Origin of the sequence: Halosimplex halobium, assembly GCF_051414055.1 — an archaeon.
Classification (GTDB): domain Archaea; phylum Halobacteriota; class Halobacteria; order Halobacteriales; family Haloarculaceae; genus Halosimplex; species Halosimplex halobium.
In genome coordinates this window covers 115,344-169,870 of the sequence record NZ_JBLKNX010000011.1, presented here as the reverse complement: position 1 = coordinate 169,870, position 54,527 = coordinate 115,344, and the positions used below count along the sequence as shown (strand labels likewise).

The 54,527-nt window shown below is 69.3% G+C and carries 58 protein-coding genes (2 of these 58 cut by a window edge); 31 read left to right on the top strand and 27 right to left on the bottom strand.

Features of this window, described 5'->3' with window-relative positions; translation table 11 throughout:
• Positions 1–603: the end of a hypothetical protein gene (locus ACMGFG_RS13010; RefSeq protein WP_436930756.1), read on the top strand. It extends 843 nt beyond the left edge of the window; the window shows 603 of its 1,446 coding nt (coding positions 844–1,446); the start codon falls outside the window, past its left edge; the stop codon is at positions 601–603.
• The gene (locus ACMGFG_RS13005) at positions 603–1,574 is read left to right on the top strand and encodes a substrate-binding domain-containing protein (RefSeq protein WP_436930755.1); all 972 of its coding nucleotides are present in this window, start codon (positions 603–605) and stop codon (positions 1,572–1,574) included. The genes ACMGFG_RS13010 and ACMGFG_RS13005 overlap by 1 nt, the downstream gene beginning before the upstream one ends.
• 48 nt (positions 1,575–1,622) lie before the next feature.
• Here ACMGFG_RS13005 and ACMGFG_RS13000 read toward each other — a convergent pair whose 3' ends face one another.
• From ACMGFG_RS13000 to ACMGFG_RS12975, 6 genes are all read right to left on the bottom strand, one after another.
• The gene (locus ACMGFG_RS13000) at positions 1,623–2,624 is read right to left on the bottom strand and encodes a substrate-binding domain-containing protein (RefSeq protein ID WP_436930754.1); all 1,002 of its coding nucleotides are present in this window, start codon (positions 2,622–2,624) and stop codon (positions 1,623–1,625) included.
• A 119-nt stretch (positions 2,625–2,743) separates the two neighbouring features.
• A complete protein-coding gene (locus tag ACMGFG_RS12995) occupies positions 2,744–3,733 on the bottom strand; it encodes a substrate-binding domain-containing protein (RefSeq protein ID WP_436930753.1) in 990 nt (329 codons plus the stop codon).
• A 138-nt stretch (positions 3,734–3,871) separates the two neighbouring features.
• The gene (locus tag ACMGFG_RS12990) at positions 3,872–5,767 is read right to left on the bottom strand and encodes an ABC transporter permease (protein WP_436930752.1); all 1,896 of its coding nucleotides are present in this window, start codon (positions 5,765–5,767) and stop codon (positions 3,872–3,874) included.
• A 28-nt stretch (positions 5,768–5,795) separates the two neighbouring features.
• Positions 5,796–6,887, bottom strand: coding sequence for an ABC transporter ATP-binding protein (locus ACMGFG_RS12985; RefSeq protein ID WP_436930751.1), 1,092 nt, complete (start codon positions 6,885–6,887; stop codon positions 5,796–5,798).
• 126 nt (positions 6,888–7,013) lie between these two features.
• Positions 7,014–8,237, bottom strand: coding sequence for a transporter (locus ACMGFG_RS12980; protein WP_436930750.1), 1,224 nt, complete (start codon positions 8,235–8,237; stop codon positions 7,014–7,016).
• A gap of 202 nt (positions 8,238–8,439) precedes the next feature.
• Positions 8,440–9,096, bottom strand: coding sequence for a flavin reductase family protein (locus tag ACMGFG_RS12975; protein ID WP_436930749.1), 657 nt, complete (start codon positions 9,094–9,096; stop codon positions 8,440–8,442).
• A gap of 270 nt (positions 9,097–9,366) precedes the next feature.
• Here ACMGFG_RS12975 and ACMGFG_RS12970 point away from each other — a divergent pair, with 270 nt between their 5' ends.
• A complete protein-coding gene (locus tag ACMGFG_RS12970) occupies positions 9,367–9,939 on the top strand; it encodes a hypothetical protein (RefSeq protein WP_436930748.1) in 573 nt (190 codons plus the stop codon).
• Between the two features lie 26 nt (positions 9,940–9,965).
• Here ACMGFG_RS12970 and ACMGFG_RS12965 read toward each other — a convergent pair whose 3' ends face one another.
• Entirely contained in the window at positions 9,966–10,505 is a 540-nt protein-coding gene (locus ACMGFG_RS12965) for an SRPBCC family protein (protein WP_436930747.1), read from the bottom strand.
• A 24-nt stretch (positions 10,506–10,529) separates the two neighbouring features.
• Positions 10,530–11,552, bottom strand: a complete 1,023-nt coding sequence (locus tag ACMGFG_RS12960; protein ID WP_436930746.1) for a hypothetical protein — start codon at positions 11,550–11,552, stop codon at positions 10,530–10,532.
• Between the two features lie 105 nt (positions 11,553–11,657).
• On the opposite strand from ACMGFG_RS12960, the gene ACMGFG_RS12955 reads away from it, so the two are divergent.
• The gene (locus ACMGFG_RS12955; protein WP_436930745.1) at positions 11,658–12,350 is read left to right on the top strand and encodes a hypothetical protein; all 693 of its coding nucleotides are present in this window, start codon (positions 11,658–11,660) and stop codon (positions 12,348–12,350) included.
• A gap of 91 nt (positions 12,351–12,441) precedes the next feature.
• On the opposite strand, the gene ACMGFG_RS12950 is transcribed toward ACMGFG_RS12955, so the two are convergent.
• Positions 12,442–12,750 carry an Hsp20/alpha crystallin family protein gene (locus tag ACMGFG_RS12950; protein WP_436930744.1) on the bottom strand — a complete coding sequence of 103 codons (309 nt, stop codon included), beginning with the start codon at positions 12,748–12,750 and terminating at the stop codon, positions 12,442–12,444.
• Positions 12,751–12,918: 168 nt separating this feature from the next.
• On the opposite strand from ACMGFG_RS12950, the gene ACMGFG_RS12945 reads away from it, so the two are divergent.
• From ACMGFG_RS12945 to ACMGFG_RS12905, 9 genes are all read left to right on the top strand, one after another.
• Positions 12,919–15,903 (top strand): PAS domain S-box protein, encoded by a 2,985-nt coding sequence (locus ACMGFG_RS12945; RefSeq protein WP_436930743.1) that lies wholly within the window; start codon positions 12,919–12,921, stop codon positions 15,901–15,903.
• Between the two features lie 92 nt (positions 15,904–15,995).
• Positions 15,996–16,355: a helix-turn-helix domain-containing protein gene (locus ACMGFG_RS12940; protein WP_436930742.1), complete on the top strand. Its 360-nt coding sequence runs from the start codon at positions 15,996–15,998 to the stop codon at positions 16,353–16,355.
• Between the two features lie 8 nt (positions 16,356–16,363).
• A complete protein-coding gene (locus ACMGFG_RS12935; RefSeq protein ID WP_436930741.1) occupies positions 16,364–16,570 on the top strand; it encodes a hypothetical protein in 207 nt (68 codons plus the stop codon).
• A 22-nt stretch (positions 16,571–16,592) separates the two neighbouring features.
• Positions 16,593–17,384: an electron transfer flavoprotein subunit beta/FixA family protein gene (locus tag ACMGFG_RS12930; protein WP_436930740.1), complete on the top strand. Its 792-nt coding sequence runs from the start codon at positions 16,593–16,595 to the stop codon at positions 17,382–17,384.
• Positions 17,381–18,430 (top strand): electron transfer flavoprotein subunit alpha/FixB family protein, encoded by a 1,050-nt coding sequence (locus ACMGFG_RS12925; protein WP_436930739.1) that lies wholly within the window; start codon positions 17,381–17,383, stop codon positions 18,428–18,430. The genes ACMGFG_RS12930 and ACMGFG_RS12925 overlap by 4 nt, the downstream gene beginning before the upstream one ends.
• On the top strand, positions 18,427–19,821 hold the full coding sequence (locus ACMGFG_RS12920; RefSeq protein ID WP_436930738.1) for an FAD-dependent oxidoreductase: 1,395 nt from the start codon (positions 18,427–18,429) through the stop codon (positions 19,819–19,821). The genes ACMGFG_RS12925 and ACMGFG_RS12920 overlap by 4 nt, the downstream gene beginning before the upstream one ends.
• Positions 19,818–20,132: a ferredoxin family protein gene (locus ACMGFG_RS12915; RefSeq protein ID WP_436930737.1), complete on the top strand. Its 315-nt coding sequence runs from the start codon at positions 19,818–19,820 to the stop codon at positions 20,130–20,132. The genes ACMGFG_RS12920 and ACMGFG_RS12915 overlap by 4 nt, the downstream gene beginning before the upstream one ends.
• A 24-nt stretch (positions 20,133–20,156) precedes the next feature.
• The gene (sdhC, locus tag ACMGFG_RS12910; protein ID WP_436930736.1) at positions 20,157–20,549 is read left to right on the top strand and encodes a succinate dehydrogenase, cytochrome b556 subunit; all 393 of its coding nucleotides are present in this window, start codon (positions 20,157–20,159) and stop codon (positions 20,547–20,549) included.
• Positions 20,550–20,668: 119 nt separating this feature from the next.
• Complete coding sequence (locus ACMGFG_RS12905) at positions 20,669–20,878, top strand: hypothetical protein (RefSeq protein WP_436930735.1); 210 nt, start codon at positions 20,669–20,671, stop codon at positions 20,876–20,878.
• A 56-nt stretch (positions 20,879–20,934) separates the two neighbouring features.
• Here ACMGFG_RS12905 and ACMGFG_RS12900 read toward each other — a convergent pair whose 3' ends face one another.
• Positions 20,935–21,312 (bottom strand): group I truncated hemoglobin, encoded by a 378-nt coding sequence (locus ACMGFG_RS12900; RefSeq protein ID WP_436930734.1) that lies wholly within the window; start codon positions 21,310–21,312, stop codon positions 20,935–20,937.
• Positions 21,313–22,125: 813 nt separating this feature from the next.
• Here ACMGFG_RS12900 and ACMGFG_RS12895 point away from each other — a divergent pair.
• The 5 genes from ACMGFG_RS12895 to ACMGFG_RS12875 all read left to right on the top strand — a co-directional run bounded on the left by ACMGFG_RS12895 (position 22,126) and on the right by ACMGFG_RS12875 (position 25,839).
• Entirely contained in the window at positions 22,126–22,557 is a 432-nt protein-coding gene (locus ACMGFG_RS12895; protein ID WP_436930733.1) for a hypothetical protein, read from the top strand.
• Positions 22,558–22,688: 131 nt separating this feature from the next.
• A complete protein-coding gene (locus ACMGFG_RS12890; RefSeq protein WP_436930732.1) occupies positions 22,689–23,744 on the top strand; it encodes an ABC transporter substrate-binding protein in 1,056 nt (351 codons plus the stop codon).
• Positions 23,731–24,528, top strand: coding sequence for an ABC transporter permease (locus ACMGFG_RS12885; RefSeq protein ID WP_436930731.1), 798 nt, complete (start codon positions 23,731–23,733; stop codon positions 24,526–24,528). The genes ACMGFG_RS12890 and ACMGFG_RS12885 overlap by 14 nt, the downstream gene beginning before the upstream one ends.
• Positions 24,529–24,533: 5 nt before the next feature.
• Positions 24,534–25,349 carry an ABC transporter ATP-binding protein gene (locus ACMGFG_RS12880; protein ID WP_436930730.1) on the top strand — a complete coding sequence of 272 codons (816 nt, stop codon included), beginning with the start codon at positions 24,534–24,536 and terminating at the stop codon, positions 25,347–25,349.
• Between the two features lie 142 nt (positions 25,350–25,491).
• The gene (locus tag ACMGFG_RS12875; protein WP_436930729.1) at positions 25,492–25,839 is read left to right on the top strand and encodes a helix-turn-helix domain-containing protein; all 348 of its coding nucleotides are present in this window, start codon (positions 25,492–25,494) and stop codon (positions 25,837–25,839) included.
• Positions 25,840–25,900: 61 nt separating this feature from the next.
• Here ACMGFG_RS12875 and ACMGFG_RS12870 read toward each other — a convergent pair whose 3' ends face one another.
• The 4 genes from ACMGFG_RS12870 to ACMGFG_RS12855 all read right to left on the bottom strand — a co-directional run bounded on the left by ACMGFG_RS12870 (position 25,901) and on the right by ACMGFG_RS12855 (position 30,466).
• On the bottom strand, positions 25,901–28,003 hold the full coding sequence (locus tag ACMGFG_RS12870) for a halocyanin domain-containing protein (RefSeq protein ID WP_436930728.1): 2,103 nt from the start codon (positions 28,001–28,003) through the stop codon (positions 25,901–25,903).
• A 226-nt stretch (positions 28,004–28,229) separates the two neighbouring features.
• The gene (locus tag ACMGFG_RS12865; protein ID WP_436930727.1) at positions 28,230–28,775 is read right to left on the bottom strand and encodes a peroxiredoxin family protein; all 546 of its coding nucleotides are present in this window, start codon (positions 28,773–28,775) and stop codon (positions 28,230–28,232) included.
• A gap of 140 nt (positions 28,776–28,915) precedes the next feature.
• Complete coding sequence (locus tag ACMGFG_RS12860) at positions 28,916–29,908, bottom strand: sulfite exporter TauE/SafE family protein (protein ID WP_436930726.1); 993 nt, start codon at positions 29,906–29,908, stop codon at positions 28,916–28,918.
• The gene (locus ACMGFG_RS12855) at positions 29,909–30,466 is read right to left on the bottom strand and encodes a carboxymuconolactone decarboxylase family protein (RefSeq protein ID WP_436930725.1); all 558 of its coding nucleotides are present in this window, start codon (positions 30,464–30,466) and stop codon (positions 29,909–29,911) included.
• A 166-nt stretch (positions 30,467–30,632) separates the two neighbouring features.
• Between ACMGFG_RS12855 and ACMGFG_RS12850 the strand changes: the two genes are divergently transcribed.
• The 5 genes from ACMGFG_RS12850 (at position 30,633) to ACMGFG_RS12830 (ending at position 33,090) form a co-directional block, all read left to right on the top strand.
• A complete protein-coding gene (locus tag ACMGFG_RS12850; RefSeq protein ID WP_436930724.1) occupies positions 30,633–30,806 on the top strand; it encodes a hypothetical protein in 174 nt (57 codons plus the stop codon).
• Positions 30,807–30,936: 130 nt separating this feature from the next.
• Positions 30,937–31,320: a winged helix-turn-helix transcriptional regulator gene (locus tag ACMGFG_RS12845; protein WP_436930723.1), complete on the top strand. Its 384-nt coding sequence runs from the start codon at positions 30,937–30,939 to the stop codon at positions 31,318–31,320.
• 10 nt (positions 31,321–31,330) lie between these two features.
• The gene (locus tag ACMGFG_RS12840; protein ID WP_436930722.1) at positions 31,331–32,107 is read left to right on the top strand and encodes a TSUP family transporter; all 777 of its coding nucleotides are present in this window, start codon (positions 31,331–31,333) and stop codon (positions 32,105–32,107) included.
• 88 nt (positions 32,108–32,195) lie between these two features.
• A complete protein-coding gene (locus ACMGFG_RS12835; RefSeq protein WP_436930721.1) occupies positions 32,196–32,540 on the top strand; it encodes a thioredoxin family protein in 345 nt (114 codons plus the stop codon).
• A 121-nt stretch (positions 32,541–32,661) separates the two neighbouring features.
• A complete protein-coding gene (locus ACMGFG_RS12830) occupies positions 32,662–33,090 on the top strand; it encodes a DsrE family protein (protein WP_436930720.1) in 429 nt (142 codons plus the stop codon).
• A 38-nt stretch (positions 33,091–33,128) separates the two neighbouring features.
• Here the strand turns inward: ACMGFG_RS12830 and ACMGFG_RS12825 are convergent, their stop codons facing one another.
• Positions 33,129–33,860, bottom strand: coding sequence for an NAD(P)H-hydrate epimerase (locus tag ACMGFG_RS12825; protein ID WP_436930719.1), 732 nt, complete (start codon positions 33,858–33,860; stop codon positions 33,129–33,131).
• A gap of 135 nt (positions 33,861–33,995) precedes the next feature.
• Here ACMGFG_RS12825 and ACMGFG_RS12820 point away from each other — a divergent pair, with 135 nt between their 5' ends.
• Both ACMGFG_RS12820 and ACMGFG_RS12815 read left to right on the top strand, forming a co-directional pair.
• The gene (locus ACMGFG_RS12820; RefSeq protein ID WP_436930718.1) at positions 33,996–34,859 is read left to right on the top strand and encodes an SDR family oxidoreductase; all 864 of its coding nucleotides are present in this window, start codon (positions 33,996–33,998) and stop codon (positions 34,857–34,859) included.
• Positions 34,852–35,868, top strand: a complete 1,017-nt coding sequence (locus tag ACMGFG_RS12815) for a patatin-like phospholipase family protein (RefSeq protein ID WP_436930717.1) — start codon at positions 34,852–34,854, stop codon at positions 35,866–35,868. Before ACMGFG_RS12820 ends, ACMGFG_RS12815 begins: the two co-directional genes overlap by 8 nt.
• A 26-nt stretch (positions 35,869–35,894) precedes the next feature.
• Here ACMGFG_RS12815 and ACMGFG_RS12810 read toward each other — a convergent pair whose 3' ends face one another.
• The 10 genes from ACMGFG_RS12810 to ACMGFG_RS12765 form a co-directional block, all read right to left on the bottom strand.
• Positions 35,895–36,101, bottom strand: a complete 207-nt coding sequence (locus tag ACMGFG_RS12810) for a hypothetical protein (protein ID WP_436930716.1) — start codon at positions 36,099–36,101, stop codon at positions 35,895–35,897.
• Between the two features lie 65 nt (positions 36,102–36,166).
• The gene (locus tag ACMGFG_RS12805; protein WP_436930715.1) at positions 36,167–37,201 is read right to left on the bottom strand and encodes an NAD(P)/FAD-dependent oxidoreductase; all 1,035 of its coding nucleotides are present in this window, start codon (positions 37,199–37,201) and stop codon (positions 36,167–36,169) included.
• A 105-nt stretch (positions 37,202–37,306) separates the two neighbouring features.
• The gene (locus tag ACMGFG_RS12800; protein WP_436930714.1) at positions 37,307–38,056 is read right to left on the bottom strand and encodes a methyl-accepting chemotaxis protein; all 750 of its coding nucleotides are present in this window, start codon (positions 38,054–38,056) and stop codon (positions 37,307–37,309) included.
• Between the two features lie 279 nt (positions 38,057–38,335).
• A complete protein-coding gene (locus ACMGFG_RS12795) occupies positions 38,336–39,703 on the bottom strand; it encodes a dihydrolipoyl dehydrogenase family protein (protein WP_436930713.1) in 1,368 nt (455 codons plus the stop codon).
• Entirely contained in the window at positions 39,704–40,090 is a 387-nt protein-coding gene (locus ACMGFG_RS12790) for a winged helix-turn-helix transcriptional regulator (RefSeq protein WP_436930712.1), read from the bottom strand.
• Positions 40,091–40,179: 89 nt separating this feature from the next.
• Positions 40,180–40,812 (bottom strand): helix-turn-helix domain-containing protein, encoded by a 633-nt coding sequence (locus tag ACMGFG_RS12785; protein ID WP_436930711.1) that lies wholly within the window; start codon positions 40,810–40,812, stop codon positions 40,180–40,182.
• A 78-nt stretch (positions 40,813–40,890) separates the two neighbouring features.
• Positions 40,891–41,151, bottom strand: a complete 261-nt coding sequence (locus ACMGFG_RS12780; protein ID WP_436930710.1) for a hypothetical protein — start codon at positions 41,149–41,151, stop codon at positions 40,891–40,893.
• Between the two features lie 387 nt (positions 41,152–41,538).
• Positions 41,539–42,168 carry a hypothetical protein gene (locus tag ACMGFG_RS12775; protein WP_436930709.1) on the bottom strand — a complete coding sequence of 210 codons (630 nt, stop codon included), beginning with the start codon at positions 42,166–42,168 and terminating at the stop codon, positions 41,539–41,541.
• Positions 42,161–43,345 (bottom strand): DUF3179 domain-containing protein, encoded by a 1,185-nt coding sequence (locus ACMGFG_RS12770; RefSeq protein WP_436930708.1) that lies wholly within the window; start codon positions 43,343–43,345, stop codon positions 42,161–42,163. The genes ACMGFG_RS12775 and ACMGFG_RS12770 overlap by 8 nt, the downstream gene beginning before the upstream one ends.
• Before the next feature lie 111 nt (positions 43,346–43,456).
• A complete protein-coding gene (locus ACMGFG_RS12765; RefSeq protein ID WP_436930707.1) occupies positions 43,457–44,407 on the bottom strand; it encodes a DUF3179 domain-containing protein in 951 nt (316 codons plus the stop codon).
• 147 nt (positions 44,408–44,554) lie between these two features.
• Between ACMGFG_RS12765 and ACMGFG_RS12760 the strand changes: the two genes are divergently transcribed.
• From ACMGFG_RS12760 to ACMGFG_RS12740, 5 genes are all read left to right on the top strand, one after another.
• Entirely contained in the window at positions 44,555–45,481 is a 927-nt protein-coding gene (locus ACMGFG_RS12760) for a DUF3179 domain-containing protein (RefSeq protein ID WP_436930706.1), read from the top strand.
• A gap of 85 nt (positions 45,482–45,566) precedes the next feature.
• Positions 45,567–46,994, top strand: a complete 1,428-nt coding sequence (locus tag ACMGFG_RS12755; RefSeq protein WP_436930705.1) for a dihydrolipoyl dehydrogenase — start codon at positions 45,567–45,569, stop codon at positions 46,992–46,994.
• A gap of 90 nt (positions 46,995–47,084) precedes the next feature.
• On the top strand, positions 47,085–47,441 hold the full coding sequence (locus ACMGFG_RS12750) for a DsrE family protein (RefSeq protein ID WP_436930704.1): 357 nt from the start codon (positions 47,085–47,087) through the stop codon (positions 47,439–47,441).
• 978 nt (positions 47,442–48,419) lie between these two features.
• Positions 48,420–48,593 carry a hypothetical protein gene (locus tag ACMGFG_RS12745; protein WP_436930703.1) on the top strand — a complete coding sequence of 58 codons (174 nt, stop codon included), beginning with the start codon at positions 48,420–48,422 and terminating at the stop codon, positions 48,591–48,593.
• Between the two features lie 67 nt (positions 48,594–48,660).
• Positions 48,661–49,233: a hypothetical protein gene (locus ACMGFG_RS12740; protein WP_436930702.1), complete on the top strand. Its 573-nt coding sequence runs from the start codon at positions 48,661–48,663 to the stop codon at positions 49,231–49,233.
• Between the two features lie 22 nt (positions 49,234–49,255).
• Here ACMGFG_RS12740 and ACMGFG_RS12735 read toward each other — a convergent pair whose 3' ends face one another.
• The gene (locus ACMGFG_RS12735) at positions 49,256–51,607 is read right to left on the bottom strand and encodes a histidine kinase N-terminal 7TM domain-containing protein (RefSeq protein WP_436930701.1); all 2,352 of its coding nucleotides are present in this window, start codon (positions 51,605–51,607) and stop codon (positions 49,256–49,258) included.
• 164 nt (positions 51,608–51,771) lie between these two features.
• Complete coding sequence (locus ACMGFG_RS12730; protein ID WP_436930700.1) at positions 51,772–53,718, bottom strand: hypothetical protein; 1,947 nt, start codon at positions 53,716–53,718, stop codon at positions 51,772–51,774.
• A gap of 272 nt (positions 53,719–53,990) precedes the next feature.
• Between ACMGFG_RS12730 and ACMGFG_RS12725 the strand changes: the two genes are divergently transcribed.
• On the top strand, positions 53,991–54,527 hold the 5' portion of the coding sequence (locus ACMGFG_RS12725; RefSeq protein ID WP_436930699.1) for a DUF7537 family lipoprotein. The gene runs 366 nt beyond the window's last position; only the first 537 of its 903 coding nucleotides appear in the window; the start codon lies at positions 53,991–53,993; its stop codon lies beyond the right edge, outside the window.

Sequence of the window (54,527 nt, the reverse complement as noted above, 5' to 3'; positions counted from 1 at the left end):
GCCGTGCTCACCGGCCGGAACTTCCCGGCCGAGACGGAGGTCGACCTGATCTGGTACCGCCACGAGGGCCACCGCGTCAAGGGGATCCCCATCACCCCCGAGCCCAAGCCCGACGTGTTGCCGACCGTCGAGACCGACGCTGAGGGGAGCTTCCAGACGGAGATCGCCATCCCGCGCGCGGAGGGGTCGACCCGGCCGATCACCGCCGCCGTCGACGGCCGCGAGGTGGCGGTGACGGGCTTTATGATGCAGCCGTCCATCGAGACGTTCGCGCCCGCCCGCGGCCCCGTCGGGACGGAGATCGACATCGAGCTGTCGGGGATCGGCTGGACCATCTACGAGAACGCCCCCTTCTTCGTCTACGACAACACGCCGCTGGGCTACGTCTGTGGCACCGCCGGCGACGACAAAGAGGGCACCGTCCACGCGCGGCTCCGCGCGGCCGGCGAGCCCGGCTGGCACTTCATCGATATCTACCCCAGCCTCTTCGACATGCAGGAGGAGAAACCGGTCTTCGAGGTGCGCCCGCACCTCTCGTATCTCGACAACCACCCCGTCCGGCCGCTGCCGGCTCTGCACATGGCCTTCGAGGTCACCGAGTGATGGCGCTGGACCTGTCGCTCGCGGTCCACCCCTACGCCTGGACCCAACCGCTCCGGGACGGCCGCGTCGAACCGGAGGGGATCAATCTGTCGGCGGTGAACTACCCCAACCCCGTCCGCTTCTCCCGGATGGTCCGTGACCTGGAGTTCGACGCCTGCGAGCTGTCGATGGGGACCTACCTCGCCACCCGCCGCGACGCCGACCGCTTCCCGTTCACGGCGATCCCGGTCTTCCCCTTCCGGAAGTTCCGACACGCGTACATGTACGTCCGCGAGGGTGCCGGGATCGATTCGGTCGCGGATCTCGCGGGCGCCCGCGTCGGCATCGTCAACTGGCAGACGACGACGGGGATCTGGCAGCGGGGCACCCTCGCCGACCGCCACGACCTCGACCTGGGTTCGGTCGAGTGGGTCGCCGGCGGCTCGGAGATCGTCGACGTGGACGTACCCGACCGGATCGACCTCGAGTACGTCGGCCACCAGGGGTCGACCATCGGCCTCCTCGAGGACCTGATCGAACGCGGCGAGATCGACGCGATATTCCACCCCGTCGACGCCGGCGTCGCGAACGCCCGCCGGCTGTTCGACGACGCGAAGGCCGTCGAGCAGACCTACTACCGCGAGACGGGGATCTTCCCGATCATGCACGCGGTCGTCGTCCGCGACGACGTGCTCGACGAGCACCCGTGGGTCGTCCAGCCGCTGTACGACGCTTTCGAGCGTGCGAAGGAGATCGGCCTGGGTGCGCTGGAGCGGCCCCGGGAACTCCCGCTCGTCTGGGCGGACGTGTACGCCGACGAACAGCGGTCGGTGCTGGGCGACGATCCGTGGGAGTACGGGCTCACCGAGGACAACGTCACGGCCGTCGAGACGCTCGCCGGGTACGCCCACGACCAGGGCGTCGCCGCCGAGCGCTACGACGCCGGCGAGCTGTTCGCGACCGACCACCTCGACACCGACTACTACGCGTAGCGTTGCGGCCGGGAAACTCTCGGAAAACCGGATAGCCGAGAACAGCCGTCAGCCGGTGAGTTCCACGGCGTTCTCGGCGAACAGTTCGGCCAGGTCGTACTCCCTGGGGATCAGTCCCTGGTCGTGAGCGTACTCGACGAACTTTTCGAGGCCGCGGCGATTTCGATCAGTCAGGCCGTACTCCCAGGCGTCGTCACCGAGGATCCGTTGCTGTTCGAGCAGGTGGAGGTGTGCCCACGTCATCGAGGCCTTCGCGCTGGGGCTGGTGTTGCGTTCGAGGCAGGCGTCGCGGGCCTCGCAGAACGCGTCGAAGATCTCGGTCGCGACCCACGGATACTCGTCGAGCACCTCGTCCCGAACGGCGACGGCGTGCATCGGCGGGTGGATGCCGGTCTCTTCGAAGTACTCCCGTTCGGCGGCGAGGGGGTCGTCGAAGACGAACTCCGCCTCGTCCGATTCGGCCACGTCCCAGAACAGCGACCCCGCCGGGTCCATCGCCGCCGCGAGTTCCCCCTCGAAGAGCATCTCGCGGAGGTCCTTCGGTTGCTCGACCGCGTCGCCGTCCTGCGCGCCGGGCACGGGCCGGATGTCGAAGCGGTCGGGCAGGTCGACGGGCACGTCGTCCTCGCGGCGCCGGTACCACTCGACGGATTCGAGGTCGAGGTCGTGGTGCTCGGCGGCGATCCCGCGGACCCAGACGTTGGCGGTCGTCTGCCACGACTGGACGCCCACCGGCTTCCCTTCGAGGTCGGCCGGCTCGTCCACGTCGGCGCCGGCGTGCTTGTAGAAAAACGAGTGTCTGAACCGCTTGTTCGGGAACACCGGGATGGCGGTGAACGGGTACTCCTCGCGGCGCTCGCGCGAGGAGAGGTACGACGCCAGCGACACCTCGCAGACGTCGAACGCCAGGTGTTCGAACATGCGTCGGTGGCGCTTGGGCGGGTACTCCGAGATCACCGTCGCGTCGATGCCGTCCGGCTGCACGTCGCCGGTCAACAGCGGCTTGTAGATGTCCCTGTCGCCGAGCGCGACCGAGAGTTCGACCGTCATGTGCGAGGGTGCGACCCCGGCGGGGGAATACCTTCCTCGGATTCCAGCGCAGTGGGATCCGCGGCACGACGGTCGTTCGGGCGGCTCGCGCCCGGCACGTCCGCCCGTGCACCCGGTGGCTACGCGACCCCGTCGACGAACAGTTCGTCCACGTCGTACGGCCGCCGGACCAGCCCCTGGTCGTGGGCGTACTCGACGAACTTCTCGAGCCCTCGCCGGTTGCGCTCGGTCAGGCCGTACGCCCAGGCGTCGTCACCGAGGATCCGCTGCTGTTCGAGCAGGTGGAGGTGTGCCCACGTCATCGAGGCCTTCGCGCTGGGGCTGGTGTTGCGTTCGAGGCAGGCGTCGCGGGCCTCGCAGAACGCGTCGAAGATCTCGGTCGCGACCCAGGGGTGCTCCTCCAGGACTTCGTCGCGGATCGCGACGGCGTGCATCGGCGGGTGGATGCCGGTCTCTTCGAAGTACTCCCGTTCGGCGGCGAGGGGGTCGTCGAAGACGAACTCCGCCGCGTCCGATTCGGCCACGTCCCAGAACAGCGACCCCGCCGGGTCCATCGCCGCCGCCAGTTTCCCCTCGAACAGCGCCCGCTTGAGGTCCTCGCGTTCGGCAACCGCGTCGCCGCCGTGCTCGCCGGGCACGGGCCGGATGTCGAAGCGGTCCGGGATCGAGACCGGCACGTCGTCGCCCTTCCGGCGGTACCACGTCACCGAGTCGAGGTCGAGGCCGTAGTACTCCCCGGCGATCCCGCGCATCCAGACGTTGGCGGTCGTCTGCCAGGAGGAGACGCCCACCTTCCGCCCCGCCAGGTCCGCGGGGCCGTCCACGTCGGCGTCGGCGTGTCTGTAGAAAAACGAGTGTCTGAATCGCTTGGCCGGGAAGACGGGGATGGCGGTGAAGGGGTAGTCCTCGCGGTGGTCCCGCGAGGAGAGGTACGACGCCAGCGACACCTCGCAGACGTCGAACTCCAGGTTCGCGAAAAAGCGGCGGTGGCGGTTCGACGGGTAGACCGGCGTCGTCGTCGCGTCGACCCCGTCGGGCTCGACGTCGCCGGTGAGAAGCGCACGGTTCAGGTCGCGGTCGCCGCAGGCGATCGACAGGTCGATTGGCATGGGTGAGTGTTCGGTCTGGTCCGCGGTCGGTGGTCGGCGGTCGGTTCGCGGCCCCGAAGGCCGGGATCGGTCCGTGGGCCCGGGCTGGGTCGGTTCGCGAGCGCGGTGGTCGTGGTGGCCGGGACAGGTGACTGTCGTCTACTCGACGTTCATGTCGTGGAAGGAGACGCCGACGAGTCGCAGCGAGAGCAAGACGAGGAAGGTCAGCCCGACGAAGACCGTCGAGATGGCCGAGACGAGCTCGACGTTGGCGGTGTTCATGTAGATGTTGAACACCTTCACCGGGACGACCATCGTGTCCGAGGAGTAGACCATCAGCGGGATGGTGATCAGCTGGAAGATGTGGATGAGGAGGTAGAACCAGATGATCGCCGACGTGTTCCGGAACAGCGGGAGGAACACCTCGCGCATCTGCTGGACCCAGGTGGCGCCGGCGATCCGGGCCGACTCCTCCAGCTCCGTGTGGATCTGGACGATGTTGCCGATGGCGAGCCGCGAAGACATCGGGATGTAGGCGATGACGCAACCGATGACGACGATCCACAGCGTCCCGTAGAGGTCGACCAGCGGGTGGACCTTGCCGACCCACAGCGCGGTGAACAGGACGCTGACGCCCGTGATCACGCCGGGGATCGCGACCGACGACAGCGAGAGGAAGTCGACGGCCCCCCGGAAGGGGTAGTCGGTCCGCTCGGTGTAGTACGACAGGCCGACGACGAGGACGGTCCCGAGCGTCGCGCCCGCGAGGCTGACGAGGACGCTGTTGACGAACGCGCCGCGCAACCGGGGGTTGGTCACGGCCTCGACGTAGTGGGCGAGGGTCAGCCGCGACAGGTCGACCGTCCCGCCCCACACCGAGTGGACCGACACGACCACCATCACGACGACCGGGAGCACCCAGACCAGCAGCATGAACGCCCACAGCGCGCCGGCGAGCGGCCACCGCCACCTGCCCAGATCCCAGGTGTGGGGCTGGTAGCCCTGGCCGGTCACCGTCATGTAGTCCTCCTTGCGGCTGGTCACCTTGCGGTGGTACCAGACCAGGACGGCGGCGACGACGAGCAGGCTGATCGACAGCGCGGCGGCCTGGCCGTACTCGGGCGGCGCGCGCAGCCGGACGGCCTTCCAGATCGCGGTGGCGTACACCTCGTAGCGCTCGCGGGCGCCGAGGATGGCGACGATGGAGAACTCGCCGAGCCCGAGCAAAAACCGGACGATCAGCGCCGTCAGGATCGCGGGCAGGATGACCGGGAACGTGACCGACCGGACCGTCTGGAGGACGTTCGCGCCGTGGATCCGCGCGACCTCCTCCAGGGAGGCGTCCATGTCCTGCAGCGCGGGCGCGGTGAGCAGGTACACCGAGGTCACCGCGTCGACGCCGGCGACGACCACGATCCCGGTCGGGCTGAAGATGTCGATGGGCGGCGCCTCCAGCCCGAGCGCGCCGACGAGGGCGGTGGTCACGAGCCCGTGGTCCGGCCCGTAGGCGGTGATGTACATGACCGCGTAGATGTACCCCGGGACGGCGTACGGCGAGATCAGTACGAGTTCCATCGCGTCCTTGGTCGGGACGTTCGTCCGCACGAGCAGCCACGCGAACGCGAGCCCGACGCCCATCGAGATCAGGGTCGTCCCGCCGGCGACGAACAGCGAGTTGCCCACGAGGGCACCGATGTCGAACGCGTTCTCCAGGTAGACCGCCCGGAAGTTCCCGAGCGTGACCGACCCGGAGAACTGGCCCGGGTAGCCGTCCCAGACGCTCGTCCACAGCAGGAAGACCAGCGGGACCAGCGTCAGCAGGACGGTCGCGACCGCGAACCCGCCGAGGACGAGCCGCCGCACCCGGCCGTCGGTCCCGCTCGGCGCGGGGAGGGCTTCGAGCGGCGACTCGCGGGCGTCGCGGGCCTGCCCGCCGAGGCGGGTGCGGACGCTCCCAGCTCGTTCGCCCAGCCGCGTCCGGACGCTCCCCACTCGCTCGGCGAGTCGCGTTCGGACGCTCCGTACCCGCCGGCCGAGGCGCGTGCGGACGCTCATGGGGTCCGGTCCCTCCGGTCGGCGCCGGTCATCCGTCGCCCGCCGGGTACACCTGTATCGCCTCCGGCCGGACGTGGAGGCGTATCTCGTCGCCCCGCTCGCGGTCCCGGACGGTCTCGGTGTGGACGACCAGGTCCGTCGCCGCCCCGTCGAACGCGACCGTCAGCTCGTAGGTGTCCCCGAGGATCCCCTCGGCGACGACGGTCCCGGCGAGTTCGAGCCGCCCGTCGGGCCGGCCCGCGAACCCGCCGATCTCCACGTCGGACGGGCTGAGAAAGCAGCGGACGGATCCGGTCTCGACCCCGTCGGAGACGTAGTCGACGTTGTCGAGCGGGAACGCCACGAGGTCGGTCCGGACGACGCGGTCGCCGTCGGCGCTCACGTCGACCGTCCCCGAGAAGCGGTTGTGCGTGCCGACGAACCGCCTGGTGAACGGCGACGACGGGCGGCGGTGCAGCTCTGCGGGCCGCCCCCGTTCGACCGTCTCGCCGTCGCGCATCAGGACCACCCGGTCGGCGAGGTAGAACGCCTCCTCCTGGTCGTGGGTCACGTAGAGGACGCTGACGCCGAGCTCGTGCTGGAGCCGCTGGAGCTCGTCGCGCATCTCCTTGCGCAGCTCCCGGTCGAGGTTGCTCAGCGGCTCGTCCATCAGCAGCAGGTCCGGGTCGTGGACGAGCGACCGCGCCAGCGAGGTTCGCTGTTGCTGGCCCCCGCTCAGGTCGGTCGCCGGCGCCGATTTCAGGTCGCCGATCTGCACGAGCTCCAGCACCTCCTCGACGCGGGCCTCGTACTCCGAGTCGGGGAACGGGTTGTCGGCGTACTGCAGCGGGAAGACGACGTTCTCGTAGACGGTCTTGTGCGGCCAGATCGCGTAGTTCTGGAACACCATCCCGAGGTCGCGGTCCTCGGGAGGACGGGAGACGCTGTCGCCGTGGACCGTCTCGCCGCCGATCCGGATCTCCCCGCCGTCGGGCACCTCGACGCCGGCGATACACCGCAACAGCGTGGTCTTGCCGCAGCCGCTGGGGCCCAGCAGCGCGACGATCTCGTCGCGCTCGACCGTCAGGTCGACCCCCCGGTGGGCGTACTCGCTGCCGAAGCGCTTGTCGAGGTCGGTCACGGCCAACTGCGGGTGCGTGGGCATCGTGAGGGTGTCCGGAGTCGTGTGGTCTCGGTGTCTTCCGTGGTCAGCGAGTCGGGGCGCGGTGAGCGGCGAGCGGCGACGAGCGCCGACGCGGCAGGAGGGTCAGAACTCGATCGCGTCCTCGACGGCCCGCTGGCCGATCTCGGTGTACTCCTGGCCCTCCCAGAACCCGACCGGCGTCGTCTCGGTCGTGAGCCGCTTGCGCGCGTAGTCGCTCATCTCCACGTCGGAGAGGTCCAGGTCCGTCCGGGCGGCGGTCACGTTCGGCACGTCGTTTATCAGCCGCCGCTGGACCGGCGCCTCCAGCATCGCGCTGAGGACGAGCCGCGCCGCCCACGGGTGGGGGGCCTTCTTGTTGATCGAGAACAGCCCCTCGAAGGTGTTCCACTTCACCGGGTCGACGAAGTTGCCCATCAGGGGGAACTCCGCGACGAGTTCGGCGATCGTCCACGGGAAGTTGTAGAACATCAGCGGGACCTTCCCCTGGGCGACGGCGCGCCCGCCGTCGGAGTGGGAGTTGTACCCGGTCACCTCGAAGTGGTCGACGATCGCCCGCATCCACTCCATGTTGTCCATGTCGGTCTGGTCGGCGTGGTAGCCGATGATCCACCCGATCTGGCTGGTGACGGGGCCCGTGGGGATGATCATCTCCAGCCCCTCGTACTGGTCGTCGAAGAGGTCGTTGTAACTGGTCGGGATATCGAGGCCGCGCTCCTCGAATATCTCCCGGTTGACCGGCATGACCGACGATGCGCCCCCGTTGAACGCCGAGGCGCCCCACGGGAGGGTCATGTAGTCCTCCAGCTGTTCGCTGAACCAGAAGTTCTCGTCGACGTCCCACTCGTAGTACTGTTCGGCGACGGACTCGCCGTCCTCGTAGATCAGGTTCCGGATGTCGGTGGCGCTGGCGACGAGGTCGGCCTGGTCCTCGCCGGCCTGCCGTTCCTGGATGACCCGCTGGGAGATCTGCGAGCCGCCGGCCGAGACCACGTCGGCCTCCAGCCCGGCGTCGAACTCCTCGTTGATCACGTCGACGAGGCTGTTCCAGGTGGGCTGTTCGCCAGACCCGGCGTAGATGGTCACGGTCGTTCCGTCGTCGACGTAGTCGACGAGCTGGTCGGTGGTCCACGGCGGCTCCGGCTCGCCCGCCGTCGTCGTCGCCGGGCCGCTGCCCGCGCCGCTCCCGAGACACCCCACGAGCGACGCCGCCGAGACCGCGGCGCCCGTCGCGAGAAACGCCCGCCGCGAGGGCGTCCCGGCGCGACGCTGCCGGCCGTCGACCCCGTCGCGTCCCCGTTCGTCGTCCGCTGAACGCTGGTCCGTCATACACCCGTGGCTTCCCCGCGTACGGATAAACGGGTACCGTAGATTGCTATCTGATGGGAAGACATCGGTCGAACGTTGACGTGAAATACGGGACCGGTAGGTTAGAACGATAACGTGATATTGGTGGTCGAATGTTGATGTGAAATCCGCGTGGGACGACTCCCACTGCCCATCAGACGCTCGACCGCGAGGCGGTGAGCGTCTAGAACTCCTCTTGCAGGTCCTCGGGGAGCGACTCGACCACCTCGTCGCCGGGGAACCGCTCTATCGCCTCCGCGGTCAGGTTCGCGTAGTAGCGGTACTTCGTCCGGGTCTCCTCCTCGCCCCAGTCGCTGCCCATGTACGCGAGCACGTCGGCGTCCGGCGAGAGGATGCGCCCGTCCAGGCCGTCCGGCGTGACGTAGGCGTTTTCGACGTCGCCGAAGTAGTAGGTGATCCCCTCGAACTCGAAGGAGTCGAGCACGGAGAGTTCGACGTTACCGGTGGCGTTTTTCAACAGCGGCACGTCGACGTCGCTCCCGGGGACCGTCTCCAGCCCGAGGTGTTCGATCTTGTCGATGTCGCGGCCGCTGACCTTCCCCGAGAGGGTCAGCGCGTCGACCATCTCGACTGAGGGGGCCGCCATCACGAACTCGGGGTTCTCCTCGATGATCTCGTGGGTGTACGTCTTGTTACTGACCGCCAGCAGGTACCGGAACGGCTTGTACCCCGCCGTCATCCACCACGAGGCCGTCATGAGGTTCGGCCCCTTCCGTTCGCTGTTGCTCACGACCAGCGCCGTCACTTTCGGCTTGAAGATCGAACTCGAGTCCCGTCCGGTGACCTCGTCGAACACGTCTTCCGGCGTTTCCGATCCCATACCCGGGGTTTCCCGCCTCGCTCCTAATGTGTATCGTTATCGGTCACCACGTCCAGTCCGTCGGGTCCCCCGCGGAGCGACCCGGCGGCGCCCGCTATCCGCCACGCGCTCGTCTCCGATCGACCGGCGGACGCGGTTGCTGAGGCCCGGGACACACCTCCTCGGCCTGTCGCGGTCCGAGGGTCGTCCGGAGTTCCGGCACCGAGGACGTGATCCCAGCGAGCGAAAACTGACGTGACGGTTTTGCCGGACTCGGCCCTCGGTCGAGGTATGCGCGGCCCGACGGAGAAGGCGCCGGACCCGGTCGTCTCGCCGCTGTTCGTCAACGCGATCCACGAGGAGCTGCGGGGCTACGCGGGGGACCGGGCCGGCGACCCGCGGCCGTGTCCGAACTGTGAGTCGACCGAGCGCCGGAAGAACGGCTCCCAGCGCGAGCCCAAGACGGTCGCGCGGCTGGTCACCGACGAGGGGATCGAGGACGTGGGCGTCGCGGTCCAGCAGTACGAGTGTACGGCCTGCGGGCGCTCCTACCAGGGGGACCTCTCGGGGCTGTTCTACCCCGACTGCGACTACGCGAAGCCCGTCGTCGACCTGTGTCGGTTCCACGCCGCGGAGCGGTCCCCGACCGCCTGCGAGCGGCTGCTGCGGCGCCGGTACGGCCTGCAAGTGAACCGCGACACGGTCGAGCGCTACGCCGAACGGTTCGACGAGCCGCCCGAGCGGCGGCCGGTCGAGATCGCCGGCTACACTTACTCGCTGTCGTTCCTCGCGGAGCTGTTCGGCGACGGCGACGCCGAGGACCCGCCGGGGTTCGTGCTCACGAGCCACAGGGGCCTGTGGTGAACCGCCCGCGACGACGGCGCTCCGGGTCAGTCCGCGTCCTCGATGGCCGCCGTGAGGTTGGCGAAGTAGGTGTCGATGTCGCGCTCGACGATGGGGCGCAGCACCGACGGGTTGAGCGTGGCGGCCCCGCCGCTGTAGGTCACCTCGGCGGTGTAGGCCAGCTTCGAGGCGTGGCGGTCGCCGTCCTGGATCTCCATGGCGGCGAGCACGTCGAACTCGCTGCCGGTCGTCGAGTCGAACGCGCTCGCGCTCGTGACGACGTGGTCCGGCGGGTCCATCTCGACGAACTCGGCCTCGCCGGACAGCGAGACGGTGAGCCGGCTCACCCCCCGCGTGATATCCACCGAGTAGCGCCGCTCCGAGAGCCGCTCGATGGCCTCGGCACCGGGCACACACTCCGTGAGCGTCTCCGGGTCCGACAGGCACGCCCACAGCTCGTCGGGCTCGGCGTCGATGTAGACGGCGTCGGCGAACTCCAGGCGCTCGACGCCGTCGTCCTCGACCGTGGACTCCTCGGGGTCGTCGCCGGTCGGTTCCTCGGGTCGCGTGTCGTCTGAGTGGCTCATTGATGTGCGGGGGGAGAGTGGTCGCTACACTTCGATGATCGTGAACTGGCTCGAGGCGATCCCCACGTCGTAGAAGTTCGCCTCGCCGTCGGTGACGACCACCTCGTACCCGTAACTGCCGGGGTCGAGCGTCTCGGTCTCCAGCGTGCCGGTCCACTGGGCGGTCGACTCCTCGCCGCCCTCCTGCCAGGACAGCTCGACCGGGTCGAAGGCGCCGTCGGTCGACTCCACCGTGACCGAGTCGAACGCGTCGCCGCCGACCAGATCCCCGCTGGACCCGTCGTAGATGCCGACCGAGAAGGTCACGTCCATCTCCGGGCTGAACTGCCGCTCGGGCGCGCACCCGCCGACGAAGCCGTTGGCCGACTCCACGGGCGCGCCGTTCCAGAACGTCTCGGTCGTGACGACGTAGTTGGTCGGGTTGGAGTACTCGATGACCTCGATTGCGTCCTCGAGGATGCCCACGGCCCGGAAGTTCGCGTCGCCGTCCGTGACCTCCACCGTGTAGGCGTAGGTGCCCGTCGAGATGTCCTCCGGGAGCTCCCAGGAGCCGCTCCACTCCTGGGCGGGGTTCTCCTCGTCGTCGCCGGCCCAGCCCAGCTCGACCTCGGGGCCGCCGTCGACGTTGACGACGACGCTGTCGAGGTCCTCGTCGGTGAGCTGGTCGCCCGTCTCGGGGTCGTAGATGCCGACGTAGAACACCGCCAGCATGCCGGGCACGAACCGCCGGGTCGCCGAGCACGCCGACGCGAACGCCGCGCCTTCGGGGACTTCCCCGGTGCCGGTCTCGGCGGTCACGACGTAGTTCTCCGGCTCGGGTTCGGGCGTCGCCGTCGGCGTGTCGGTCGGCGTCTCCGTCGCCGTGTCGGTGGCCGCCGGCTCCGGGGTGTCGGTGTCGCCGTCGCCGCCGGGACAGCCGGCGAGCGCGACGGTAGCCCAGCTGGCGGCCCCGCCGGCGAGCACGCGACGGCGGGTCGCCCCGTCGTCGGGCTCGTCCGCGCCGGTGGACGATTCCTGGTCGGTCGAGTAGCTGCTGTCGCGGCTCATACACACACAACTCCCGGAGGTGGCGACAAAACCCTCCCCGAAGTTCTAACTCTCTGGGAGAGACGGCGTCCGTTTTATCCGAAACTCGCCGAAGACCCTAGCGAGATGGCTGACGACACCTCCGGCGTCGACCGCGGCGACCGCGCGGGCGAACAGGGCGAGCCCGAACCGCCTGGCGAGGACGAACGGTCGGGGTCGAGCGACGGGCGAGTGACGAGGCGGCGGCTCATGGCGGCCGGCGCGGCGACCTGGGCCACCGCGAGTGTCTCCGGTTGTCAGTACATCACCGACCCCGGCACCGGCGACGACGACACCGACACGCCGACGGTCACGACCGAGACGACCACCACCGACGAGCCCGTCGGCCCGGCCACCCCGTCCGACCCCGGCGACGACAACGGGACCGCCGCCCCCGACGGGACCGCCGAGGAGACCCCGACGCCGACTCCCACCCCGACCCCGACGCCGCCGCCGACGACCACCTCCTGTGCCAGCCTCGGTCGGTTCGCCGCCGGGATGGAGGTCGGTCTCCACGTCGCTCTCTACGACCCGGAGACGGGCGAGCCGCTGGGCGACGACGCCGTCGACGCCGTCCGCGTCGAGTTCCCCGACGCCGAGTACGGCCCGCTGGAGCTGAACTGGGAGGGCGACCACGAGGCCTACTCGACCGACACCTGGGGGACGAAGATCGCCACCAGCCCCGAGACCGAACGCGGGACCTACCGCTACGAGGTCACCGTCGAGGCCGACGAAGAGACCGTCGAGACGAAGGTCGCCGACCAGTTCACCGTCGTCTGACCCGGGGGCACGAACCGCGAACGTCGGCGACGGCGCCGAGAATCGGTGACGGTTGCGCCGTGGTTCCCTCTCCGTTCCCCGTCGGCCGCCGCTACTCCTCGATCTCGATCCGGCGGCCGGGCGGCTCCTCCTCTCCTGCGACCGGGAGTTCCACGTCGAGGACGCCGTCCCGGTAAGTCGCGGTGATGCCGTCGGTGTCCACTGCCCGCGGGACGTTCACCTCGTGGTCGAACACGCGCGAACTCCCCGGCCCGCCCGTTCGCCGCGCCGAGACGGTCAGCCGGTTGTTGACCCACGTCACGTCGATGTCCCCCGGGTCGAACCCCGGCAGGTCGACGAAGACCCGGTAGACCCCGTCGTCGCGGTACAACTCGATCTCGTGGTCGGGATGGTGTGTCATCGGACTTGCCCTGCTGGATGCTACCGCACACCCGCGTACCTTCGTTTCGGTAGTTACAGCTCGCTGAGAACGCCGGACCGGCGAGCGGTCCGGCCGGTCGAACTCGCGGAACCGACACCCCGGCCCCGTGGAATACCCTTTTGCGCGCTCGCGACGTAGGTTCCCGACGTGACGGGCAACAGAACGCGACCGGAGACGGGTGAACGGGACCGGCGCGGGTACGCGGTCGACGGCGCGGAGGCGGGCGAGACGCTGGCGGCCGTCGCCGGCGCGACAGCGGCCGGCGTGCTCGTCGTCGACGACGGGCGGATCGCGTTCGCCAACGACCGCGCCGGGCGATATCTCGGGCGCGAACCCGCCGCCCTCGCCGGGAGCGCCGCCGAGTCGGTCCTGCCCGACCGTGCGGTCGACGCGGTCGCGGCGGCCGCCGACGGCGGCGCGGAGCGGCGGGTCGCGTGGCGTGGGTCGGAGAGCGCCGAGGGGGTCGACGCTGGCGTCGCCGCGACGGTCAGCCCCGCCGACGGCGGGCGGGTCGTCGTGACGCTCACGCGGGGCGAGCGGACGGCGCCGGCCGCATCGGGCGGCGACGCCACACCCGACACGTCGGTCAGGGGCGCCGGGGACGACGTGCCGGAAGACGACCCGTCGGCGGGTGACACCGGGCGAAATGCGCTGGCCGACGACACCGCCCGAATCGCGCTCGACGCCGACGGGCGGATCACCGCCTGGAGCGGCGGCGCCGAGGCGGTGACCGGCTGGTCGGCCGCCGAGGCCGTCGGCGCGGACCTGTCGCTTCTGTACCCCGACGACGCCGCGGCCGACCCCGCGGAGACGCTCGACCGCGCGCGGACCGAGGGCGCAGTCGAGACCGAGGGGTGGCGACTGCGCCGCGACGGGAGCGACTTCTGGGCGCACGTCGCGGTCGCGGCCCGCCGGGACGCCGACGGGCGGGTTACGGGGTACGACCTGCGGCTGCGCGACCGGACCGACCGCAAGCGGCTGGCCGACGAGCGCGACCTGCTGGCGACGGTCAACCACGCCATCGCCGACGCCGACGGCTTCCGCGAGGGGGTCGAGACGACCCTCGAAGCCGTCTGTGCGCGCACGCAGTGGGCCTACGGCGAGGCGTGGGTACCTGCCGCCGACGGCGAGCGCCTCGAACACCTCGTCGGCCACGCCGCGTCCGAGCGGCTGGAGCCGTTCCTGGCGGCCAGCCGCGACGTGACCTTCGACGCCGGTGAGGGGCTGCCCGGACGGGTCTGGGCGAGCGAGTCGGCCGAGTGGATCCCGGACGCCTCGGCGGTCCCGGAGCCGACGTTCCACCGGACCGGGACCGCCGAGGAAGTCGGCCTGCAGGCGGCGCTGGGCGTCCCCATCGAGACCGACGACGGCGTCGTCGCGGTGCTGACGTTCTTCCTCCGGGAGCGGCGGGCCGCCGACGAGGAACTGGTCGAGGCGGTCACCGACGTGGCGGCCGACCTGGGCGCGCTGGTGGCCCGCAAGCGCGCCGAGGAGGACCTGCGCACCTTCCGGCAGGCCGTCGAGCAGGCCGGCCACTCCGTCTACGTCACCGACACCGACGGCACCATCGAGTACGTCAACCCGACCTTCGAGCGGGTCACCGGCTACAGCGCCGAGGAGGCGGTCGGCGCCGAACCCTCGCTTCTCAACTCCGGCGAGCACGACGCCGACTTTTTCGCCGACCTCTGGGAGACGATCCGCGACGGCGAGGTGTGGACCGGCGAGGTGCGCAACCGCCGCAAGTCCGGCGAGCCCTACGTCGTCAACCAGACCATCGCACCCATCGTCGACGACGACGGAGAGATCGAGCGGTTCGTCGCCGTCAACGACGATATCACCGACCAGAAGCGACGCGAGCGTGAGCTGCGCAGCCAGCGCAACTCCCTGCGCCGGATCAAACAGATCATCGAGAGCCTGCGGCCGATCAACCGCGAGCTGGCGCGGGCGGACACCCGGGAGGCCGTCGACCGGGGCGTCTGCGAGCAGCTGACCGCCTCGGAGACGTACCTCGCGGCGTGGGTCGGCGAGTACAACGCGGCCGCCGACGAGATCACGCCCCGCGAGTGGGCCGGCGTCGACGACGAGTTCGTCGAGGGGCTCGACCTCGCGCTCGACGGGCACGGGAGCGAGGGAACCGGAGGCGAGCCGGAGGAGGACCTCTACCGCCGCGCGGTCGCCGACGGTGAAGTGCAGGCGGTCCGCGATCTGACGACGGCTCCGGATGCGGGCCCGCGCCGCGAGCGCGCGCTGGCTCGCGGCTTCCAGTCGCAGGCGGTGGTGCCGGTCGTCTACGGCGACTCCGTGCTCGGGGTCGTCACCGTCTACTCGGCGCGGCCCGACGCCTTCGACGAGTACGAGCGGGGGCTACTGGGCGAACTCGGCGAGCGGGTCGGCCACGCAATCAACGCCGCCGAGAACCGGCAGCTGCTCCACACCGACACCGTCGTCGAGCTGGAGTTCGAGGTCGGCACCCGCGACTCGCCGGCCGCGAGCGTCGCGGGCGAGCTGGGCTGTCGGCTCTCGCTGAACGGCGTCGCGCCCGCCGCCGAGGGGTCGTACGTCTGTTACGTCGCCGTCGACGGCGCCCGCCCGGGGGCGGTCGCCGACCGGCTCGCCGAGCGCGACGCCGTTGTCGGGACCCGGGTGGTCGAGGCCCACGGCGAGACCGGCGTCGTCGAGGTGACCGGCGGCGCCGACCCCGTGGCCGCGCTGGTCGAGCGCGGCGCGACCGTCCGAGAGTTCGAGACGACCGGCGAGGTGGCGACGGTCCGCTGCGAGACGGCGCCCCGCTCGGACGTGGAGGCGCTGATCACCGCCGTCGAGGCCGCCGGCGAGGACACCGTCTTCGTCGCCAAGCGAACCCGCGACCGCGACGTGCGGACCGTCGAGTTGACCCGCAGCGCCGTCGCCGAGCGGCTGACCGACCGCCAGCGCGAGGCGCTCGCACTCGCCTACCACGCCGGCTACTTCGCCTCCCCCCGCAACTCAACCGGCGAGGAACTGGCCGACGTGCTCGGGATCGCCTCGCCCACCTTCTACCGCCACGTCCGCGAGGGCACCAGGAAGGTCCTCGAACTCCTGGTCGAGGCCGAGGACGCGCCGCTGGCCGACGTGACACGAATCGAAGGCTAGTTGACTAGCTTCTACGGAAACCTTTCGGGCGGACAGTACTAGTCAGATAGCTCCGTCGGCTATGGCCGCAGGGGGAGAAGGATCGGGTACAGATGGACACAACCAGAGACCGGGCGTTCCTGGACGCGGTGGGCGACGAGGACTGCAAGACGATCCTCGACGCGGTGCGGGAGGAGGCCAAGACCATCCCGGAGCTGTCCGAGGAGTGCGACATCCCGCTGTCGACGGCCTACCGGAAGGTCAACCGGCTCCAGGAGGCGGAGCTCGTGGCCGAAAAAAACCGGCTACCGGAAGACTGCCGGCCGAAGAACGTCTACGAGCTGAACTTCGACGGGGCCGTGGTCACGATGGGTGAGGACGGCTTCGCCGTCGAGTTCGCCGGGGAGTCGTCGAAGCCGGCCGCGTTCGACGGGGTCGTCGAGCCGCCGAGCTCGGCGGTCGGGAGCGACTGACCGGGGCCATGGCGCGGTTCAGCGTCGACTGCGAGACGTGCTCGTTCACCGCCGAGGCCCCATCGGTCGCGGCGGCGCTGTCCGAGGAGCGCGCCCACCGGCGCGAGCAGGGCGTCGAACACCGGGTGACTATCGAGCGGTGTTCGCGACGCCGGGAGCGACCGGACCCGCCCGCGACCGGCCGACCACCAGCGACCGGACCCGACAACAGATGACCTATCACAGGAGGACGAACGCATGACGACGGACCCGACCGTCGTCGTCGGCGTCAAGCAGGTGCCCGACGACGACGAAGTACGGATCGACCCCGACACGGGACACCTCGACAGGGCGAGTGCGCCGGCGGTGTTGAACCCGCCGGACCGCGACGCGCTCGAGGCGGCGCTGCAGTTGCGCGACGCGGCGGGCGGCACCGTCGTCGCCGTGACGATGGGGCCGCCGACGGCGACGGACGTGCTCGAGGAGGCCGTCGCCGTGGGCTGTGACGACGCCGCGCTGATCACCGACCGCGCGTTCGCCGGCAGCGACACCTGGCCGACGAGCCTGACGCTGGCCGCGGCCGCCGAGTCGCTCGGCGCCGACGTGGTCGTCTGCGGCGAGGAGACCACCGACTCTTCGACCGGCCAGGTCCCGCCTGGGATCGCCGCTCACCTCGGGTGGGCGCAGGTGACCTACGCCGAGGCGCTCGAACCGGCGTTCGACGAGGACCGACTCGTCGCCCGCCGCGACGTGGAGGGCGGCTACGAGGTCGTCGCGGCGGACCTCCCGGTCGTCGTCGCGGTCGCCTACGGCGAGTTCGAGCCCCGGCCCGCGGGCCTGCACCGCAAGCTCTACGCCGAGACCGAGTTCGAGCCGCTGGAACTGTCGGCCGCCGACATCGGCCTCGACGACGAGGAGGTCGGCATCGGCGCCTCGCCGACGGAGGTCGGCGGCATGGAGACGGTCGAGCCCGTCGAGCGCGAGCGCGAGACCGTCGCGGGCGCCGAGGAACTGGCCGACGCGCTGGCCGAGACGGGGGTGGTCGGATGAGCGGCGAGAAGGCCGGCGCCGTCGACCCCGACGAGTACAGCGACGTGTGGGTGTTCGTCGAGGAGCACGACGGCGACGTGATGACCGTCTCGTGGGAGCTGCTCGGCGAGGCCCGCGGGCTGGCCGACGACCTCGGCGAGGACCTGGTCGCGCTCGTCATCGGCGAGGACGCGGACGACGTGGCCCGGGAGGCGGTCGAGCGGGGCGCCGACCGCGCGCTGGTCGCGGACGACCCCGTCTTCGAGCCCTACCGCGCGGACCCCTACGGCGAGCAGTTCCGCGCGCTGGTCGAACAGCGCCACCCCGCGGTCGTCCTCATCGGCGGCACCCACACCGGCCGGGACTTCGCCGGCCGGGTCGCCGTGCCGGCCCACGCCGGGCTGACCGCCGACTGCACGGAGCTGGGCGTCGACGACGACGGCCTCCTGGAGGCGCGCCGGCCCGCGTTCGGCGGGAACGTCCTCGCGACCATCGTCTGCGAGGACCACCGCCCGCAGATGGCGACGGTCCGGCCAGGCGTCTTCGCGGCGGCCGACCGCGACCCCGACCGCGACGGCGAGGTCGAACAGGTGGGCGTGGTCGTCGACGAGAGCGACACCGTCAGCGAGGTCCGCGAGCGGGCCGTCGGCGACACGGCCGACATCACCGAGGCCGACCGGATCGTCGCCGTCGGCGGCGGCTGCGACGGCGACCTCGGCCCGGCCGAGGAACTGGCGGACGCGCTCGACGCGGAGCTTGCGGCCAGCCGGAAGGCCGTCGACGAGGGCTGGGTCGACGGCTCCCGCCAGGTCGGCCAGACCGGCAAGACCGTCCGGCCGGAGCTGTACGTCGCCGTCGGCGTCTCCGGCGCCGTCCAGCACGTCGAAGGGATGAACGACAGCGAGGTCGTCGTCGCCGTCAACGACGACCCCAACGCCCCGATCTTCGAGCACGCCGACTACGGCGTCGTCGGCGACCTCTTCGAGGTCTGTCCGGCGCTGGCCGAGCGAGTCCGCGAGGACGGCCTCGTCGATGCCGCCGACGCGGAACCGGAGGCCAGACCATGAGCGACACGGGATCCGAAGCGAGCACTGACGCAGGAGCCGACCGTATCGACCTGGACAGCCGGGAGACGGCGACGCCGGACTACGACGGCGCCTTCGACGCCGTCGTCGTCGGCGCGGGGCTGGCCGGCAGCACCGCCGCGCTGACGATGGCCGAGCACGGGCTGGACGTGCTGATGGTCGAGCGGGGCCGGTTCCCCGGCGCGAAGAACGTCTTCGGCGGCGTGCTCTACACCCCGACGCTGCGCGAACTCGTCGACGTCGAGTCGGCGCCGCTGGAGCGGTACATCGCGGAACGGCGCTTCGGGATGCTCACCGACGACGACGAGACGGCCGTCTCGCTGAGCCCCGGCGAGTGGCACGAGCCGCCGCACAACGACTCCTACACCGTCCGCCGGGGCGCGTTCGACGAGTGGCTCGCCGAGCAGGCGGTCGAGGCCGGCGCGACGCTGGTCTGCCGGACGACGGTCACCGACCTCCTCCGGGAGGGCGACCGGGTCGTCGGCGTCGAGACCGACCGCCCCGACGGGACCGTGCGAGCCCCCTACGTCGTCCTCGCCGAGGGCGGCAACTCGCTGGTGAGCGAGCGGGCCGACCTGAAAGCGCCCGAGCGCCGCGAGAACGTCGCCGTCGGCGTCAAGGAGGTCCTGGAGTTCCCCGACCGCGAACACGCCATCGAGGACCGCTTCCGGGTGAGCGGCGACGCCGGCGCCTCCTACCACTACTTCGGCGAGGGCGCCGTCGGCGACGCCTTCGGCGGCGGCTTCGTCTACACCAACGAGGACACCGTCAGCGTCGGCCTGGCCTACCGCCTCTCGGACGCGGCGACCGGCCAGCCCGACCCCGAGGCGACGCTGGACGGCTTCAAGACCCACCCGGCAGTCGCGCCCCTGCTCCGGGGCGCCCGCACCGTCGAGTACACCGCCAAGACCATCCCCGAGGGCGGCGCCGAGGCGATGCCACAGCTCGTCCACGACGGCGCCGTGCTCGTCGGCGACACGGCGGGGCTGGTCCTCAACAACGGTCTGCACCTCGAAGGCACGAACATGGCCGTCGAGAGCGGCTACCACGCCGGGAAGGCGGTCGCCGACGCCGCCCAGCGGGGTCGCACGGACGCCGACGCGCTCGCGGGCTACCGCGAGGCCCTCGAATCGTCGTTCGTCGTCCGGAACCTCGACCGCTACGAGTGGCTGATCGAGCGGGTCCAGGAGGACCGACAATTGCTGTTCGAGGAGCTGCCGCGGGCAGTCGCCGACGCCGGCAGCGAGTACTTCCGGATGGACAGGGCGCCGAAAGACCAGCACGCCGAGACGGCCAAGCGGGAGCTCCTGCAAGCCGTCGGCGGCTACACCGGGGCCGCGAAGCTCGCGGTCCGCTACCGAAATCTCCTATGAGCGTCGAACCAGGCATCCCCAGCGTCGACAACGAATCGCTCGAAGACCGCCTCTACACCGTCAAATACGAGGACCCCGGCGACTCCCACCTCGACGTGACGATTCCCGGGATCTGCGCCGAGAAGTGCCGCACCGACGACTGCGCCGCCGTCTGTCCCGCCGGCGTCTGGCGCGTGGGCGAGGACGGCGTCCCGGAGATCGCCTACGAGAACTGCCTCGAGTGCGGTAGCTGCCGGTGGGCCTGCCCCCACGGCAACGTCGAGTGGACCTACCCCGACACCGGGGCGGGTGTCACGTACAAACACGGGTGAACCGACGAGCCACGAGGCACACCGATGACCGACACCTACGACCGGGGGACCGTCGAGGACTTCGGCCGGTGGCGGGAGTTCAGCGCCGGCATGTGGGCGTGGGTCCTCCACAAGTTCACCGGCTGGCTGCTCGTCGGCTACCTGTTCACCCACATCGCGGTGCTGAGCACCGCGACCGCAGCGGACCCCGCGGTCTACACCGAGACGCTCAGAGGTCTCGAAGCGCTACTGGTCGTCCGCCTGCTGGAGATCGGTCTGCTCGCCGTGGCCGTCTTCCACATGCTCAACGGCGTCCGCCTGCTGTTCGTCGATCTGGGGATCGGGCTGGACCGCCAGGCGACGACGTTCTACGTGACGCTCGTCGTCACCGCCGCGATCACGGTCGTGAGCGTCCCGACGTACCTCGCGGGGGTGTAGACCGGGCTCGCACACCCGCGATTCGGCACGACCGACCGCACCGGCGTATCGGTCACGATCCCACCTCACCCCACCCGACCACCACGACCCGAGCAAACCGAACCCACCACCACACCGCCATGCCCGACAACTGGTACTGCCTCGACTGCGACCGGCGCATCGACCCGGACGACCGCACCCGCCACGGCGCTGCCGGCCACCACCTGCGCGGGGTCCCGCTGCCGAGTCCGCCGTCGTCGACGGCCATCCGGCGGGTCCAGGCGGCCGAGACCGCGATCCGTCCGGTCCAGGCGGCCGAGACACGGCTCGCTCGTCGGCCCGGGGACTGACTCACCGCGGTCCCCAGAACGACAGTGGGCCGACGGCGGGATCCCCACTTACCGGCTCACTCGTCGTCGGCCGGCGTCGCCAGCAGGTCCGCCTCGTAGGCCGCGACCGCCTGGACGACCTTGTCGGCGTCCTCCTCCGGAACGTCGAACGCCGCCAGCGTCTCCTCGAGGATGTCGATCGCCCGCAGGATGTGGTCCTCGGTGAACGGGACGTGCAGGTGCGCTTCCCGGACCGGCGCCGCGTCGTACGACTCGGGGCCGCCCGCGGCCTCGCAGAGGAACTCCGTCTGTGTCCGCCGCAGCATCTCCAGGTCCGCGTCCTCGAAGAACGGCCCGAGTTCGTCGTCGGCGACCAGCCGGTCGTAGAACTCGTCCACCACGGCCCGGATCCCCTCGCGTCCGCCGAGTCGGTCGTAGAGTCTCGTCTCCGTCATGCGGATACCACGGTGCCGTCTCGACATCACGCTACCGCCGGTTCCCAGCCGCTGGGACCGACCGGGCCGAGCTACCGGCCGGACGACTGCGCTCGGAACCGTATATATTACTGATTTCGATGATTTGTCTATTTTTGATATGATCGGCACTGTCGGCGGACTATCCCGGCTCCGCCCGGTTCGGACGGTCGGCCGTATCTCTGTCTCGAATATGGCCGTATACTACGATCATAGCCGGGAAAATCCGAAACAGTATTTAGAGGTCCGCGTGGGAGCGCGATCTCGATGCCCCGCCGAGACTCCATCACAGGAGTTGGGGCTATTAGGCACCTTCTCAACGTTTTCTGACCCCATCTGTTTTGAATCGGTGCTCTGGTACGCCCCGACGGGGCCACACCGGTCGCCCGCTGCTGATAATAATTTAAATATGATAGTATATTCGAAAGATAAGATTCAATATTCAAATACGGCCGAACCCGTCGGCGACCGGCCGCGTCGCACCTGGGCGCGGACGCTCGACGTACGCGTCGAGGGCTATAGCGCCTCTCCCGGGAACGGGGAACGGAGTGTGTGACCCGTCCCTGGACCCACTACGGCCAGTTCGCAGGTGGGCGCTGGTCGCCCGTGCGTGATGCGGACCCTGCCATTCGTATCGGAAATCCGAGAGGGTATCGACGATCCCGCCACGAAGCGCGGGTAACGCAGCAGTAACCGGGTTTCAGACCACTCAGCGTACAGTTATTACCCTCGCCGGTGAACAGATACTATACGTAACCCACTATCGAAGGGTTATGTACTTCGGAGGAGACACACATGGCAGAACTCACGATACTCAACGGACTCGCTGGTGGACTGGTCGCGACGATCGTCATGACGGTGTTCATGATGACGCTGGGAGACGATTCGCCGCCGCCGACGGCGCTGTTCTGGTCGAAGTACGTCGGCGACGGCGACCCGGACGACTACATGATGCAGGGGATGGTTTTGCACATGATATACGGGGTCGTCGCCGGGCTCGTGTTCGTGGTCGCCGTTCCCGTGCTCGGTCTCACCATCGGGTCGACGACGACGGCGGTCCTGTTCGGACTCGCGTACGGGTTCGTCCTGTTCGTCGGGGCGGCCGTCTTCTGGATGAACGTCGTCCTCGACCTGGATCCCGAGATGCCGATGGTCGCGACCTTCCTGCTGTTTCACCTCGTCTACGGTGCCGTCTTCGGCGTCTGGCTCCAGCTGGGCGTTCTGTAAGCGAGCCCTCGGCGGCGAACCCCGGACCCGACACCAGGGATCGACCGTCCCCGCGGTTTCGGCCGTCACAGACACCGGTAAGTCTGTCTCGGTGTGAAAGGGCTAATGGAACCAGAGACCGATCAGGACACATGACTGAGCGAGGACGCTCCCGTCGGGAACTGTTGCGGACCGCAGGCGGGGTCACGGCCGGGGCGGCTGCCGGGCTGGCAGGCTGTCTGGGAGGCAGTGGCGGATCGTCGCCGGATTCGCTGACTCTCGGGACGCTGAACGTCTTCCCGATGATGCAGTACTTCGTCATCGACCAGCAGGGGTGGTACGACGACCTCGGGCCCGACATCGACGTGCAGACGTTCGGTGGCGGCCCGCCGCTCGTGCAGGCGTACGCGTCGGGCGATATCGACTTCGCCTACGTGGGGATCAGCCCCGGACTGGTCGCCATCGCCAACGGGGTCTCGTCGAAGGTCGTCGCGGCGAACGTGGTCGAACCCAACGTGATGGTCGGGAGCGGCGAGTTCCGGTCGTACTGGGTCGAACACGGGCCCGACGCCTTCGAACAGTTCCGGTCCGACAAGGGCCGCAAGCCGCGGTTCGCGACGCTGCCGGCCGGTTCCACTCCGGACGTGTTCCTGCGATACTGGATCACCGAAGTGCTCGGTCTGGACCTGGACGTCGTCGAGATCGTCGGCCAGAGCCCGAGTGCGCTCCAGTCGACGCTGTCGAGCGGGAACGCCGACGCCGGGAGCGCCATCGAACCGGTCCCGACGATACTCCAGGAGAACCCGGACACCGACATGGAACCGTTCATCTACGCCGGCGAGATCATGCCGGGCCAGCCGGGTGCGGTCCTCCAGCCCTCCCAGTCGCTGGTCGACGACAACCCCGACCTCGTCCAGGAACTCGTCGACATCCACGTCCGGGCGACGGAGTTCATCCACGAGAACCGGACCGAGGCGGCCGAGATGGCCAGCGAGGTGGTCGGGTCCGATATCCTCTCGGCGGACGTCGCGACGAAGGCCATCAACACCCCCGCGTCGAACTTCATCTCGAATCCGCGGCGGGTCGTCGAGAAGTCGCTCGTGTACAACGACTTCCACCAGCAGCTCGACTCCGTCGACACGGACCTGTCGGAATCGGACGTCTTCGACCACAGCTTCTACGAGGAGGCGAGCGGTGGCGGGCAGTAGTGAACCCGAGACGGTCGGCTACTCGACCGGGGGCCTCCGGCTCGAACGGGGGCGGACGCTCGGGATTCAGGTCGGCGCGCTCGCCGTGTTCGTCCTCGTCTGGTGGGCGGGCGCGCTCGTGACGCCACAGAACCTCCTTCCCCGGCCGCCCGCCGTCCTCGATGTCCTCGTCGCCGACGTTGCGTCCGGCCGGGTGTTCGAGCTGATCTGGCAGAGCCTCCGCCACTACGTCCCCGGGCTGCTCGTCGGATCGGCGTTCGGGATGGCCGTCGGTATCCTTGTCGGCTGGTCGCGGACTGCGGAACTCTCCGTCGGGACGGTCGCCGGGATACTCCGTCCGGTCCCGCCGCTGGCGTGGATCCCCTTCGCGATCATCTGGTTCGGGTTGAACGACCGCGGCGCCGCCTTTATCATCGCCATCGTCGCCTTCTGGATCAACTACTACAACGCCGAGAGCGGCGTCAAGGGGGTCGACGACCAGCTGCTCGAAGTCGGGCAGTCGCTGGGCACGAAGTCGGACCTGGGGCTCATCAGACGCGTCGTCCTCCCGTCGGCGATGCCGGAGCTGTTCACCGGGTTCCGGACGGCCGCCGGCCAGGCGTGGATGGTGATGGTCGCGGCCGAACTGCTGGGCGTGCCCGGCATCGGGAAACACCTCTGGGACGCCGCGAACTTCCTCCAGATGCAGGTCGTCATCGCGTACATGCTCGTGATCGGGATCCTGTTCCTGATCTCGGATCGCCTGATCAAACTCGTCGAAGCGCGCACGCTCGCCTGGCGGTGATTCAGATGACACAACAGAACTCGACCAGCCGTTCCGAACCGGCGGACGAAGCACGGACTCGCGACTATCCCCAGATCCGCGTCGACGGCGTCTCGAAGACCTACGAGAGCGAGAGCGGCCCGGTCGAAGCGCTGACCGGCGTCGACTTCGACGTCGACCACGGCGAGTTCGTCTCGATCGTCGGTCCCTCCGGCTCGGGGAAGTCGACGGTCTTTCGCATCATCGCCGGACTCGAAGCACCGACTGACGGGGCCGTCCTCGTCGACGGAGAACCGGTCGACGAACCCGGTCCCGACCGCGGGATGGTCTTCCAGGACGACGCGCTGTTTCCCTGGCGCACCGTCGCCGGCAACGTCTCGTACGGCCTCGAAGAGGTCGGCCCGCCCGACGGGTTCACCACCGAGGAACGGATCGACTACTGCCTCGAACTCGTCGGACTGACCGACAAGGCCGACGCGTATCCCAAAGAGCTGTCGGGCGGCCAGCGCCAGCGCGTCGGCATCGCACGCGCGCTCGCCGTCGACCCGCCGATTCTCCTCATGGACGAACCGTTCGGGAGCGTCGACGCTCGAACGAAAACGTCGCTGCATCGGGAACTGCTCGACATCTGGGCGGAGACCGAGAAGACGATCTGTTTCGTGACACACGACATCGAGGAGGCGGTCTACCTCTCCGACCGGGTCGTCGTGTTCTCGACGGCGCCCGGAACTGTCCTCGACATCATCTCGGTCGACCTCCCGCGTCCGCGGGACCGGACCGGCGACGCGTTCACCGAGATCAAAGCCGACGTGCTCTCGTATTTCGAAGACGAGGAGAACTGACCGTCGGCGACCGAGTTCGCCCCGGATATACTGCGGGACACCCGGTGAGGACTGGGTAACTAATCCGTTTTTGTCGCTCGCGTTCGACCACTGGACCAAGATGGTCAGCGCCGGTCCAGTATCCGAGCAGTCCCGCGGTCGCATGATCGACGAAGACCCCGATTTCGAGGAGATACTCGTCTGTGTGTTCGGTATCAGAGACCACGAGGTCAGGACGTATTTGATGGTGCTCGACAACCCGGACAGCACGGTCGAAGAACTCGCCGACCGCCTGGACCGGGACCGGTCGAACGTCAACCGCGCCCTGGCGACGCTCCGCGAGAAGGGGCTCGTGAGTCGCAAAAACAGGATCGTCCCCGGCGGCGGAAACGTCTACCAGTACACCGCCACCCCACTCGCCGAAGCGCGGGCGCTGATGCACGAGACGCTCGACGAGTGGACCGACTCCGTCCACACGCGTATCGACCGGTTCGGCGACGAGGAGTTCTGAGCCCGATTCGGCGAGGGGGTCACACAGTACGAACGGATAGTGCTGGGTCCCCGCGGGAGTGCTACTCGGGCGTGTCGCTCCGCCCGGGGACGCCCCGGCCCTGGTAGAAATCGCCGCCCCAGTTGCCCACCCAGATGTCCTGGTTGGCGAGGTACAGCGCCTCGGCGGTCCGGAAGCGCGGGTCGGTGACCGACCACTCGTCGGTCCCGGCGTCGTACTCGACTTCCGCGTTGTACACCGCGGCCTGGCCGAACTCCCCGCCCGCCTCGGGCGGGAGCGGCAGCGGGTGCTCGGCGTTCTCGCTGCGGGAGGGCGGTCGCTCGGCCCGCTGGAGTCGCCCGCGGTTGAACGTCTGGTTGAAGAACGTCGCGAACGTCTCCCGGACGCCAGAGCGGCCGAGCACGGCGTCGGCCGCGTTCAGCCCGCCGGTGATGTCGCCGGCGTCCCGAGCCGTAATCGCGTACGTCGAGTCGTCGGTGCCCGACATGAACGTGCCCGCGTCGGCGTCCCACAGTTCGTCGGTCATGTAGCCGACGACCTCGCTCGCCGTGTCGCTCCGGTCGACGCCGTCAAGCTGGGAGGCCCACAGCAGGCCCTGTGCGACGATCCCCTGGGTCGCGGCCTGGTTTTCGGCGCCGCCCTCGACGCGGCCGTTGCCGGCGAGGTTGTCGTCGACTACGTCGGCGAGCGCGTTGGCGTAGTCGGCGGCGGACGACCGCAGTTCGTCGTTCCCAGCCTGCGGGCCGTAGTAACCGACGGCGCCGAGCATCTCGCCGACCGACCGGGTCGACTCCGCCGACGCCACCTCGCTCGCGTCGAACAGATCCATCGTCGCCTGAGCGACGCCGTCGGTGATCTCCTGGATACCGACCGGCGGGTCGAAGACGGCGTCCGCGCCGGCCTCCTTCGGGATCAGCGGCCGCGGATTGACGTAGCCGAACCAGCCGTTCCGCGCGAGGCTGGTCAGGTCCGAGAGGAACCACAGCATCGCCGAGTGGTGGTGCGGGCGCCGCGTCTCGTCGACGATCCGTCCTTCGCTCGGGTGGTACTCCGAGAGGAACTCGAAGCTGTCGCCGTGAGTCAGGGCGCCGTTGCCCCTGGAGCCACCGGCCAGGATCGCGGCGTTGACCCCGACCTGCGCGAGCGTCGACAGCAACTGCGCCCGGAACTTCGGCGCGATCTCACCGGGGAGCAGGTCGAAGTGGTTCTGGAAGTTCTTCGCCCACGTCACACCTTTGAGGTGGGTCCACGCGACCGAGGACGGGCTCACGACCAGCGACGACTCGCTCTTGTCCCAGGCGAGCGTCGACGCGTCGGGCCGTCCCGTGTCGTCCTCCATGACCGGTTGCTGCGTGAAGTGCGGGTCGCCTTCCGTGAACGACGCCAGCGAGAGGTTCGGGTCGGTGATCGGCGGCCGGTCGACGTCGGCGTGTTCGAGCATCGCCGGCATCCGCTGGGCCTGCAACTGCTCCATCTGTTCGTTGAGCGGGAAGGGGACGCCGTTGCCGCTCATCGCGATGTTGGTGCTCATGTTGTACAGCGAGTACCAGTAGGCGTCGAACGACGCGGCCTGGAAGCCGTACTCCTGGCCCGAATCGGTCGCCGTCGCGGTCCCCTCGGGCTCGCCGACGACGACCGCGCCCTTCATGCCCATCCTGCGGTGGGGGTTGCAGTAGTAGGTCACGGTCCCCGCACTCTCAAAGGTCTGCGGGAACGTCGTCCCCGCCTCGTTCGTCGGGTCACCGCTCCGGAAGTCGGCGCCGGACTGGGCGACGACGTTGTGGCTGCCGCCGTTGCCGGTCCACTCCCAGGTGACTTCGGTGCCGGGGTCTACCCACACAGCCGGCGGCGCGAAGCCGAACCCGCCGCCGTTCGCCTCGGCGCCGACCTCGATCGTCACCGAGCCGTTCCCGCGCATGTCGGCAGTCGTCCCGTCGTAGTTGCTCGTGTCGCTCAGCCAGCCGCCGAAGTCGAACTCCGCGCCGCCCGACCCGGACATCGGCGCCGCGGTCGGCGTCGCGGTCGGCGCTGCGGTCGACTCGTCTCCCCCTTCGTCGTCTCCCCGGGCGGGCGTGTCGGTCGCCGTCTCCGTCGAACAGCCCGCGATACCGCCGATCGCTGCGATGCCACTGAGTCTGAGAAACCGTCGTCGTTCGGGGTCCATGTGCAGGTAGACGGTGACCCACCTGACCCTTGGGTGTGCCCCGGAACCCCCAGCCGGCGCACGGACGGGAAACGGCTATACGCGCCGGACCTCCGCGGTAATAGAAGGTATCGGCGCTGTGTGCGAGTGCGGTCGTGTCGCCCACGCGCCCGACCGGTCGCGACGAGATCGGTGGTTCCCACTGTCCGTGACGCACTGCGATAGAAACGGTGACCGGCCGGCCGTGTCAGCAGTCGACGAGCGAGCAGTCGTAGACGAACGTCTCCTGGAGCCGGTCGATCTCGTCGAGGAGGGTCCCGACCTCGGGACGGTCGCCCGGCGAGTCGCCCTCGTAGGTGTAGACGACCTCGGCGTCGTCGCCGCGGGTGTCGAGGACCACGCTCTCCGGGAGCCGCCCGATGAGGTCGTGGAGTTCGCCCAGTTTCCCGTACCGGGTCGGCTGGTCGTACCTGTCTGCGATGTCCTTGTCGGGGTCGGCCAGCAGCGGGAACGGGAGGTCGAACTGCTCCTGCCAGTCGGCCGCCCGCTCGACGGGTTCGGGCAGTACCGGGAGGACGACCGCGTTCAGTTCCGCGAACTGGCGCGCCTCCTCGGCCAGCGTCTGTACCTGGTTCTTGCACTTCGGACAGTGGTAGTCCCGGAGCAACAGCAACACGGCGAAGTCGACGGTGTCGACGACGCGGTCGAGCGAGAGCGGGTCCGGGCCGATACCCACGTTCGGGAGTTCGAAGCTCGGCGCGACCACCCCACTGTCCAGGTCGGGCGAGGACATGGACGAACTATCGCCGGCCGAAACAATCAGTATTTTGTAACGTTCCGGTTACCGGGCGAGGCCGCGGTCACCGGGCTACCGGGTTGTAACCGAGGGTCGGTCGGTGGTCGCTCTCGACGGTCAGCGCCCGGTGGTGACGGTCAGGCGACGACGAACTCCGTCACGAGGACGACGAGGCCAACGAGTCCGAACACGATACCCAGCCCGGTCTCCATCAGTTCGCTGGGGACGTACTTCCCGACGCGCGTCCCGATCGTGCCGCCGACGACGACCCCGGGAATCGACCAGGCGACGACGTACCAGACCGGCGTCGCGGTCAGCGCGTGGACGAGCGCGCCGGCGCCGGCGGCGATCGCCAGCACGAACACGCTCGTCGCGACGGCGACCCGGGGCGGGATCCGACAGCGGACGATGAGCTGGGTCGTGACGATCTCCGGCAGGCCGGCGCTGATCAGCCCCGTGATGAACGCGCCGACGGTCGACAGCGCCACGCCGGGCGGGCGCCAGCAGGTGTCGTAGGTGAACGTCTCGCCGTCCGCCGCCTCGACGGTGGTCGTTCCCCGGCCCGTGTTCTTCTCGCGGAGGAACTCGCCCTCGCACTCGCCGGGTTCGCACTCCTCGGGCGACTCGTAGTAGACGAGAAAGGCCCCGAGCACGAGCAGCCCGACGCCGAAGATGCCCTTGAGGACTGTCGTCGGGACGTAGTGTGCCGCCAGCGCGCCGGCGACGACCGCTGGGACGGCACCGAGCAACAGCCACTTGGCCGTCCTGAAGTCGACCACGCGCTGTCTGACGTACGACCGTAGCCCGTTGCCCATGCCGAACACCTCCGTCAGGAGTCCCGCGCCGATGGCCTGCGACGGCGTCAGTCCGACCACGAGCATGAAGAACGGGCTGAAAAACAGCGCCCCGGAGACGCCGGAGGCAAGGGCGACAGCCGAGAACGCGATCGAGGTCGGGAACACCCACCAGTGGGCGAGGAACCGGGTCGTGAACGCCGGGTCGACGAGGCTGGCCCCACCGAACTGGGCCAGCGCCGCCCCGTCGGCCGACGTGACCGCGCCGGCGACCGGTTCGCCGAGCGTCACCGCACCGACGACGACCAGCAGGAGACCGACGATGTTCCGTCTCATTCAGGCGAACAGGCTATCGATGGTCTCGTCGTCGGGCGTCCAGCCGACGAACTCGCCGCCCTCGAAGGGCAGGTCGACCGCGGCGACGTAGTTGCAGAGGCCGACGTAGAAGTCGACCAGCAGCCCGACGGCGACGATCTCCCCCGGCGAGTACGCCCCGGCAAGCGCCGCGTGGATCTGGTCGGTCACCTCGCCCGTCGCGACGGCCCCCGCGTACTGCAGGAGGACGAACTCCTCGTCGTCGAACCCGGAGTAGTCGTCACCGCCGATGGCGCGCATCTCGGCCGTCCCGACGCCCTTGTCGCGGGCGATGTCGACGTGCTGGTGCCACTCGTAGCGGGCACCGCGGGCCCGCGCGACCGTCAGGATGACCAGTTCCTTCGTCCGGGGCGTCAGCTGCTCGTAGAGCGTCTCCAGATACTCCAGCGTCGCCTCCAGCAGCTCTGGATTGTGCGCCCACACGCGGAAGATGTGCCGGTCACCGAGGTAGTCGTCGGTGAAGAGGTAGTGGTACTGTTCGGGAATCTCTCCGTTCGAGAGGAGTTCCAGTCTGGTCATACGACGAAGTACGACGGGAGTGTCATTAACGGTATCTCACACGCTGGTAACCGCCTTCCGTCCGGACCGGAGTCATCGGGTGAGCCACGCGTAACCCCCTGTGAGGCGGGTTAGCGAACGTATTTGGGTTTCTACCCGTAAGCTAGTAGTACGAGGTAATCAACCGATGTCAGTCACCGACGAAGACACCGAATATCAGACGGTCGGGACGGACGCCGCCGATCTCCAGCGGTACGACGACGTGACGCTCGACGACGGGAAAGTGCTCATCTACGACCAGGACGACGAGGCAGCGTGGATCCAGTCCACGTCCGCGATCGGACTCGAGTTCATGACCTGACCGGCCTTGGGCCGCTCCGTCGACGATTCGCCCGCGAACCCCTCCCGAGACAGTCGACCGGATGTAGATATTGTATAGTAACCGACCTTCTACTAGTAACCGTTAAGGTGTCGGGCGTCGATCGGAACGTATGGACGACCTTCCGAACGGGGACGGGACCGAGCAGCTCGAAGTCTGGTGTGCGGGCGAAGAGTGGTGTCCGGTCACGACGACCGCCTCCTTAATCGGAAAGAAGTGGCACCCTGTCATCGTGCATCGGCTCCTCGAACACGGCCCCAGCGGGTTCAACGAGCTGCAGGAGAACGTCGACGGGATCTCCAGCAAGGTGCTCTCGGACAGCCTCGAAGACCTGGAGGACAACCAGCTCGTCGAGCGGGAGATAATCAGCGAGAAGCCGTTCCGCGTCCACTACTCGCTCACCGAGTACGGCGAGTCGCTCCAGCCGGTCATCTACGCGATGCGGGACTGGGGGATGGAGTACCTGACCGAGCCCGAAGACGGGTCGGCGGACTGAGTTCCGACCCGTGCTCTCGACGGCCACGCTGGTCCTCGCCGGGTTCGTCGTCCTGTTCGGCGGGCTGGTCAAGGGGACCGTCGGCTTCGGCTACGCCATCGCGAGCACCGCGCTGCTCGCGGTCTTCCTGTCGCCCTCGACCGCCGTCGTGTTGCTGATCGTGCCGATGCTGGTCGCGAACGTCTCGCTGGTGCGCGAGCTCGACCGCGCGGAGGTCGCCCGCTGTCTGGAGCGGTTCTGGCCGTACGTCCTGTCGGCGATGGTCGGGACCGCGGTCGGGATGGTACTGCTGGAGTTCGTTCGGACCGCGCTGCTGACGCCGGCCCTCGGCGCCTTCACGCTCGCCTACGTCGCGGTCAAGCAACCCTGGCTGGTGCTGCCCGGAGAGGCGGCGGTCGCGCGCTACTGTTTCCGGCGGGGCACCGCTGTGAAAGTGGCACTCGGGCTGGTCTCCGGGGTCATCTTCGGCCTGTCGAACGTCGCCGTGCAGGTCGTGGCCTACCTCGATAGCCTCGACCTGGACCGCTCGACGTTCGTGGGCGTCCTCGCGATGATCCTCGTCGGGGTGTCGGGGCTGCGCGTCGGGTTGGCCTGGACGCTCGGACTGTACGACGGGGGGAACCTCCTGCTGTACTCGGTCGGACTCTCCGTTCCGGGGCTCGTCGGTGTGACGCTCGGCGGGCGACTCCGGCACGTCACCTCGGAACGGACGCAACTGGCCGCCGTGTTGCTGTTGCTCTCGGTCATCGGCGTCCGGCTCCTCGCCGCCGGGCTCGGCGTTCTATAGCGGGCTCTCCCGACCGGGTGAACGGTCGGTAACCCCCTAACGAGGTGGTTCGCGAATCGATATCACGGACGACCCCGAACCACCGGGTATGGCAGACAGCCCAGCCCGTACGGGAGACGACACCGGCACTGCAGCACGCCACGTCGAGTCGGAGCGTGCGTTCGAAGACCTCCTCGCGACGGAGGGGACGGTCCTGGTCGATTTCTACGCCGACTGGTGCGGCCCCTGTCAGATGATGGCGTCCACCGTCGACGAACTCGCCGCCGAGGCGGACGCGGCTGTCGCGAAGGTGGACGTCGACGAACTGTCGCCGGTCGCGGCCGAACACGACGTGCGGTCGATCCCGGCCTTCGTCGTGTTCGAAGACGGCGAGCCGACCGACCGGCTGGTCGGAGTCCAGGAGAAAGCCGACCTGCGCGCCGCGATCGAGTGAATTCCAGCGGTGAGCCGGCCCCGGTAGCCCGACCCGACAGTTCCGCGGCGGTTTGACAGATACTGTGCAGGTCCGCCGTGAATTGATACCAGTTCACGACGATTTCCATTCGGGTTTCAACATGGGTGTACTCGACGGCCTCTTCGGAACCACGAACGACGAGTCGGACGGGGCGAACACCACCGGCGAGCGGAAGTACGCGGTCCTCCTGAACGCGGGGCCCGACCGGACGCCGGTCGCCGGGAACGGGTTCAACTACGCACTGGAGTTCGACGACGCGGGGTACGACGTCCAGCTCTTCCTCGACGGGAAGGCGACCAAGTGGCCGGCAGCGTTCGCGGCGGACCCGGACAGGCCGTTCAACCGCGACTGGGAACAGGTCCGCGAGCGGGGCTTGCTCGCCGGCGCCTGCGGGTACTGCGCGAACGCGTTCGACGCCGCGGAGGCGTGCGAGGACTCCGGGATCGACCTGTTGAGCGACGCGACCGAACACGCACCGGCGGTCGCGAGGCTCGCCGAAGAGGGATACGAGATGGTCACCGTCGGGTGACCGGTCCGGCCTGCGCCGCTCCGCCGAGCCGGCTCCGGTCACTCCGGTACGGAGTCGACGGTCAACTCGACCAGGTACTCCGCTTCGAACGGATTCGCGTACGGGATGTCGAGCGAGTGGTACACGCCGGCCGGGACCCCGATGTCTCCGAGCGATAGTTCGCAGTCGAGACCGGCCAGTCCGGTCTTCGGGAGCGCCAGCGTCAGGACGCGGTCGGGGGCGACCGACGGGCCGGGCCGCTCCCCGGTCGTCGCGACCATCCCCGAGGGAACGTCGAGCGAGACGACCGTCGCGTCGGTCCCCGCCACCTCGTCGACCAGGTCGGCTGCAGTCCCGCGGAGCCGGCCGTCGAGCCCGTACCCCACGAGCGCGTCGACGACGGTCCCTGCCCGCCTGTCGACGAGCGCGTCGACGCCGTCGTCGACCGGGACACCCATCGCCGCCAGCGTCTCGTACTGCGTGCGAGCGGCGCCGTCCAGTCCCTCCGGCGACCGGTCGAGCACCACCGATACCTCGACGTCCCGGTTGGCGAGGTGGCGGGCGGCACAGAGGCCACCGCCGCCGTTCCCGCCGTTGCCGGCGAGGACGACGACGGGTTCGGCCCCCGCCTCGCGAACGTGCCGGGCGAGATTCCGACCCGCGTTCTCCATCATCTGCAGCAGGGAGACGCCGAACTCCTCGACGGCGACGCGGTCGACATCGCGCATCTCCGCCGCCGTCACGGCGGTCACCGACCGACCGGTTTCGGTCCGGAAGGCACGGGCATCCATCGTGTCGTTCGCCGTATCACAGCGAACCGCAAAGGGCGTTGTGTCGCCCCTCTCCGTCCGGTCGGTTTCTTCGACGGTTACGCCGACGTGAGAGGCAGTTAACCGGTTGGGACCCTAACGGGTCTGTGACCACAGATGACTGACGACGAACTCGACCTGAGCGCGCCGGAACTGGCGCCCGAAGACTTCCTCCGCATCGAGGACCCGTACTACTCGTCCGACACCGTCGCGCTCGTGACCGGCGCCGCCTCCGGCATCGGCCGCGCGACCGCCGTCGCGCTCGCGACGAACGGCCTCACCGTCGTCGGGGCCGACATCGACGAGGACGGACTCGCCGAGACCGCAGATATCGTCGGGGAGTTCGACGTGGACGGGACGTTCGTGAGCACGCCGACGGATCTCACCGACGACGGCGACGTCGAGGCGGTCGTCGAGGCGGCGGCCGACGAGGGCGAGTTGCGGTTCGTCGCCAACATCGCCGGGATGCAACACATCGCGAGCATCCCGGAGTTTCCGATGGAGAAGTACGACCTCCTGACGGACATCATGCTCCGCTCGCCGTTCAAGATGGCCGGGGCGGCGATGCCCCACATCCGCGAGACCGACGACGGCGTCGGCGCGATCGCGAACATGTCCTCGGTCCACGGCCACTACGCAACGAAAGACAAACCCGCGTACATCACGGCCAAACACGGTATCACGGGGCTCACCAGAGCGATCGCCGCCGAGGGAGAGGGGACGCTCCGGGGCTTCTCGGTCAGCGTGGGGTACGTCCTGACGCCGCTGATGGTCGACCAGATCGAGGACACCGCCGACGAGCGGGGCATCTCGAAACGCGAGGTGATCGAGGACGTGATGCTCGGCCAGGCGCGCACGAAGGAGATGATGACCCCGGCGGAGGTGGCCAACCTGTTCGTGTTCGGGTTCTCCACGCACGCCAGCCATCTCAACGGCGGCGACCTGCTGTTCGACGGCGGGTACACCCACACGTATGAGTGACCCGAGCGCGGCCGGAACCGACGACGGATCTGTCGCCGCGTCGGCGCCCGACGAGCCGACCCGGATCGCCATCGCCTGCCAGGGCGGCGGCAGTCACACCGCCTTCACCTGTGGCGTCCTCCGGACGCTCCTCGACGAGTGGGACGGCGACGATTACGAACTCGTCGGGATCAGCGGCACGTCCGGCGGCGCGTTCAACGCGCTGGCGGTCTGGTACGGGCTCGTCACCGAGGGACCGGAGCGAGCCAGGGAGACCGTCGGGGCCGTCTGGGACGACCTGGCCGTGTCGGGGCCGAGCGACCGCTGGACGAACGCCCTGGTCACGTCACTGTCACGGATGGAGAGCGCGGGCGTCCCGATACCCGCGGTCAGCCCGTATCAGGTCCCCGGCCCCGAGACCGGCAAGCAGCGCATCCGCGAGATACTGGAGACCCACATCGACTTCGAGGAGATCCCGGACCTGTGCGGCAGGAACGCGCCCGAACTCGTCGTCGGGACCGTCGACGTCAACGCCGGCGTCTTCGAGACGTTCGTCGACGAGGCGGTGACCGTCGACGCGGTCCTCGCGTCGGCTGCGGTGCCGAACCTCTTCGAGGCCGTCGAGATCAACGGTCATTTCCACTGGGACGGCCTCTTCTCGCAGAACCCACCGGTGAACGACCTGATGGGGCTCCCACCCGACCGCAAGCCCGAGGAGCTGTGGGTGATCCAGGTCAATCCCCAGGAGTTCGAGGGCGAACCGTCGACGACCGAGGTGATCGCCGACCGCCGGAACGAACTCTCGGGCAACATCTCGCTCAACCAGGAGATACACTTCATCGAGCGGGTCAACGAGTGGGTCGACGACGGGACGCTCCCCGCCGACGAGTTCGTCCGGACGGACGTGCGTCGCATCCAGATGGGCAAGCGGTACCACTGCTCGACGAAGGTCGACCGCAACGCCGCGTTCCTCGACGAGCTACGGGAGCTGGGTGCCGAGCGCGCCCGCGAGTTTCTCGCGGCTCGCTGACGCTCGCGGCCCGCCGAACGGAGCCGTCACTCGGGCGACCACTCGCAGGCGTCGCCCACGGACAGGTCCTCCTCGTCGACGTACGACGACAGACAGGCGTAGTTGCAGAAGTACGTCGGCGAGCCGCAGTCGTCGGTGCAGTCCCGCACGCAGACGGGGTCGTGGTCGAAGATGCGCGACCCGCAGTACGCGCAGGTCTCCTCGGAGTCGGGCGTCTCCACTGTCGTCGACATGCACGGATCCAGCGGGCCGACCCTCAAAAATCGGTCGCGGGATCGCACGAGTCCGCCCCGACCGCTCACTCGCCGTAGGTGTGGAAGTCGACGGCCTGTTCGAGCAGTTCGTCGGGGATCCCGGGAACCTCCTCGGACCGGACCGGGCCGAACTCGTCGAGGTCGTCGGGGTCCCTGGGGAAGTCCCTGAGCTGGAAGTGGACGTCGATACCGGCCCTGGCGCCCTGCCCCAGTGCGACCGGGATCTGGTTGTGGCCGGGCGTGCAGTCGCCGACTGCGTAGACCCCGTCGACGGAGGTCTCGCCGTGGTCGCCGACCGCGATGGTCCCGTCGTCGTTGATATCACAGCCGAGTTCCCGCGCGAGGCCGTTGTTGTACTCGGCGCCGTACATCGCGAACCCGCCCTTGTACTCGCGGACGGTGCCGTCCTCGAACTCCAGAGCCTTGAGCCAGCCGTCCTCGCCGTTCTGGACGCCGGTCACGTCTTCCTCGACCACGTCGATGGGGTGCCGTTCGATGATCCCGGCCGTCTCGTCGCTCCACTCGGGGTCGTCACCGCGAGTGAGCAGGTCCACCTCGTCGGTGAAATTGAGCATGATCCCGGCGACGTGGGCGGCGCTCTCGGAGTGGCCCATCACGTACACGGACTCGTCGACGAACATGTGGGCGTCGCAGTGGAGACAGTAGTGGAGGCCGCGACCCGTCCGCGGGAGCGGCGGCTCCGGGCGTACGTCGTTGAACCCGGTCGCGAGCACGACCCGGTCGGCCTCGTAGTCAGCGCCGTTGCCCGAGAGCCGGAACCGATCGCTCCCGTCGTCGGCCTCGACCCGTGAACAGGACGTGACCATATCGCGGTGCTGGTCGCAGCCGTACTCATCGAGTTGCTCCTGGCCGACCCCCAGAAACCCCGCGCCGCTGGTCTCCTCGCGGACGCCCAGCAGGTTGTGGACCTCCTGCATCATCGCCGCGCGACCGCCACCGCGGCTCACGACCGCCGTCCGATGGCCGAGTCGCGTACTGTACAGCGCCGCGGTCATTCCCGCCGGGCCGCCGCCGACGACGACCACTTCGTACTCGTGGTGCTCCGTGTCTTCGCTCATATCAGTGAACGTGGGTCTATCGCGATAAATAACTACGCACGGCGGCAGCCGGGTTACCTCCGCCTTACGGCGTTTCGAGGGCGAAACACGGTTCGAACCGTGCCGTCACTCGTCCGCTTCGACCAGGTCCGCGAGCTCGTCCGCCTGGCTGATCGCGTCGATGACCTTGCTCGCGAGGTCGTCGACGTCGTCCGCGAACGCCTGTGTCGTGTCCGCGACCTCGTCGACGCTTCGAGAGGTCTCGACCGCGCTTTCCGCGATCGCGTCGAGGTCGTCGACAGTCTCGGTGATCGACCCCGACGCCGCTGCCGTGCCCTCGTCGACCGCCTCGATCCGCTCGATCGTCCCCTCGGCGTCCGACTGCACCTCCTCGACGACGGCCTCGATCTCCGTCGCCTGTTGCTGGGCCTCCTCGGCGAGGGTCTTGACTTCGTCGGCGACGACGGCGAACCCGTCGCCGTCCGCGCCGACGCGGGCGGCCTCGATCGAGGCGTTCAGCGCGAGCATGTTCGTCTGGTCGGCGATCTCGTTCAGGATTGCGGTGATCTCGTCGATGTCGGCGAGCGACTCGCGGAGCGCTTCGAGCCGTTCGCGCGCCTCCGTCGCCGCCTCGCGCGCCGCTTCGACGTCGTCGTTCGCGTCGCGGGCGGAGGCCCGGGCCGTCTCGGCGCGGTCGACAGTCTCGGTACTCGACCGGTTCGCGTCGGCCGCGTTGCGCGACAATGTCTCGATCACCTCGCTCGATTCGCTCAACTCCGCTCCGATGACCGACAGCAGCTGGTTGTGGTTCGCGGCCAGGTCGCCCGCCCGCTCGCTCGACTCCCCGGCCTCGGATTCCTCGGCAGGTTCGTTCACGGGTCGCTCACGCTCCGGAGGACTGTCGAGTCGCCCATCTGTGTGTCGTTCGCACACAGGCAAACGAGATATATAACGGTTGAGGACCCGTTATCAGACGCGATGTCAGACCACGAGGAACACGCCTGTGACTGTGGAGCGACGTTCGACACGCTCGACGAACTGAAAGAGCACGCCAGGGAGAACCACCCCGACGCCTACGAGGAGAACTTCGGCGACTGAGCAGGAACCGCAAGGTCACGTCATGCGAGTGCCACCTCCGCCCTCCTCGATTCCCCGTCACGCAAGCGTCACGTCCTGAAACGCGTATTCGACGACCTTGTTGAGCGTCGGGTGGGCGTGGATGGTATCTGTGATGTCCGACACCTGCCCCGACCCCGACCGCATCGCGACCACGACCTCGTGGAGCATCGTCGACGCCTCGTAGCCGAGCGCGTGACAGCCGAGGATCTCGCCGTCCGGCGCCGCCAGCACCTTCACGAACCCGTGGTCGAGCTTCTTCGCCCGGCCCATCGGCGTGTCCGGGAGGTCCGCGCGGCCGACGACGAACTCCCGCCCCGCTTCGCGGAGTTCGTCCTCGGTCTTCCCGACGCCGGCCATCTGCGGTTCGGTGAAGATGGCGTGAGGCATGGCGGTGAAGTCCGCTTCCCGATCCCGGCCGTGAACCGCGTTGTCGATCGTGACTTCCGTCTCGTAGTCGCCGGAGTGTTTGAACATCGCGTTGTCGGCGATGTCGCCCTGCGCCCAGACGTTCTCCGCCGAGGTTTCCAGCCGGTCGTTCGTCACGACGAACCCGTTGTCGTCCGTCTCGATCCCCGCCGCCTCGACCGCGAGCGTGTCGGTGTTGGGTCGCCGACCGAGGGCGACGAGCAACGCCTCGCCGGTCGCTGCCGCCGTCTCACCGCCTTCTGTCTCGGTGTGGACGGTGACGCCGTCGCCGTTCGATTCCACCGCAGTGGCGCGGTGGCCGGTGTACACCTCGTGGCGCTCGCGAGCGATCTCGGTGAACGTCTCCGCGATGTCCGGGTCTTCCCGAGGTACTAACGTGTCCATCATCTCGACGATCGTCACGTCGGTCCCCAGCGATTCGAAGAAGTAGCCCAGTTCGACGGCGATGTAGCCCCCGCCGAGGATCACCAGCGAATCGGGTTGCTCCCGTCGATACAGGGCGTCCGTGCTCGTCATGTACTCGACCTCGTCGAGGCCGTCGATGGGCGGGACGAGGGGTCGAGAGCCCGCCGCGACGACGACCCTGTCGGCGCTGACCGTCTCGCCGCCGACCTCGACAGTTCTGTCGTCGACGAAGACCGCTTCGTCCCTGTACAGCGTCAGGTGTTCCTTTTCGCGGTAGCGGTCTTCCATCCCCTCGGCGATCGGCGCGAGCGTCGCGTCCATGTCGTCGACGATCGCCGCGTAGTCGATATCGTCGAGCGTCGCGTCGAGGAAAAAGCGGTCGGCCTCGCGGACGCGGTTGGCGGCCGTCGCCGCCTGGATCAGCATCTTCGAGGGGTTGCAGCCGCGGTTGAGACAGGTCCCACCAAGCGGCCCCTTCTCGACGAGCGCCGTCTCCAGGCCCGCGTCGGCCGCCGCCGCGGCGACGTTGTTCCCGGTGCCGCCGCCGACGACGAGAACGTCGTAGTCGCCCATCTACTCGCCCTCTCCCTCGGGGCCGTGTTCGGTGCCCCACTCGATGACTGCCGAGACGACCGGTTCGAGCGCGCGCCCGCGGTCGGTCAGCGAGTATTCGACCCGGACCGGCTGGTCGCTCACGACCGCCCGGTCCACGAGCCCGTCGTCTTCCAGCCGAGTCAGGCTCTCCGAGAGCATCTTCGAGGAGACGCCGTGGATCGCCGATTTCAGCGCGCTGAAACCCATCGGTCCGTCCTCCAGCAGCCGGTACACGATACGGAGGTGCCACTTCCGTCCGAGCGTGTCCTGCACCGCGTCGAAGACCTCGTCCGGGTCGGTGAACAGCAGGTCGTCGCTCCCCGTGCTGGACATCTGCCACGACGCCGTGGTCGATTCTGAACTCATGCGTTACCACCACCGACAACGGGTACGCTACTTAACGTATCACGGACCGAGACCCCCGTTCCGAATCACCGACAGAATTATATACTAGTTCAGTCTTCGGACTGCGCGTCCCGGAACCGTTCCCAGAAGATCTCGTTCAGTCCGCCCTCGAAATCGCTCTCCTGGTAATCTTCTTTGGTGAGGTTCGCCTCCTCGATGAGCGACGCCGCCTCGCCGGCCCAGGCGTAGAACCCCACGAGCGTCTCCTCGCGCATCTCTTCCAGGTCGATCGAGTGGTAGACGTTGACGAACCCGCCCGACTCGCGGTTGAGCTGGGACTTCTCGAGCAGTCCGAATTCGACGAGTTCGTTGAGATAGTTCCGGACGGTGCTCTCGTCGTAGTCGAGGCGGTCGGCCAGCTCCCTGGGCGAGAGCGGGCCCTCGCCGATGACACAGAGACAGATGTCGAGCCCCGGTTTGGGAAGGCCGAAGGCGTCGAGCAGCACCTGTCGGATATCGGGCGGCCGGATGTCGAGTTTGGTCTCCGTCACGCGCTCCATCGGCTCGTCGTGGCAGGTCATCCCCCCGTCGCAGTCCTGCATCGTGAGGACGACGTTGGGACAGTCCTGACACCGATAGATCGCGTACTCGCGGTCCGCGAGACTGACCTCGCTCCGATCACCTTCGCGATCGAAGTCGTGTAGTGCCCCGGAGGCTCGCTCGGAGTGGTTCTCGTCGCTCATATTCTGACCCCACTCGTACGCACGGATCGAGACACGTGTTCTTCTACGAGAAGGACCCTCTTGAAACCCGGAGCCGTATCACTCCTCGACGAGGTCCAGCACGAGCACGTCGTCGGGTTCGACGTCGAGTGCGAGAAACTCCCGAGCGGTGACGGTCGGTCGGTACCCCTGGTCGGTCGGTTCGAGCAGTTCGAACTCGCACAGCGACTCCAAGGACCGGGCGACCGCCGCCTCGGGGGCGCCACAGGACTCGGCGACGCCGGCCGCCGTCACCGGAGCGCCCGACTCCCGGTAGCGGTCGACGGTCGCGGCCAGCACCGCGTAAGTGGATGGGGACATACGTTCGACCGGGCCTCGACGACCGACCCGCGGGCTGACGTTGCGGACCTCGTCGAATACGTCTTGCTCACGGCCGGGATACCGTGTTACGTCGGGGTCACCCGAAAAACGGGCGTGGGTGGAAGCCGGTCGTCGGGGGACGACCGGGGGTTCGGGCAGGGGCCCGGACTAGGTGTCCAGGTCCCGTGCGGTAGCCGCCGGTAGCCGGGGAAGTCGGACACAGACCTTCGGTCGTTCCGACGGGCACCGCACGTCCGACTCGGTGACCCGCAGTGATATACTCCCGGCGAGTATGCGCCCGTGGCTCATCAGCGCGCGGTCGACCGACCCGCTGCCCCCGGATCGACCGCAGCCCGGGCCCGGCGGTTCAGGTCGTGCGATCCCCGATCACCGCTGCGGGTCGAGCTGCCGACTCACCAGGACGAGACTTCCGACGAGCATGACCGCCGACAGCGGCAGGAGGAACTGGAACGTCGTCAGCAGGGCGCTCGACGCCTGGATACCGAGGACGATCAGCACGACGGGGCCGCAACAGGCGGTCCCCGAGAGGACGGCCGGAACGCTCGCGAGGATCCCCGTCGAGGACTGGCCGATCCCGCAGGCTGTCGGCTGTCGCCAGGCGAGGTACGTCAGCCCCAGGTTCAGCCCGACCAGTACCGACAGCCCGAACCCGACGACTGAGTTGAACGAGAAGAGGTAGGTGACCGGGCCCAGCCGGACCTGCGCCACCGGGGTGTAGGAGAACGGGCCGAGCGCCGGTTCGAGGAGTTTGCCGAGGGGGTCGGCGACCACGGTAACCGAGTACCCGCCCAGCCCCGGCGCGAGGTGGCCGAGCGCCCAGAGGTACACCAGCAGGTACCCGACGGTGACGACCCCAACCACGACCAGGGCGTCGCGGCGGGACAGCGTCAGCGCCGTCGCCGCCCGCGTCTTCACGGCGAGGGCCTTCGACCGCCGGGCGAGCGCCTTCAATCGCTGGGCGAGCGAGCGGTCGCTCGCGACTGTGCGCTCACTCATAGACGTTCGTTTCGGGGTAGTAGCCGGCCCAGGCGAACCACATCGCGTCGAACGTGTGGATCCCCGGGAGCGGCACCGAGGCCGGTTCGTGAGCGGTCCCGTCGGGCCCGACGACCGAACCGTCGTCGTACTGGTACTCCCGGTCGTCCGGGTTCCGGTAGACGTAGCCCGTGTCCAGCGTCCGGTCGTAGACGGCCACCACGGGTTCGTCGCCGAGTTCGCCCGTCATCAGCGTCTGGTCCCGCAGCGACTCCTTCAGGAACGCGGCCGCGCCGTCGGCGGTCCGGGCGCCCATCACGACGGTCTTCTTCTCGAACCGGTCGGGCCCGTCCAGCGCCGGGAACAGCAGGTTCCCGTTCGCGTAGTAGCCGCCGCGGGGGTTGTACGAGCCGTAGGGGTCCGCCCCGTAGTTGCGCGCGTGGCCGGTGTCCGCCGAGAGCACCCGTGTCTCTGGTTCGTGGCGCCGCCAGCGCTCCCAGGTCGTCCAGACCAGCCGGAACTCCCGGAGCGACCGGACCGGCGGATCCGCGTTCCACGGCCCCGGGACCGACGTGGCGAGGATCTGCGGCCACCACGTCTCGGTCGCCCGGTCGTACATGACGAGGTTGTTGTTGATCAGCCGCCCGGACACGCCGAAGGTCGTCTCGCCGCGCTCGAACCCCTGGACGGTCCCCGTCAGCGGACAGTAGGTGACCGCGACGTTCGTCCCCGCGAGTTCGTCGTTGACGATCTCGTGGTGGGCGAGGATCTTCTGGGGGTAGGCCTTCGCGACGCCGTCCGCGACGACGCCGAACACCGGGTCGCCCGGGGCGAGGTAGTCGACCGCGTCGGGCGCGACGAACTTCGGGTCGTCGATCGAGGGGATGCCGTCTTTCGGCGGGCCGCCCGACATCGCGTTGTCTTCCAGTGCTGCGGGCTCCATCGGGAGGGGGAGCCGGGCCTCGGCGGTCGGGACGGCGTCCGTCACGCTCCGCGAGTCGGCGACCCCACCGTCCGTCGAGTCGGTGGCCCCGCCATCCGCCGGATCTGTCGCTGCCCCGTCCGCCGATCCCGCCCCGTCCGACCCCGCGCCGCCGTCCGACTGGGCGTCGTCGCTGCCGCGACCGACGCAGCCGCTGAGGCCGACCGCCGCGAGCGCGGCCGCGGACAGGAACTGCCGCCGCGAGGGTGACACCATCACCCTCGGATAGGACGGTCAGTTCATTAACGGTTGAGTGGCTGTGCGAGCGCGGCACACACCGCTTCGGACTCGCTCGGCCGGTGGACCGCTTCGGACTCCCGCAGGGACTCAGTCCGTCCGGTAGAACGCGTCGGGACCGTGGTCGTCCCGCCAGGCGAACGCGAACAGGCGACGGGTGGGGAGCCGCTCCAGCGCCCGTCCGTCGGCCGCGCGGCCGGTCGCGGGGTCCCAGACGGTCCCGTCGGCCGCGACCTCGCCGTCGGTCACCGCGAAGGCGTACCCCGGGTCGGCGTAGCCGTGGATGCCGGCGTCGTCCGTCGCGAAGACGACGGCGTCGCGGCCACCGACGGTCGCCCGGACGACGCCGCCCGCGTCCCGAACCCGGGGGAGCGGGAACCCGAGCGCCTCGTCGCCGCACTCCACTCCGAGGACGACCGTCTTCGGGTCGAGGTCCGCGCAGTCCCACTCCCGGGAGCCGTCGCCCCGGTGGGCGGCGAGGCCGAACCCGTCGCTCTCGAAGTACTCCCGATAGGGCGATGCCCCGTAGTCGATGGGGGCGGGGGTGTCGCCCTCGCTCGCCGCCTCGCTCTCGCCGCCCGGTTGCCGGAGCACCACGCCGTCGGGGTGGGCGTCACGGAACCGCCGCCAGGGGAGGACCGACGCCGGGCGGACCGAGAGGGTGTCGCCCGCGAAGCGACCGGCGAGACACTCGCCGCTGGACTGTTTCCACTCGCTTCCCGTCTCGCGGTCGTACAGCACGAGGTCGTCGTCGGCGAGCTTGCCCGACACCCCGAACTCGAGGGTCCGTCCCCCGTGGCGACGGTCGTAGACGACCGCGCTGCCGCAGAGCGGGCACCACGTGACTGCGACCGGTTCGCCGTCCAGGCTGTCGTTGACGACCTCGTGGAACTGGAGGTACCGGACCGGGTACGCCCTGGCCCGGTCGGCTCCCTCGACCGCGACGACGCGGTCGTCGGCCGCGCCGGGGTACTCCGCTCGGAACTCCGGGTCGTCGACGCTCGGGATGGCGTCCCGCGGGATGACCTGTCGGACGTTCACACGGCCGGCTACTCGCTCGCTGCTCATAACGTTCGGGTCGTCGCTCGTCGCGTTCGGGCGCCTCCCGTTCGGTTTGGCGCTGGCCGACGGTGCGTGGCGAGCACCGCCCGGCCAAACCCATATGAGTATTCGCGCGAATCCGAGTGTATGGACGTTCAGGACGTGCTGCCGCGGGACGCGATCCCCAGTATCGACGACCCCGCGTTCGGCTCGTCGTACTTCGGCGACCCGGACGACGAGGTGGTCGTCGTCGACGGCGACCCGCCGCGGGCGTATCCGATCCGGATCCTCAGCTACCACGAGATCGTCAACGACAGCGTCGCGGGACGCCCGGTCGCAGTCACGTGGTGTCCGATCTGCTGGAGCGCCGTCGCCTACGACCGGACGGTCGACGGCCGGACGCTGACGTTCGGAGTGTCGGGGAAGCTCGCCGACGACGCGCTTGTCATGTACGACCGCGAAACCGGGTCGGAGTGGAAGCAGCCGACCGGTGAGGCTATCGCCGGCCCGCTGGCGGGGACGCGCCTGTCCGCGCTTCCGGCCCCGATGGTCTCATACGGGCGGTTCGCCGCTGACAATCCGGACGGTGTCGTTCTCCAGCCCGTCCGCGGCGACGGGAGCCAGCCGCCCGGCGAGGTCTACGACATGGCTCCCTACGAGCGATACGCCGCGGGCGAGGCGTTCGGGCTCTACGGGATGCGCGGAGAAGGGGAACGTCGCTCGTGGGACCGCGCGGACCTCGACGCGAAGACGGTCGTCCTCGGGGTCGAGGTCGGCGACGACGCCGTCGGGTACCCGGTTCCGCGCGTCCGGGACGCGGGCGGCGTCGTCACCGACACCGTCGGGGGCCGCCCGGTGGTCGTGTTCGCGACGGACGACGGCGTTTACGCCTTCGAGCACCCCGGGTTCGCCTTCGAGCGGCGCGACGGGACGGTCCGCGCCGACGGGACGACCTGGGACCCCGCCACGGGTGAGAGCGCGGACGGCCGCGCGCTCGACCGGCCGTCCGCCCGTCGCATGTTCGCGTTCGCCTGGCAGGACGCCCACGGCCCCGACGCGTTCTACGAACCGTGAGGCGGGCGGCGCCACGTCCGGCGCCGGTCGCCCCTAACTGATCCGTAACTGGGAGTTCATTAGGCTCGGGCACCTGTGATGGTGTATGGAGGAATTCGACTTTCTGGTCGTCGGGTCGGGGTCGGGCCTCGACGTGGCGAGCGTCGCGGCGAACCAGGGCCAGTCGGTCGCAGTCGTCGAGCGGGGGCCGCTCGGCGGGACCTGTCTCAACCGGGGCTGCATCCCGTCGAAACACCTGCTGTATCACGCGGACGTGATGGAGACGGTCGAACGGGCCGACGAGTTCGGGATCGACGCGACGGTCGAGGCGGTGGAGTTCGCCGAGATCGTCCGGTCGGTCAACGAGGAAGTGCAGGGGGACTCGGCGTCGATCCGCCGGGGGCTGGAGTCGTCCTCGCAGCACACGCTGTTCGACGGGGAGGCGAGGTTCGTCGACGACCGGACCGTCGAGGTCTCGGGCGGCGACGACGACGGCGCTCGCCTGCGGGCGGAGACGGTGCTGGTCGCGGCCGGCACGCGACCGGCGGTCCCCGACGTCGACGGCATCGAGGAGGTGGACTACCTGACCAGCACCGAGGCGCTCCAGCTGGAGGCGCCGCCGGACCGCCTCGTCGTCGTCGGCGGCGGGTACATCGCGGCCGAACTCGCGCACTTCTTCGGGACCTTCGGGAGCGACGTGACCATCGTCGGCCGGCGCCCGAACCTGCTGCCGGAGGCCGACGAGGCGGTCGCGGCGGCGTTCACCGACAGGTACGCCGAGCGCTTCGCGGTCCACACCGGCCACGCCGCGACGGCGGTGAGCGAGACCGACGGCGAGGTCACCGTCGAGGCCCATCCCTACGAGTACGGCGACGATTCCGGGGTCGTGGACGGCGAGCCCGTGACGGTGACCGGCGACGAACTGCTCGTCGCCGCGGGGCGGGTGCCCAACACCGACACGCTGAACCTCGACGCGACGGGCGTCGAGACGGACGGCCGCGGGTTCGTGGCGACCGACGAGTACCTGCGGACCGGCGCCGAGGGCGTCTGGGCGCTGGGCGACATCGTCGGCGAGTACCTCCTGAAACACAGCGCCAACCACGAGGCGAAGGCCGTCGCCAGAAACATCTTCGGGAGCGACCCCGAGCCGGTCGACTACAGCGCGATGCCGTTCGCCGTCTTCGCCTCGCCGGAGGTCGCCGGCGTCGGTGCGCTGGAGCAGGACCTGCGCGAGGCCGGCCGGGAGTACGCGACCAACACCTACCGCTACGAGGAGACCGCCCGCGGCGACGCGATGGGCGCCGAGGGGTTCGTGAAGGCCATTGTCGACCTGGAGGGAGAGATACTGGGCTGTCACATCGTCGGTCCCGACGCCTCGTCGCTCGTCCAGGAGGTCGTCGTCGCGATGAAGGCCGGGTCGGGCACCGTCCGGGACATCAGGGAGTCGGTCCACATCCACCCCGCGCTCCCCGAGGTCGTCCAGCGCGCGTTCGCCGGCCAGTTCACCCGGGGCGGTCACCACCACGACCACTGACCTGTCAGCTCGCCCGGTCACACCGGTGTAACCGGGTTACTCGACCGTTCGCGCGGGCTTTTGAGGGTGGACCCGCTACCGGAAATCGCAATGGCAAACGCAGCAGTCGTGATCCTCGCCGGCACGGAATCGCACGCAGACACCGGTCGCCTCGTCAACGGGCTCGAAGCGGCCAAGGAGTTCGCCGAGACCGAGGGCGACGAGGTCGAACTCATCTTCGACGGCGCCGGGACACAGTGGATTCCGGAGCTCGAAGACGAAGACAGCGACTACCACGAGCTCTACCGGGCGGTGCGCGACGACACGTCGGTCTGTGACTTCTGCGCCGGCGCGTTCGGCGTCGAGGACGCGGTCGACGACGCCGGCGTCGTCACCCTCGACGACCACGACGGCCACCCGAGCATCCGCTCACTCGTCGACGACGACTACGAGATCATCACCTTCTGACCCCGCAGCGGACACGCTCCTCACCGTTCCGTCCCCTTTTCCGTGTGCGGTTCCGCGACAGCGACCGCATCGACCGCTCTCGGCGGTGCGCCCGCGGGTCCTCGTCGGCGAGCGCGTAGACACGTTCGCGCGCGTCCACGAACGGAGTCCGCGCATCGGCGCCGGTCGAGCCGGCCTGGGCTGCAACCTCGTCGAGGCGGCGTCGCCGGTCGCTCGCCCGGGCTTCACCCCGGAGAGGACAGGGTCCGCGCGCCGGCCGCACACGGCACCGGGTTGCACCCGGACAGCGGATCCGCACCCCGTTGTCATCCCCCGGATCCGGCGTCGCGAATTACAGGGATATATACGTAATGGTAACCCCGTTACCGACCGCTCACCGGTGGCCCTGCTCGTAGGCCGTGACAGACCAGATAGTCGATACTTTATCTTTATTTTAGAGAATATTACCACAATAGCTCCGTTTTGGCACGATGGGCCTCACGGGTGCGCCGCCGGATCGATCCCCGTCGCGATATCTGCCTCGGACTGTCCTGAGGTGCCTTTCGGCCGGGATACCGCCCGTTCGGGCACAGGAATCCGTCGGGAGCCGCGAGTCGTCGCACCGTTCACTACCCCCGAGAGACGAACGCCGGAGCTGCAACCGCGGTGGCCTGTCGAACCGGCCGGAAGAAGCCTCGAAAACCCACGAATCCGGCGGCGGTCGTCGACTGCTCGCTGTCTCCATCCGCGTTTCGTGCCTTCGCCGGGTCCGCGGTCTGCAGTCGGACCGGTAAAGACTTCGAGAATATGTCAGTATACATCTATGCATTGGAATAATATATAACTGCCGACGCGGTGGTTCTTCGTCGCTTCCGGCCGAAGATATCCGAGTCGCCGGCGATTCCCGGGGCTGGTGGCCGTCCAGTAGCCCCGTAAGCAGGTGGGTAGCGACCGCACGTCCGCGCGCTCGACGACGAACTCCCGGGGGCGGACTCGTGGATGTCCGCCCACACCGAGCGGCCGACGGGGGGCCCCGGGACTGTCGGCGTCGAGGCCGTCGACCCGGCCCGAGACGACGCCGTCGAACTCACGACCCGTGCCGGCGTCGTCCGCGACGCGACCGACGACAGCTGCCGGGCCGACGCCGCCGTCCGGTTGTCCCACCCGCGGTGAACACAGGTCTCCACGCCCCGACGCTCACCGGGAAAAGCACTTGCCGCCGGGCGACGAGGCGACGCCCGTGAACCGTCGCCAGGTCCTCGCCGGGCTCGGAACCGCCCTCTCCGCCGCGACCGCCGGCTGTCCGTCGGGCCTGGTCGGCGACGCCGACCGGTCGGCCGACGACCCGGTCGCCGACCTGCCCGAGAGGCCCGGCGAGTACCCGGTCAGCACCGGCGACCTCGGGGGGTTCGCGCCGAGGGAAACTCACCGGCGGGTCGAGGTCGGGAGCCGCGAGGGTGTCCACGAGGACTTCCAGCCCCACGACGTGGCCGTCTGGAACGCCGCCGGCTACCCCGAGACGGCCGTCGAAGTGGTCGACTACGCGACCGAGACGCGGCCGCTGGCCCGGACGTTCGCGATCCCCGACGACGACGCGGTGCGGGTGTCGCTGCTGGAGCCGGTGCCGTACCTCGTCACCGTGCGCGTCCCCGACGCGGGCGCCGAACAGACACTCCGGGTGCCCTGCCCCGTCTTCGACTGCAACGACTCGGCCACCCAGGTCGGGCTGTTCGAGGACGAGATCCGGTCGGCGGCCTGGTCGACGCTGCTCGCCTGTCGGTCGGCGACCTGCGTCCCCGAGGTGGAGATCTGACCGGCTGCGTCGCAGTCCGTGCTCACGACCCGGACTCGTCCGTGTCTCCCCCGGACCGCTCGAACAGGTCGCTCAGGATCGACTGCTCCGCTTTCCGGAGATGGGAGTGGAGCGTCGCCGACGAGATCCCGAGCGCGTCGGCCACCTCCTCGGCGTTCGAGTCGCGCGGCCACTCGAAGTAGCCCGACTGGTAGGCCGCCCGCAGGACCTCCTCCTGGCGGTCCGTGATGTCCTCGAACGGCTCCTGGGGCAGGACCTCGTCCACTTCGACGGACGCCGACCGCTCCCGCTTACTGAGGACCTGGACGTCGTCGAAGCGGTTCCGGAGGTGGTCGACGAGGACCCTGGCGTCGGTCCCGGACGCGATGTCGAACTCGTAGTGGACCGCGTCGTCCACGAACCCGACGCTGCGGACGTGTGCGCCGTGGTCGACCAGCGCCCCCAGCGGCGCGTCCCCGGTCATCTGCCACTCGAGGAGCCCGCCGTCGCTGCCGTCGGCCGCTTCGCTGACCACCCGCACGCTACCGCCCGTCACGTCCGCGAACGAGTCGCCGACGGCCCCGACCTCGCTCCCGCTGACGCGGAGGTACGCCACCGGCCCCTCCTCACTGGAGGGGATTACCCCCTCGAGTTCGACCCGACAGGGGACCGTCGTCGTGACCGCCACGAGCGGGTCGGTCGCGTCGCGACACGCCAGTTCGATCTCGACCAGCGACTCCGCCGAGAGGAGCTGCTGGGTCTCGACGGCGTTGATGGCGTGGCCGATCGTCTCGCCGAGTTCGCCGAGGATCGACCGCTCGCGGTCGCTCACGGTCGAGCGCTCGGTGTACAGCCCCAGCGCACCGTAGACCGTCCGCCCGTAGACCAGCGGGACGACGGTCCACGTCCCGTCCTCGTCGTCGGCGCCGGGGACGACCGGTCGGATCGCTTTACCGTCGGTCGCCGCGCGCGCCTCACCGTCGGTCGCCTTGGACGCCTCACCGTCAGCCGCCCGGGCCGCCTCGCTGCTGGCCGCCCGGGGGCCCTCACCGTCAGTCGCCTGGGACGCTTCACCACCCCGTCGGCCGCCGTCGGTGCGCCGAAACCCCGCGTCGTCGATGGCCGGCGGGTTCGGGATGGTCTCCTCGTCACCGGCAGCGGTCCACCGGTCGGCCTCGCCCCGCCAGGTCGCCAGGTCCGCGACCACGACCCGCTCGTAGAGGTCGGCGTCGGCGACTCGCTCGCAGACGGTCCGTTCGATCTCCTCGCGGCTGACCGCCGAGACCAGCGCCTGGTTGACCCCGCGGATCACCGCGTTGAGGTCGTTCAGCGTCGACAGCTCGTCGCGGTGGTCGGCGAGCTGGCGCACTCGCCGCTCCCGCGCGGTCACGTCGTGGACGACGAGCGTGTTGCCGATGCGGCGGCCGTTGCGGTCGGTGATCGGCGAGGTGCGGACCTCGTAGACGTTGCCGTAGCGTTCGACCTCCGCGAGCGCGTCCTCGGTGTCGAAGTCCAGTCGCGACTCGTCGACGAGCAGTTCCACGTCCCGGCCGACGGCCTCGGCGGCGTCGCAGTCGAGCACCTCCTCGGCGGCCTCGTTGCAGTAGACGATCCGGTTCGCGTTGTCGACGATGACGACGCCGGCGTCGAGCTGTCTGATAGCGGCGTTGCGGCCCAGCTGGCGGGTCGCGGGGACGAGGTCGAACAGCTGGCGCCGAAAGAGGGCGTAGGCGAACGCGAAGCCGGTGATCGTGAAGGCGTACGGCGTCGGGTCGATGGCGGGGGCGTTGGTCAGCGCGAACACGTCGACGACGCTCGTGACGAACGGGACGGCGATGCCCACGAGCAGGAGCGCGGACTGGTCGGTGTAGAGGTAGTCCGACTGGTAGATGAGCCGGAGCAACAGGGCGGCGGCGACGGCGACGAGGAGGTACGTGTGGACGACCTCCGCCCAGAACAGCGGGCCCCAGCCGGGGTGCTCGATCACCATGCCGTTGCGGACGACGAAGTTGTGCTCGGTCCAGAAGAGGTGGTGCCAGCCGTTGGTCCAGGTGCTGGCGATCACGAGGGCGGGGAAGACGAGCAGACCGGCGACCGTCCGGCGGGTGACGAACTCGTCGTGGCCGGTGTAGGCCAGCGCGAACAGCAACAGCCACACCTCGATCGTCCCGGTCGAGAGCCACACCATCCGCATCCAGAACACACGCCACGCCTCGCCGGTGGTCAACAGCCCGATCCCGTAGCTGACCGACCAGTTGGCCAGCACCGCCATGAGGACGACGAACGCCGTCGCCCCGGGCTCGGCCCGGTTCCGGAACGCGTAGAGCCCGAGCGCCGTCGTCAGGACGGCCGAGCCCGCGAGCAGCGTGAGGTGGAGCGGCGCCGGCCCTATCACGAGGTCGCTACCCCACTGACCGACGGTTCGCCCAGCCCACCCGATGGTGGAGCCCATCAATCTACGTGATCGTCTATCGACCAGTCACAATCAAAAACGTACCGGCCGGTTGTCCGGATCCGTCCGGAGACCGAGACGCTCTCCGCGCGCGCCCGGACGGCCCGTCACCGAACGACGTTGTTCGCGGTCGTGATCGTCGAGGTCTGGTCGCCCGCGGGCGCACGGTTCCCGGAGGCCTTGAACGCGACGCCGTCGAACTCGGCGATCACGCAGTTGCGGACCGTCGCTTCCGCCGCGACCGCGGCCGCGACGGCCGCCTTCGACGGCGATTCGATGTTCGCCCAGTTCGAGGCGCCCGTGTGACGGATCTCCGCGCCGTCGACGACGTTGTCCTGGCTCCGCGTGTCGAAGTAGCGGATCCCCTTCCAGAAGCCCGGAGTCGCCTCCTCGCCGCGCAACACCGTCGACCGGCCGCCGTCGCCGGTCTCGCTGCCCTCGATCGTGAGCGACCCGCCGTCGACCACGTCGATGCCGGCGTCCTGTCCGAAGTGGATCTCGGTGCCGTCCGCGACCGTCACGTCGGCCACGAGCTCGAGGAGGCTGCCCACGTCGCTCAGGGGAAGGCGGAAGGGCACGTTGATGGCCGGGACCGTCAGCGACTGTTCGATGGGGTTCGTCGGGTTGACGACCTCGATCCGGTCGGTCTCGTTCCCGGTGTAGTCCGTGCTGGTCGCCAGCGCCGGGACCGTCGTGAAAAACACCTGTGCCGGGTCGACGTTGTTTCGGATGCGGGTTCGTTCGACCGTCTGGAGTTCGTTTTCCTTGTTGACGAACAGCCCGTAGCCGTCGTTGTCCTCGAGTATCGCCCCGTCGACGGTGAGCCGCGAGCCGGTCAGGACGCTCAGGCCAGCCGGTTCCTGGTAGATCCCCCGGCCGCCGAGTTCGCCGCCGGCGTGGCGCACGACGACGCCCCGGAGGACGTTGTTCGCGTCCTTCGTCTCCGAGTACAGCAGCCCCTCCCAGAATCCGGGGGTCGCCTGGGCGCCGCGGATCGTGATCGCGTTCGCGGGCGGGCTCTCGACGGCCCCCTCGGCGGGGAGGTCCCCCTCGGGGACCGCCGCGTTCAGCGACCCGGTGACGAAGACCCCGTTGCCCTGCGCCACCCGCAGCTCGATCCCCGGTTCGAGCGTCAGGTCTCCCCGGACTTCGAAGGTGAGTCGGTTCTGGTTCAGGTACAGCGGAACGCCCGGGTCCGCCCAGGTGTGTTGCTCCCCCTCCGGGACCACGTAGTCGGTCGAGGCCCACACGAACAGCCGGTCGGTGTCGTTGCCGGTCAGCGCGTTGTCGCCGGCGATCGCGTCGACGTTGCTCGCCGTGACCTCGACCGGCTCGGCGTTGCCCGTGATCCCGTTGCCGCTGAACGTCTCGAGGCGGGCCCGCCGGTCGATCGACACCCCGAAGTTCCGGCTCCCCCGGATCTCGGAGTTCGTGACGGCGACCGGACCGCTGCTCCGTATCTCGACGCCGGCACCGTCCTCGGAACCGGCGTTCTCGACGAGGACGTGGTCGAGCGTCCCGCTCCCCTCGCCAGTGAACGCGATGCCGCCCCAGATCCCCCTCGTGTCCGAGCGCCCCGTGAAGAAGACCGGCGCCGAGCAGGTGCCCGACGCCGAGAGGGTACCCCCGACCGACAGCGACGTCCCCTGCGCGAACGAGAGCGTGGTCCCCGGCTCGACGGTGAGCGTGGCGCCGGGGTCGACGCTGAGCAGGTAGTCGAGCTCGACGACGTCGGCGTCGGTCCCGAGCGTCGTGTCCTCCGTGATCCGGGACGGCCCCTCGTAGGTGGTAGTGGTGTTGGTCGGTGGCGCCTGGCACGGGCCCGACGGCACCGCCGACAGCACCGTCCCACTGGGCGTGTCAGTGGCGTCGGTCGCCGTGGCGACGCCCTCGGTCGCAGTGGCCCCGCCGCCACCGGCCGTGGGGGAGCCGGTTTCACCGTCACCACCACAGCCCGCGAGGAGGCTTGCGGCCCCCGCGCCGACCGTCGCGAGGTACTGCCGGCGCGTTCCGCCCGTCGATCCCGTCGCGTCGTCGCCGTTGTCCTGTGTCATCACCGCCACGTTCCCCGCCGCGGCCGTTGAGTTGCGACCCTAGCTCTCTAGACGGCGCCCGACCACCGTCCCGGCGGGCCCTGCTGCGGGCTCTCGGCGGGGCCCGTCCGCACCGCGACCGCCCCGTCGAACGGATCCTCGGCCCGTCACGCGGTCGCCGCGGCCGACCTATGTCTCTAGACCGCCGATATACGGCGCCCGATCGCCGATCCGGACCCGGGAGACCGATGCTGTTCAGACCACCTGCGACCGACGGACGCGCACTCGGTGTCGTGAGCGTAGTATTGCTCGTCGCCCTCGCCGGCTGTGCCGGCCCGCTCGGGGGCGGCGGAACCGACGCGGAAACCGCGTCTCCGGAGCCGTCCGGCCCCGCGACGGACGCCGACACGCCGACCCCCGACGAACCCGCGAGCGGGACGCCGACCGACGGTGACCGGGCGCCGACCGACGGTGACCGGGCGCCGACCGACGGCGACGGGACGCCGACCGACAGTGGCGCCACGGCGACTGCGGGGTCACAGGGGCCGGGCGAGACCCTCTCGAACTCCTTCGTGAACGGCTGGTACCAGCAGCTCCGGTCGGCGGGGTCGTTCACCGCAGAGATGCGCGGGATCACGGTCACCACCTCCGGACAGATGTCGGGCGAGAGTGAGGGAGAGCCCCCCGTCGTCAACTGGACGATGAAGCTGGACCTGTCGACCGGTGCGAGATACGCGAACGGGACGATCTCCGGGTCGGGCGGGTCGATCCCGGTCGAGCTGTACCACCCGCCGTCGTCCGACACGACCTACTCCCGGACGACGTTCCGG

What these genes read in the sequence shown, in the direction of transcription:
- ACMGFG_RS12915 (WP_436930737.1), top strand. Translation starts at nt 19,818, where the DNA reads ATGAGCGTCGAACCAGGCATCCCCAGCGTCGACAACGAATCGCTCGAA.
- ACMGFG_RS12980 (WP_436930750.1), bottom strand. Translation starts at nt 8,237, where the DNA reads ATGACGGACCAGCGTTCAGCGGACGACGAACGGGGACGCGACGGGGTC.
- ACMGFG_RS12825 (WP_436930719.1), bottom strand. Translation starts at nt 33,860, where the DNA reads ATGGATGCCCGTGCCTTCCGGACCGAAACCGGTCGGTCGGTGACCGCC.
- sdhC (WP_436930736.1), top strand. Translation starts at nt 20,157, where the DNA reads ATGACCGACACCTACGACCGGGGGACCGTCGAGGACTTCGGCCGGTGG.
- ACMGFG_RS12935 (WP_436930741.1), top strand. Translation starts at nt 16,364, where the DNA reads ATGGCGCGGTTCAGCGTCGACTGCGAGACGTGCTCGTTCACCGCCGAG.
- ACMGFG_RS12755 (WP_436930705.1), top strand. Translation starts at nt 45,567, where the DNA reads ATGGAGGAATTCGACTTTCTGGTCGTCGGGTCGGGGTCGGGCCTCGAC.
- ACMGFG_RS12770 (WP_436930708.1), bottom strand. Translation starts at nt 43,345, where the DNA reads ATGGTGTCACCCTCGCGGCGGCAGTTCCTGTCCGCGGCCGCGCTCGCG.
- ACMGFG_RS12805 (WP_436930715.1), bottom strand. Translation starts at nt 37,201, where the DNA reads ATGAGCGAAGACACGGAGCACCACGAGTACGAAGTGGTCGTCGTCGGC.
- ACMGFG_RS12920 (WP_436930738.1), top strand. Translation starts at nt 18,427, where the DNA reads ATGAGCGACACGGGATCCGAAGCGAGCACTGACGCAGGAGCCGACCGT.
- ACMGFG_RS12895 (WP_436930733.1), top strand. Translation starts at nt 22,126, where the DNA reads ATGGCAGAACTCACGATACTCAACGGACTCGCTGGTGGACTGGTCGCG.
- ACMGFG_RS12790 (WP_436930712.1), bottom strand. Translation starts at nt 40,090, where the DNA reads ATGAGTTCAGAATCGACCACGGCGTCGTGGCAGATGTCCAGCACGGGG.
- ACMGFG_RS12900 (WP_436930734.1), bottom strand. Translation starts at nt 21,312, where the DNA reads ATGACGGAGACGAGACTCTACGACCGACTCGGCGGACGCGAGGGGATC.
- ACMGFG_RS12925 (WP_436930739.1), top strand. Translation starts at nt 17,381, where the DNA reads ATGAGCGGCGAGAAGGCCGGCGCCGTCGACCCCGACGAGTACAGCGAC.
- ACMGFG_RS12860 (WP_436930726.1), bottom strand. Translation starts at nt 29,908, where the DNA reads ATGAGACGGAACATCGTCGGTCTCCTGCTGGTCGTCGTCGGTGCGGTG.
- ACMGFG_RS12965 (WP_436930747.1), bottom strand. Translation starts at nt 10,505, where the DNA reads ATGAGCCACTCAGACGACACGCGACCCGAGGAACCGACCGGCGACGAC.
- ACMGFG_RS12760 (WP_436930706.1), top strand. Translation starts at nt 44,555, where the DNA reads ATGGACGTTCAGGACGTGCTGCCGCGGGACGCGATCCCCAGTATCGAC.
- ACMGFG_RS12730 (WP_436930700.1), bottom strand. Translation starts at nt 53,718, where the DNA reads ATGACACAGGACAACGGCGACGACGCGACGGGATCGACGGGCGGAACG.
- ACMGFG_RS12795 (WP_436930713.1), bottom strand. Translation starts at nt 39,703, where the DNA reads ATGGGCGACTACGACGTTCTCGTCGTCGGCGGCGGCACCGGGAACAAC.
- ACMGFG_RS12865 (WP_436930727.1), bottom strand. Translation starts at nt 28,775, where the DNA reads ATGTCCTCGCCCGACCTGGACAGTGGGGTGGTCGCGCCGAGCTTCGAA.
- ACMGFG_RS13000 (WP_436930754.1), bottom strand. Translation starts at nt 2,624, where the DNA reads ATGACGGTCGAACTCTCGGTCGCGCTCGGCGACAGGGACATCTACAAG.
- ACMGFG_RS12775 (WP_436930709.1), bottom strand. Translation starts at nt 42,168, where the DNA reads ATGAGTGAGCGCACAGTCGCGAGCGACCGCTCGCTCGCCCAGCGATTG.
- ACMGFG_RS12960 (WP_436930746.1), bottom strand. Translation starts at nt 11,552, where the DNA reads ATGAGCCGCGACAGCAGCTACTCGACCGACCAGGAATCGTCCACCGGC.
- ACMGFG_RS12830 (WP_436930720.1), top strand. Translation starts at nt 32,662, where the DNA reads ATGGGTGTACTCGACGGCCTCTTCGGAACCACGAACGACGAGTCGGAC.
- ACMGFG_RS12780 (WP_436930710.1), bottom strand. Translation starts at nt 41,151, where the DNA reads ATGTCCCCATCCACTTACGCGGTGCTGGCCGCGACCGTCGACCGCTAC.
- ACMGFG_RS13005 (WP_436930755.1), top strand. Translation starts at nt 603, where the DNA reads ATGGCGCTGGACCTGTCGCTCGCGGTCCACCCCTACGCCTGGACCCAA.
- ACMGFG_RS12820 (WP_436930718.1), top strand. Translation starts at nt 33,996, where the DNA reads ATGACTGACGACGAACTCGACCTGAGCGCGCCGGAACTGGCGCCCGAA.
- ACMGFG_RS12880 (WP_436930730.1), top strand. Translation starts at nt 24,534, where the DNA reads ATGACACAACAGAACTCGACCAGCCGTTCCGAACCGGCGGACGAAGCA.
- ACMGFG_RS12815 (WP_436930717.1), top strand. Translation starts at nt 34,852, where the DNA reads ATGAGTGACCCGAGCGCGGCCGGAACCGACGACGGATCTGTCGCCGCG.
- ACMGFG_RS12855 (WP_436930725.1), bottom strand. Translation starts at nt 30,466, where the DNA reads ATGACCAGACTGGAACTCCTCTCGAACGGAGAGATTCCCGAACAGTAC.
- ACMGFG_RS12955 (WP_436930745.1), top strand. Translation starts at nt 11,658, where the DNA reads ATGGCTGACGACACCTCCGGCGTCGACCGCGGCGACCGCGCGGGCGAA.
- ACMGFG_RS12970 (WP_436930748.1), top strand. Translation starts at nt 9,367, where the DNA reads ATGCGCGGCCCGACGGAGAAGGCGCCGGACCCGGTCGTCTCGCCGCTG.
- ACMGFG_RS12990 (WP_436930752.1), bottom strand. Translation starts at nt 5,767, where the DNA reads ATGAGCGTCCGCACGCGCCTCGGCCGGCGGGTACGGAGCGTCCGAACG.
- ACMGFG_RS12845 (WP_436930723.1), top strand. Translation starts at nt 30,937, where the DNA reads ATGGACGACCTTCCGAACGGGGACGGGACCGAGCAGCTCGAAGTCTGG.
- ACMGFG_RS12930 (WP_436930740.1), top strand. Translation starts at nt 16,593, where the DNA reads ATGACGACGGACCCGACCGTCGTCGTCGGCGTCAAGCAGGTGCCCGAC.
- ACMGFG_RS12850 (WP_436930724.1), top strand. Translation starts at nt 30,633, where the DNA reads ATGTCAGTCACCGACGAAGACACCGAATATCAGACGGTCGGGACGGAC.
- ACMGFG_RS12745 (WP_436930703.1), top strand. Translation starts at nt 48,420, where the DNA reads ATGTCCGCCCACACCGAGCGGCCGACGGGGGGCCCCGGGACTGTCGGC.
- ACMGFG_RS12810 (WP_436930716.1), bottom strand. Translation starts at nt 36,101, where the DNA reads ATGTCGACGACAGTGGAGACGCCCGACTCCGAGGAGACCTGCGCGTAC.
- ACMGFG_RS12750 (WP_436930704.1), top strand. Translation starts at nt 47,085, where the DNA reads ATGGCAAACGCAGCAGTCGTGATCCTCGCCGGCACGGAATCGCACGCA.
- ACMGFG_RS12940 (WP_436930742.1), top strand. Translation starts at nt 15,996, where the DNA reads ATGGACACAACCAGAGACCGGGCGTTCCTGGACGCGGTGGGCGACGAG.
- ACMGFG_RS12785 (WP_436930711.1), bottom strand. Translation starts at nt 40,812, where the DNA reads ATGAGCGACGAGAACCACTCCGAGCGAGCCTCCGGGGCACTACACGAC.
- ACMGFG_RS12890 (WP_436930732.1), top strand. Translation starts at nt 22,689, where the DNA reads ATGACTGAGCGAGGACGCTCCCGTCGGGAACTGTTGCGGACCGCAGGC.
- ACMGFG_RS12875 (WP_436930729.1), top strand. Translation starts at nt 25,492, where the DNA reads ATGATCGACGAAGACCCCGATTTCGAGGAGATACTCGTCTGTGTGTTC.
- ACMGFG_RS12870 (WP_436930728.1), bottom strand. Translation starts at nt 28,003, where the DNA reads ATGGACCCCGAACGACGACGGTTTCTCAGACTCAGTGGCATCGCAGCG.
- ACMGFG_RS12835 (WP_436930721.1), top strand. Translation starts at nt 32,196, where the DNA reads ATGGCAGACAGCCCAGCCCGTACGGGAGACGACACCGGCACTGCAGCA.
- ACMGFG_RS12905 (WP_436930735.1), top strand. Translation starts at nt 20,669, where the DNA reads ATGCCCGACAACTGGTACTGCCTCGACTGCGACCGGCGCATCGACCCG.
- ACMGFG_RS12995 (WP_436930753.1), bottom strand. Translation starts at nt 3,733, where the DNA reads ATGCCAATCGACCTGTCGATCGCCTGCGGCGACCGCGACCTGAACCGT.
- ACMGFG_RS12950 (WP_436930744.1), bottom strand. Translation starts at nt 12,750, where the DNA reads ATGACACACCATCCCGACCACGAGATCGAGTTGTACCGCGACGACGGG.
- ACMGFG_RS12975 (WP_436930749.1), bottom strand. Translation starts at nt 9,096, where the DNA reads ATGGGATCGGAAACGCCGGAAGACGTGTTCGACGAGGTCACCGGACGG.